Raw genomic sequence first — 57383 nt, 5'->3', positions numbered from 1 at the left:
TGGATGAACAGGGCGCGATGCTGGTCAAGCAGATGCGCTCGCTAGGCATGCAGGCACAACTGTTCGGTGCAGGTGCGCTGAAGAGCAATGCGTTCCTGCAGATCTCGGGCACCGCAGGGGACGGCACGCAGGATCTCGAGCCCGGCCCGGCGCTCGACAAGCTGCCTGCCGCGCAGGCCTTTGGCAAGCGCTATAAAGCGCGCTTCAATCAGGATGTCGAACTGTACGCACCGTTTGCCTACGATGCCGCGCTTGCAATGATCAAGGCGATTCACAATGCGGATTCGCTCGATCGCGCAAAGATCGTCGACGCGCTGTCGAAAGTGACGGTGACCGGTGTGACTGGCAACATCACCTTCGACCCGTATGGCGATCTCATCAAGCCGCCGTACACACTGTTCCAGGTGCAGCAAGGACAATGGAAGAGCATCAGGACGGTGGGCGGCAGCAGCGGCGTCTAACTGTGCGCGGGCGGGCGCCGGCGATTTTGCCTCTATGACGGCGGGAAAAAACCGTGATACCGGGCGTTGCCGGCAACGCTGGTTTCAACGAGGTGGCCGGCCGCGCCTACCGACTGGAGCGTTTCAACCGTGCCAGTGCGATTCGACACGAAGGTCCACTGCGTGGCGGCGTCCTGCGACAGGTCGCTCGCGTGTATTTTGCGCAGGGCGCTCAACAGCGCCTCGCTATCCGGCGAAACCATCACAAAGCCCTCGTTCGCAAGCGCAGCCTCGTTCAGGCCGAGCTCGGTGCACACCTGCATACGCAGCGGCGCCTCGAGCTGATTCGCGCGCCGCGACTGCTCGATCTGCTCGACGGTTGCCGCATCGACCAGGATTCCCTGCCGGAGCAGCGGCTTGTTTTGCCACGCGTCAGGAGGACAGCCCTTGTTCTGCGGCGCCAATTCGACGAACGGATTGATTTCCGCGGGATAGATCCGGCAGACCAGCGGCCGCTGCTCGTAGATATTGCAGCGCATATCGGCGCGCAGATTGGGACAGGCTCCTTCGAATGCCGCGGCGAGCACGATCGAAATACGGACCGGCAAGCTTCCGCTCATGGCCGGTGACGACCGGGCCCGTTTGTATTCCGCTTGCGCATTGCCGGCTTCGGGCTCGACCGGCCACGGGATAGCCTCGCAAATGAGTTCCATTTTCCCGCCGCGCTCGAGCCACGCGATAGCCTCGGTAACCGTCAGCGCGAGGCGCAGGTCGTGGCAGCATTTGCCGCATTCAGTACATTCGAAATCGATGTCATTCATCATAAGTTCCTCGCCGCGAAAGTCTACGCCGGCTTTAGTCGGACCAGATGACAAATTCTGACAGCAGAGCCGATAAACTTTTTGCGGCGAGCGGCTCTAGCAGTTCCCTCGAAGGTGGCTGACTCGCGATCTTCAACGGACCGGCGATACGCCGCAAACACAAGTCCGCGCGATCCGGGCAGCCTGCGAAAAATCTTGACAGGGCTCGTGATCCACCTATAGTTCACCATATGGCAAAGTCTCCAGTCAGTCAGCTCGATCGCACGTTTTCCGCCCTTGTGGACCCGACACGGCGGGCCATCCTCGCTCGCCTCGAGCGGGAGCCCGGGCTGTCGGTCAAGGAAATCGCGCGGCCGCTGCCGCTCAAGCTCCCCGCGGTCATGAAGCACCTCGACGTGCTGAGCGACGCGGGTCTGGTATCGCGTACCAAGAGCGGGCGGACGGTGTCGGTCGATCTGGTCGCGGGGCCGATGGAGGAGGCAATGGCATGGTTGAGACGCTATGAGCGTTTCTGGTCCGCGAGCCTCGACCGGCTCGCCGATTTTGTGGAGGGAGACGGGCAATGACCCAGGAAAAGCCGAGCCTGACTATCGTGCGGCGCATCAAGGCACCTCCAGCCCGAGTGTATGCAGCGTGGACCCGGCCCGAACTGATGGTGCGCTGGTGGGGGCCCGACGCCGGGCCGGTACTCAGCGCCGAAGCCGATCCGCGCGTGGGCGGCCGCTTTCGCGTGGTGTTCCAGACACTGGATGGCGAAACGCACGACTGTCGCGGCGAATACCTGGAGGTCGAAGCGGACCGCAAGCTCGTCTTCACGTGGGAATGGGTTACGCTGCCCGAGCGCCGCTCGCAGGTCACGCTCAGCCTGCGCCCGATCGAGGAGGGGACCGAACTCACGCTCACGCACGCACAGTTCTTCGACGAGGCCGCACGCGATGCTCATCGGAGCGGCTGGGGCACGGCCCTCGACAAGCTCGACGCGTTCATGGCTCGGCTGGAAGACGAAGGCAACTGACGCAGGTCGGAAACACATTCAACTCATACCGAGGTCGAATATGAAGCTCTATTACGCGGAGACACTGGCTCCGCGAAAAACCTGTGCAGTGGCAAAGTATTTAGGTTTGCCAATCGAATACGCTTTCGTCGATTTGACGAAGGGTGAGCATCGCAAGCCGGACTATCAGGCGATCAATCCGAATGGCAAGGTGCCGTGTCTTGTCGATGGCGGGAAAAGTATCTGGGAAGCCGACGCGATCATCAGCCATTTCGCCCGTCGCGCGCAGTCCAACCTCTGGCCGGCCGACGACCGGCTGGTCGACGTGCTGCGCTGGTTTAGCTGGAACAACCACCATTTTTATCCGCATGCCGGCATGCTTTACTTCGAGTCCATTATCAAGCCGGTGTTTGGACTCGGCGGCCCCGATCCGTCGAAAGTGGCCGAAGAGCAGGGTATGTTTCGGAAGTCCGCCAGCGTGCTCGAGCAGCATCTTAAAGGCCGTAAATGGCTGCTTGGTGACGGCCTGAGCGTTGCGGATTTCTCCGTCGCCATTGCGCTGCCGTATGCAAAGAACGCAGCCATGCCGCTTGGCGAATTTCCGGAAATGCAGCGCTGGCACGATCAACTGAACGAGATCGAAGCGTGGCGCAATCCGTTTCCGGTGCGTTCGGCAACCTCAGCCGCGAACGCTGCGCTCAACGCGTGAAAATACAGTCATGTGCTGCGCGATCGTTGCACTCGCCATGACCTTGCTCGCCAGTTGGCGCAGCGTGTCGGGCACGCTGACCGGCCGCGCCGGATGGCTACGCCGCATCGCGATCGTGTCGATTGCGATCGGCGCGGCCGCCGGCTCGGCGCTCGCAGCCGATCAATTCGCCGAGGTTGGCGGCGGGCAGTCGGCGTTTTATACCCGCCTGAGGGCAACGCCGATTTGCGCTCATTTCATCCGTTAGCAGCGGATTTTCTTTCATGGACTCGACAGCGGATTAATTTCGTCAGCGCATTGACTGCTGTCCCGCGTCTTATCACACTCCGCGCCGCAATAAAATAAAGTTTCTCGTAGAAGCCGGCGTGCATTCGAGCCTTTAGAGCATTAACTCCGTTTATTACGTGAGTCATTCTGTTTGCATACACCATGCACTAGTGCAGGAAAGATTGTGAAAGGAAGTTGACACGGGAACGTTTGCCAAACTAGGCTACGCACTATCGCTAAAACTGACCTTGTTCCTGTTCACCTGCCCGGAGACGCAGGTATGCCGTTGTGTTGTCTGTCAGTCTGGCGATCGCTTCAAAACGGAAGAAAATGGTTCACGCCAGCTTTTCGAAAGGATTGTAAAGATAAGCCAGCGCAATTTAAAAATCAGCCACAAGTGCTGAGGTAGTAACACGTCCATATATTCTCGCTAGCAATCTGCGGCTAGTGCGGGAGACCTTTTTCGCTGAAAAAAAGAGAAACACAGCTTAAGCACTCAACGCACTTTCTTTATGCCGATTTTGTCAGTCGAGGATTAATAATGCGTATAAATTTCCGATTGCAGATACAGTGCCTGGCGTTAGCCGGGATAATGGTCCTGGCGGGCTGCGGCGGTTCGGACGGCTCGTCAACGCCTTCGAGCAAGTCCGCCCAGGCGCCCACGGCCGCTTCCGACGCGGCGCTCGCGCCGCCTACCGCGCCGATCGTCGCGGATGCCTCGATCAACAAGAGCGTGCCGCCGGTCGAATTGCCCGACACGGTCACCCCGATCAACTACAAGCTGTGGTTCCGGCCGAACCCGGCGCTGTCTTCTTTCGACGGCCGCGCGGACGTTCAGATCAAGGTGCTGAAGTCCGTCAACGCGATCACGATCGCCGGCCACCGTATCAAGTTTACCAACGGCTCGATCACGCTGCAGCCGGGCAACATCCAGTTGATCGCCACGCCTCAGGATGACGGCGATTTCTACCAGCTTCGGCCCGTGAGCGGGCAGATCGCCGCCGGCAACTACTCGCTGCACATGGAGTGGAGCGGCATCATCAACTTCAAGACCTATGACGACCCGGTCGCCAAAACCGGCGGCAGTTGCGGCAACGATCCCTATCCGGGTTGCTCCGCGGCGGAGGGCGTGTTCCGCGTCGATCTGAAGTCGACCGATGGCACGACCAGCGGCGCGATTCTCACGCAAGGGGAATCGAACCTCTCGCGCCAATGGTTCCCGGGCTGGGATGAGCCGGCGTTCCGGCCCACCTATGAGGTCAGCGCTGAAGTTCCGCAAAACTGGAACGTCGTGTCGAACGCGGCGGAGAAACCGGCGGTGAACGTGGATAGCGGCTACAAGCTGGTCTCGTTCGAAAAGACCCCGCCGATGCCGTCCTATCTGCTCTTCTTCGGCGGTGGTCAATTCGACATTCTCGAAGACGACTTCGCGAGCCCGCTGCCCGATCACAAGGGTCTGCATCTGCGCATCTTCACGCCACCCGGCATGCGTGACTGGGCAAAACCGGCCATGCAGCAGACCAAGCAGGCGCTCGATTACTACTATCGATACACGGGTATTCCGTTGCCGCTCACCAAGTTCGACACGATTGCCGCGAACGACGCCTTCAAGGAGCAAAAAGATCTGAACTTCGGCGGCATGGAGAACTGGGGCGCGATTCTCGAGTTCGCCGACGATATTCTGCCGCCGCCCGGCACCCCGATGTCCGACTATGGAGTGACGGTTTTGACGCATGAAGCCGCGCACCAATGGTTCGGCGATCTGGTCACGCTCGACTGGTGGGACGACGTGTGGCTCAACGAATCGTTCGCGACGTTCTTCGAGAACAAGACCAAGGTGCGCTTCTTCCCGGACCGCTTCAGTTGGGTCGACGACGTGAAGAACAAGTATGCGGTGATCAATGCCGATCTGAAGTCCACTTCCTTCCCGGTGCAGCCGAACTTTAACGGCTGGGCCTCGAATGACTTCGTGCTGAGCGCAAGCCCCTTTACGTACGACAAGGGCGGCCATGTGCTGAAGATGCTGGAAAACTATCTCGGCGAAGAGGTGTTGCGCAAGGGGTTGCAGTCGTATCTGGCCGACTACGCGCTCGGCAACGGCACGCCTAAGCGTTTGTGGGACGAACTGGCGAAGGCCAGCGGCGAGCCGATGGTCGCGATTGGCGACAGCTTCGTGCGCCAAACCGGCGTGCCTTTGCTGTCGCTCGACACCCAGTGCGATCTGACGACCAATCAGACAGTGGTCACGTTGAAGCAGTCGCCGTTCCCTAACCAGAACCAGTACCCCGGCACGCAATGGACGATTCCGTTGACGCTCGCTTACGGTGATGGACTGAGCGCGCGCAAGACGGTTGCGATGAAGGACACGCAAATGCAGGTGCGTCTGAACGGCTGTTCCGCCGTGCTCGCGGATCCGAGCGGCCTCGACTACTACGTGACGAACTACAGCAACAACGCGTGGAGTCAGTTGCTGACGCAAGGTAACGCGCTGAAGGACCCGGTGTTGCTGACCAGTTTGCAGCTCGAGGCCAAACTGCTGGTGAAGAACGGTCTGGCGGATCCGTCGCGTGAAAGCAGTATCGGTTCGCTGGGCGGCGCAACGGCTACGCCGCTCGCACGTCAGTTGTTGATGACGGCGCCGACGACACAGTCCCTGCGTCCGACGATCCGCTATCAGGGCAAGTTCAAGCTGAAGCCGCAGGCGCAGCAGGCGCAATAAGCCTGGCAGGGTGGGCAGACGGCCTCGCGCCGTCGTGAAAGAGCCGTCACGTGGCCCGCATTCTTCGCGATGCGGGCCACGGTACGACTGCATCCATCGGAGCCATACGCCGCGAGCGGTGCTCATCGAGCAAGGCGCCATCTCGAACGATCAGATCCGTGCCATCGCCACCTCAAGCCGAACGTGGTCTGCTCTCCAGCCAGTTTCGCAACAAGCCCGCCAGAAGCGCGCTAGCGAGCACGGCAAGATACAGCGTAACGAGACTGTGACGCCATGTATCGAGCGCAAGCTGATGCGTCAGCAGTTTCGAATCGGGCGCGGGGAGAACGGCATGCATTGCGACGACCGCCCGCTTCATTCGCAGAAAACCCACGGCCGAAAGCAACGGCAGAAGAACGAGCAGGGCAAACAGTACCGGTCTGGCGCGTTGCGCCGCCGGATGATGACGCAAGCGGAACCACACGCCAAGGCAACCATGAATCCAGCCCGGCGCAAGCAGCGCAAGTTGCAGACCTTGCGTGCCGCTTGTGATCAGCGATATCACAATCCGCTCGTAGTTCGGCTCGAAACCATATAGCGACGCCGCAAGGCGCGTTGTGACCGCATGCCGGATGAGCAGCAGAGGCAGGCTGAGCCCGGCCCACAGGCGAATCCATTCGTCCGGCGGGAGCGCCCAGTGACGCCGCCCGTAAATCGTGCGCACAGCCAGCGCGAAATGGAGCAGGGCGGCACCATACAGCAGGATCGTGCCGGGCACGCTGTGCCATACCCATAGAGCCAGCATCAGTCCGCGCCCGGCTAGATCGAGCGACCAGATTCCGAGCGCATGATTGACCAGATGCAAAGACAGATAGATGAGCAGCACGACGCCGGACCCCAGTTGCAGGCGGCGCAGAAGAGGCCGTAGTTCCGCTCGCACTTTACCCTCCCTTCCATTCGTAAGCTGCGTAGAAACGGCTTGAGGGGCCGCCGCAGCCGGGTCACGTCGAGCATATCGCGGCGCCTGCCGGGTTTCTGCGTTCCTCATGCTTTGCGAGCAGGCGTAAGCGCGCGCTTGCGGGATCGGCTCTCGTGTGCCGTACTCTGGCGCACCGCCTCGGCGAATCGCTGTAGCGCGGACAGCGAGCCGCACACGCTCTGATATTCCTCGCGGCCGATCCTGCCGTCGAGGATGACGGCCATGCCCGAGGTACGAGCCATGTCGATGATGTCCATGTTGACTACTCCTTTCAGGTTCTCTCACCTGCAAGACTGCGGACGCGGCGTGGCTATTCCCGCGTTGACGATCGTATTTAGCCTGTAAGCCGCCGGCACTGAATTCGCCCGCCACCACTATTTTCGTTTTTCCGGGAATAAAGCCGGCGACACCGTGGTCGTGCAGGTGAACCGAGTCGTGTGGCCCGCCGGATGATCCCGCGGTTTGCCTGCGAATCCTTATCGTGAGGTCGACATGTCGTCACATCATTCATTCAACCCATCGCGCCGCGGCGCACTGAAATGTCTTGCTTTCGGGGGCGTAGGCACGGTGTTCGTGCTCGCGGGCGGCATTCTCACGCCCGTGGAGCTGGCGCTTGCGGCCGACGCGAAATCGTCCGCGACATCGATGGGTGTGCCGCTTTTCCTGCAGATCAGCGATTCACATATCGGCTTCAATAAAGAGGCGAATCCGGACGTCGCGGGCACGCTCAAGCAAACGATCGACTACGTCAATGCCATGCCGGTCAAGCCCGCGCTGACTATCCACACGGGCGACATCACGCATCTTTCCAAGCCGGCGGAATTCGATCTCGCGGCGCAGCTGATGTCAGGGTTGAATATCACGGAGCTTCATACCGTGCCGGGCGAACACGATGTGACGGACGGGCCAGGAACCGAGTACTTCAGCCGCTTCGGCAAGGCTTCGGACAACAAAGGCTATTACAGCTTCGACCACAATGGCGTGCATTTCGTCGCGCTCGTCAACGTGATGCATTTCAAGCCTAACGGCCTGGGCAGCCTCGGCGACGATCAACTCGCCTGGCTTGAAAACGACCTCAAGAGCCGCTCGTCCAGCACGCCGATCGTCGTCTTTGCCCACATGCCGATGTGGACGATCTACGAGCCTTGGGGATGGGGCACGGGCGACGCCGGTCAGGCGATGAGCTATCTGAAGCGTTTTGGCTCGGTGACCGTACTGAACGGCCATATTCATCAGATCGTGTCGAAGGTCGAAGGCAATATCACGTTCCATACCGCTCGCTCGACCGCCTATCCGCAACCAACCGCCGGCAATGGTCCCGGCCCCGGGCCGCTCACGGTAGCGAGCGATCAACTTCCAAAGATGCTCGGCGTGACCAGCATCAAGATCGAGCGCCATCCGCTCAAAGCGACGCTTGACGATACAACACTCGTTTGATTGCAGGATTTTCTTTCACGCAGGAGATCAGTTATGCGAAATAATTCTCTATACAGTACGCTTGTGATGTTGTTCGGCGGCTCGGCGCTCGTCGCCGCATCGGCCGGGCTTTCCGTTGCACAAGCCCAGACGCCCAACACCGTGGTCATCAAGAACTTCATGTTTTCGCCGATGGAGCTCACCGTCAAAGCCGGATCGACGGTGACGTGGAAAAACCTCGACGGCGAGCCGCACACTGTCGTGAACGACGCCGGCATGTTTCGCTCTGCCGCGCTGGATCAAAACGATACCTACCAGTTCAAGTTCGACAAGCCCGGGGTGTACAAGATCTTCTGCGGCATCCACCCGAATATGAAAGAAACGATCACCGTGCAATAGGTGCCGGATCCTGCGTGGGCGCTACGCGCTCACGCAGTCATGCGTCGCGTTTAAAGCGGCAACTGCCCGCGGGCAGTGCGCCTGTTGGCGTGCTTATTGCATAATAAGGATGCACCGCGCATGTTCGTACCGCTTCCCATCCGCCCAGCCCGGAGTTGTACCGCAAGTGTTCGCGGTGTCGCCTATTGATACATGCGGCGTTGAATCTTTTACCTGTTTCGCCGACGTGTACCGGATCCGTCAAGCTGCTGTTTAAAGTGCAGCATTGCCGTAGCGAGGCTGCACGAGACGCGAAATAGATTCATCCAACAAAATAAATTCCTCGAACATCACCCGCCGTTGAATCGTATGAACAAAGTCTGCCCTACAGGGCAGACATAGGGATTCCGGAGAGTATTGCGATGTCCAACGATACTGATTTGCCAAAATCCACCATGGAGCGTCCAGATACTCGCTTCGACGCCGGCAGCCGGCCGTCGTCGGCTGCGCCGCCACCCATGCGGTTCGGACGTCTTGCATTATGCGTTGCAACAGCGAGTGCGCTAGCTGTCGGCGTGGTGGGTACGGTCGCGTATGGCGTCTGGTTCAACCACGACCAGCAAAGGTACGCCGACGCTATCTCGGGCGCGCGGCAGGCGCTCGGCACGGCCGGGTCGACGGTGGTCAGACAGACGATCGCGGAACCCGCGCATTCGATCGCACCGGCCGGATCGGCCGCAGTACCCGCGCACGCAGTACCCGTGCAGACAGCAGCGGCAGCATCACCCCTGGAAGAGGCTGGGACAAAAGAGGCCTCCTGGTCCGGCCCGGTTACGCGTCCTCCCGCGCCGACGGTCAGCCGGACCGCCGTAGCCGACGCGACTCCGGCCACCGCTTCGCAGCCTGCCGTTCTTCACGCGGCGTCTCCCGCCAATCCTCCCGTGCAGCAATCGGGCGTCGCCCGATCAGGCAGAGACGCGCGTCTTGCACAGTCGGATCGCCGGTCGGCTTCGACGGCCAATGCCCGGCACAAGAGCAGTCTGTTCGCCCGCATGGGTTCGTTCTTTCGTCGCGTGAGCTATCGTCAGCATGGCACCGGAAGCCAGCAAGACATCTATTCCCATCCCTGAGCGAGCGCGCAACCGGTTCGCTGCCGGGAGGCCCGCGCTCGCCATCCGCTTCAGGCCGGGCCCGGCTGTGATCGCCGCGGCCGCGCTGATTTGTCTGCTGACAGGACTTCTGTACCTGGCGCTGCAGATCCGGACGATCTTCTCCGACCAGTTGAAGCAGGAGTATGCGGGGCTCGTTCTCGAAGCGGTCGAACGCGCGGAAAGCGCGCGAAACGTAGTCGGCATCTGGCAGCGACTGCCCGACGCCGCGCAAGCCGGAGCCGCCGGATACCAGCGGGCTCAGGGGTACCGGCAGGCGCGAACCGAACTTGCTCAGCGGCTCGCGTCACTCGCGGCGCTGGTGAATGCCAGTCCATCGGCGGCGCCGCGTTTGCCCGCATCTTCGCTTGGACCCGACGCCGATCTGCGCGATACGGATGCCGCGCTCGGTGCCGCGTCGGCCTGGTGGCGAGCACAACGCGACGCGGACAGCGCCGACGTGCGCGTGCGGATTGCTCACATTGCGCGCACGCTGATCGCATTGGCAGCGTTGCTGTTCTGCATGCTGATCACCGCGCTGGGGATGTATGCGAAACGCAATCGCCTGCTGGCAGGCAGGTCGAACGAATTCGAATGGGCGGCACTGCACGACGCAATGACCGGGCTGCCGAACCGGCGCAAGCTGTTCGCCTCACTCGAAGAGGTGGTGACAAAATCGCGCGCGTTCGCGGCGCCTTGCAAAATCGCCGTGCTGTATGTGGATCTGGATGGCTTCAAGCACGTCAACGATTCGCTCGGCCACCGCGTCGGCGATGAATTTCTGATCGCCGTTTCGAAGCGCTTTCGTGAGTCGGTGCGTAAAGGCGATGTGGTCGCGCGGATCGGCGGCGACGAATTCGCCATCCTGGTGTGCGAGTTTTCGACGAATGCGGAGCTGGGCGAAATCGCCAGGCGGCTGATTGCCTGCGTCGCTCAAACGGACCGGGAGATAGGGGTCGGCGGGGTTCGCGCCAGCATCGGGATTGCCAGTTTTCCTGATCCTGTCGACGATTATCAGCGCCTTGTGGCGTCCGCCGACGAGGCGATGTACAGGGTCAAGCGTAGTGGCAAGAACAGTTACGCGTTTGCAAACGGGGCGAGTTGATCCGCGCCTTTGATGATGTCCACCCGCTTAGAGCGTCGCGGCCTTTTCAGCCGTCAGCGTCGACTTGCGGCGCGATAGTTCGTCGATCAATACGATGCGTAACTCGTCGGACAGGTGTTTCCATCCGCGAATTTCGTCGCGTGTGCGCAGACAGCCGATGCACCAATCCGTATTGCTGTCGATTTTGCAGATGTCGATGCAAGGCGAGGGAACCGTTGCGATCGGTACGCTCGGTGCAATCGACTCGATCGGTGCGGCGCTTGCGCTGGCTTGATCCTGCTTTTTATCGAATGCCCCCGCAGAGCCAGGCTGGCATTTCGTGTCATACGCAGCGCTCTTTAAGTCGCTCATTTCCGGATCCGTTCTACTTGAATTGGCTGTGAGCGCGGCGGCCAGCCGTTCGGCCGCGCGCTCCAGAATTGGCCCGCGGGAGTATAGCAAGCGGCTGCACAACCCTGCGCCTCGCGCGCGAACGCACGCGCCGACTTATTTCGTGTTAAAAAATCGGGGCCTGCTGATATGCGATGAAATATGTCGGCACGGCTGCCGTCGTTCCGAAGTCATCCGCAGCGGAAGAGTCAATGTCCAGATATTCGTTGATGCGCGCCCTGGAGCGTGCAAGCCGGCCTGAGTGGATCGTTGCTGTGCTGACGGCAACACTGGCGGCCTGCGCGCCGCTACCGCCGGCTGCAAATCCGGTTGCAAATCCGGCTGCGGATCAAACCCAGCGTCAGGACGCGCCGCAAGCGCCTGCTTCGGTTGCGGTGCGCTCAGCCGACGGGCCGCTGCCGGTTCCCCCGAATCTCATTGCGTTGACGCAGCCGGCGGGCCAGAAGCGCCTGATGGCCACCCCCCACAACCGCTCGTACTGGCCGCTTTCGCAATACTTCGAAACGCAGCGCAACGAGGCTTACTGTTCGGTTGCGACTTCGGTGATGGCGCTCAATGCGCTGGGCATCCGCCGTCCCGCGTCGACGCTGTATCCGGATTTTCCATTCTTCTCGCAGGAGGATTTCTTTCGCAACGTCGATCCACAGGTAGCCAATGCCGCGCGGGTATCGAAGGAGGGCATGACACTCGACCAGCTCAGCGTGGCCCTGAGCGCATTTCCTGTCGAGGTGAAGGCGTTCCATGCCAACGATCTGACGCTCGACCAGTTTCGCGATCTGATTCGCGACACGACGAGCCGCAGCGGCCGCTTTGCGTTGCTGAACTTCAGGCGCGTGGACATCGGTGAAACAGGCGGCGGCCATTGGTCGCCACTGGCCGCCTACGACGCCGCAAGCGATAGCGCGCTGTTGCTCGATGTCGCGCGCTACAAGTATCCGGCGGCGTGGGTGCCGGTCGCGCAACTGTACGCGGGAGCCTTGGCGGTCGACTACGTCAGTGGACTTTCGCGCGGGATTGTGATCGTCGGCACGCGAGCGCACTAACGCTTTCCACGGCCTGCTGGTCCCGCAGATTGTCCAGCGCTTTTCCTATGGCTACTGCTGCCGGCCGCGATTGAACGGCGCGCACCTCAATCGTCCTGATTGCGCCACTCGGTGAGTCCCTCGCGCCCATTCAATTCGATGAACGACGGCAGCGCGCGCAGTCCGCGGATATAGCGCGCGAGATGCGGCCAGCCGAGTGCCGGACGCGGCATATTGCGGGTCCAGCGCATCAGCACGACGGCGAGGAAATCCGCTGTGCTGAGCTTGCCGCCGACCAGAAAATCGCGTCCGTCGGCGAGCTCGGTGTCGAGCCGGTCACAGGCTTCTTCGATGCGGCGTCTCGCAAGCGCCCGAACGCCTTCGGCCCCCGCGGGATCGCCGTCGCTATCGGCGTAAAACCAGTCGCGCATGGCGGGCAGCACCGTGTTGGCCAGATAGATCATCAACTCCAGCCACGCCGCGCGCTCAGCGGAGCCGGGCTCGGGGGCAAGGCCCGCTTCGGGATGCAGTTCGGCCAGCAGCATGAGCAACGCGGCCGACTCGTGGCGCGGCGTGCCGTCGACCATCAGCGTAGGCACGCGGCCAGACGGATTCAGCCGCAGATATTCAGGGTCGCGCTGCTTGCCGACGTTGATGTCGACAAGACGGGTCTGGAACTCGACGCCCATTTCTATCAGCATCCAGTGAACCGCCATACTGGCCGCGCCGGGCGAATAGCAAAGAAGGTAGCTCATTTGTCGGTTGACGAGGTTGGCTGAAGTGGAGCGTAGTCTAACGCCATGCGTGCCGGGCAGGCACTCGGCAGGCCCGCAAGAGCCGCATGATCTCGGCCGCTCAACCACCCGGCCGGCCCGCGCGATTGCCGTCCTTACGAAAACTCGTGGGTAGTCCATCGGCCGTTAATGGTCCTATGCTGCCCCTGTTCATGTTCGAAGGTGACGCAACGCGATGTGTGCACTCGATAGGCGGACTTTGCTAAAAGGCGCGCTCGCCGCGCCGTTGCTGCGCGTAGCAGCGCGCTCTCCTGCGTACGCCCAGCACGCTTCGAACGGTCCAACTGAGCCGCCGCCGGGCCCGACCCGACGCCGCATGCGGCCCGGCGACCCGTCATGGCCGTCGGCGCGGGCCTGGCAGGAGCTGAACCGGGCCGTTGAGGGCCGCCTGAGCGCTGTCACTTCGCCATTGGCGATCTGCGCGCAAACGCCTGCAGGCACCGCTTGCATGGAAGTCTTCGGGCGCCTGAAAAACCCCTACTACCTCGGCGACACCCCGGCGCTGACGCAGGCTTCGGGATGGCTCGATGCATGGACATCGGCGCCGAGCGCCTACGTGGTGGCTGTCGCCAACGCGAACGACGTCGCGCGCACAGTCGATTTCGCGCGCGAGCATCGTCTGCGGCTGGTCGTCAAAGGCGGCGGTCACAGCTACCAGGGCACGTCGAACGCGGCCGATTCGCTGCTGGTCTGGACGAGATCCATGCGCGACATCACCCTGCACGATGCGTTCGTGCCGGCAGGATGCGAAGGGCGCCTGAAGCCCGCGCCCGCGGTGACGGTAGGCGCCGGTGCGCTGTGGGGACACGTGTACGACGCCGTGACCACGCGTGGTGGCCGCTATGTTCAAGGCGGCGGCTGCCTGACGGTGGGCGTGGCCGGGCTCGTGCAAGGGGGCGGCTTCGGCAGTTTTTCGAAACGGTTCGGCACCGCCGCCGCGAGTTTGTTGCAGGCGGAAGTCGTCACGGCCGATGGCGAGGTGCGCATCGTCAATGCATGCTCGCACCCGGATCTTTTCTGGGGGTTGAAGGGCGGCGGTGGCGGCAGTCTCGGCGTCGTTACGAGCCTGACGCTACGCACGCATGAGTTGCCCGATCAGTTCGGTCTGGTACGCGCGACAGTGAAGGCATCGTCGGATGACGCGTTCAAAGCGCTGATCGGCGAGTTCGTCGCATTCAGCGCCGACCATCTGGTGAGCGAGCATTGGGGCGAAACGGTCGCCTTCCACGCCGACAACACGTTAGGCATTTCGATGCTGTTTCAGGGCATGAACCAGGACGATGCCGCACGAGTCTGGCAACCGTTTTTCGATTGGATCGCGGAGCCCGCCCACGGCTGCACGACAACACCGCCCCAGGTGCTAAGCCTGCCGGCGCGACGTTTGTGGGACGCTGAGTTCATCATGCAGCATCTGCCCGGCGTGCTGAAGATTGACGATCGTCCGGGCGCGCCGGCAGAGAATGTTTTCTGGACGAGCAACGTCGGCGAAGCGGGGCAATATCTGTACGGCTATACCTCGACCTGGCTGCCTGTCGCGCTGGTGGCTCCCGCTCAGCGGGGGCGCCTGACCGATGCGCTGTTCGCAAGCACCCGGCACTGGACGGTCTCGTTGCACTTCAATAAGGGCCTCGCGGGGGCACCAGCGGACGCATTGAACGCAACCCGGGATACCCCGATGAACCCGGCCGTACTCGACGCCTTTGCATTGGCGATCATTGCAGGCGAGGGTGCTCCGGCCTTTCCCGGCATGCCGGGCCACGAACCCGATGTAGCGCGGGGACGACGTGCTGCAACGCGAATCGCGCAGGCTGCGCAGACACTACGTACGGTTGTCCCGGAGCCTGGCACCTACTTGTCCGAGAGCAATTTCTTCGAAGCCGACTGGCAGCACGCGAACTGGGGAAGCAATTACGCGCGGCTGGCTGCCGTGAAACGCCAATACGATCCTGACGGCCTGTTCTTCGTCCATCACGGCGTGAACTCGGAAGAGTGGAGCGCCGACGGTTTCACGCGAGTTCAAAATACAGAAGGGGCTGGCGCCTAAGGCGGCCAGCCCCTTTAACCTCGATGCGGCAAGCTACGCAGAACGCCTCAATGCACCGGCGCGTGAGTCTGCTCGGCCGGACGCGGCTGCGTCACGGCGCTCACCAGGAAGAAAACGATGATGTTCACGGCGAGGGCCAGGAAGCCGATATTGATGTCCTTTAGCGCGTCGGGCAAAAACGGCATCAACTGCCCAATGCTCAGATGGAGCGTGGTGGTCAGGGTCACGACCGCGACGCCCGCCAGAATCCCGCAAAACGCGCCGTACTTGGTCGCCCGGTTATTAGGCATCAAACTGCAGATCACCGCCGGAAAGAGCTGGGTCACAAAGCTGTAGCCCATCAGCAGCAAGGCCACGATCGTCTCGCCGCCGTGCAGCGTAAAGCCGACGGCCACCAGCGCCACCACCGGCACCAGGAAGCGCGCGAGGTTGGCTACCGTCGCGTCGGACGCATTGCGGCTCACCATGCCGCGATACACGTCGTTGGCAAGCAGCGTGGATGCCGACGTCAGGATCATCGATCCCGGCACCAGCGCCGTCAGAATCCCGGCCCCGCCGATCACGCCGACGAACCACGGGTCGAAAGTCTGCAACGACAGGCGGAACAGCGACAGGTCGATGTCGCCGCCCTTCAGGCCCGGCACCTTCAGCGTTGCCGCAAAGCCCACGAAGAACACGAACAGCAGAATGAGCTGGTAGAGCGGCAGCACCATTGCGTTACGGCGGAAAATACGCTCGTTCTTCGCCGTGAAAATCGAACCGAACGAGTGCGGCCACATGAAGAAGCCTAGTGCGGTGAGCAGCACGGTCGACTGGAACCAGATCACGCTCGACCCCTTGGCCGGGAAGCTCAGGAAGCCCGGGCGCGCGGTGTCGATGGCGCGGAACATGTCGGCGAAGCCGCCGTAATAGTGCAACGGCAGGTAGATGCCGAGGAACAGTACGATCGCCAGAATCAGGATATCTTTCACCACCGAGTTCCACGCCGAGCCGCGCACCCCGGAGACGGTCACGTAAGCCGTCACCACCGCGGCGCCGATCCAGATGGCGGTTGTCGAGGAAATCGCGCCATACGAGGCGGTCGCAACGATGATGCCCAGGCCCTTGAGTTGCAGCACGAGGTACGGAATCAACGCGGCCACGCCGACCAGCGCGACCAGCGTGCCGAGCGCCGGGCTATCGTACTTGCGCGCGAAGAAATGCGGCTGCGAAACGAGGCGGTGGTTTTTCGCGTAACGCCAGATCGGCGGCAGCATCCAGTACGAAAGGATGTACGCCAGCGTGCCGTAGGCAAGAATGTAGTAGACCGGTGCGCCCTTGCCGTACGCAAAGCCGCTGCCGCCGAGGAAGGTGAAGGTCGTATAGATCTCGCCGGCCATCAGCAGGAACACGAACGCGGTGCCGAAGCTGCGGCCGCCCACGGTCCACTGTTCGAGACTCATGTCGTGGCCGCGCCGCGCGCGCACGCCCAGGTACAGCGCAAACAGCGTAATGGCCGCAATGATGATGAGGGCGCTCATGAGTGGGCCTCCTCTGCATCCGCCGCAAGCTGACGGTTGCTCGGATCCAGACGGTAGACGATCGCCATGATGAGGGCACTCAGGACCACCCACATGACGATCCAGGCCAGCACGAATGGCATGCCGAATACCAGCGGTTCGACACGATTCACAAACGGGACGCCGAGCAGAATGCCGATGAACGGCAGCGCGGCGAGTGCACGAAGCAACATGGGGGCAACTCCTCGAACCGGTAAGTACGTCTCGTTGAAAGTGCAGCTTCGCTGAGGACTTTATGCCTGATGCTTCGAGCCCGTAAAGTCCGTCAAAAAAGTGTAGGCTTTCTGAAAGTTGCACGCGCATCTTTCCGCGCCTGTCTGCTGCGGTGCAACGCCGCGCGTGGCTTGCATCGTCCCTTTTTTACCTATTTGCGTGCCGCACCGCGATATCATCTGCCTCACACAACGCGGGCATCGCTCTGGAGCGAGGAGCGCCCCAGCACTTCAACTCAGCGTAGCGCCCCGGCGGGCAGTCAGTCAATCAAGCCGCCGGAGCCGCTGCCCGAAACGGATCGCATATGGTCGAAAGTCTGGTCTCGGATATCCTGTTTGGCTTCACCGGGCTGATCAGCATCATCAATCCAATCGGCATGGCGTTCGTTTTTCTCGACCGCACCGCATCGCTCACCACCGAAGACCGTACCGCGCTCGCCAAGAAGATCGCCTTCAACGTGATGTGCGTGCTGCTGGTTGCCTTCTTTGTCGGCACCCCGATTCTGCATTTCTTCGGCATCTCCATGCAGGCCTTGCGGATCGGCGGCGGCCTCGCGGTAGCGGTGAGCGGCTGGCAGATGCTCAATGCGCCCGATACGCCGGCCGAACAACCGGCCGTCAAGCGGGTGGATTCCGATAACGCGATGTCGAAGGCATTTTTTCCGCTCACCATTCCGCTTACTACCGGGCCGGGTTCGATCGCCACCGCGATCGCGCTGACCGCGAACCGCACGCATAAACTCTCGGAGTTCGTGCTGTCGGGCATCGCTTCGGTGGGGATCTCGATCCTCGTGGCGGTCACGGTCTATCTGGTCTACAGCCGGGCCGTGGTTTTCGCAAAGTATCTCGGCGCGGACGGCACCAAGGTCGCGATGCGCGTCTCGTCGTTTCTGCTGCTGTGCATCGGCGTGCAGATTATCCTGACCGGTTTTTCGGAGTTCCTGATACCGATCGCGCAGATGCAACCCGTGGTCAAATAGCGAAGACAGGAGGGAATCTCATGTGCCGCTGGCTCGCTTATACCGGCAACCCGCTTCAACTCGAAACGGTGCTGTTCAACGCCAAACATTCGCTGATCGACCAGAGCCTGCATTCGCGGCTCGGCCATACCACCACGAACGGCGACGGGTTCGGCATCGGCTGGTACGGCCATCCCACCGATATCCCGTTTCGCTACCGCTGTATCCAGCCCGCATGGAGCGACCGCAATCTGCGCGAGGCCGCGCGGGCCATCCGCGCGCCATTGTTCGTCGCGCATATCCGTGCGGCCACCGGCACGCCGTCACAGGAAACCAACTGTCATCCGTTCCGCTATGGCCGGTGGCTCTTCATGCATAACGGGCTGGTGCGCAACTTCCCTCTGGTGCGCCGCGAGCTGATGCTGGCGATCGATCCCGAGTTATTCGCCTCGGTTGAAGGTTCGACGGATTCCGAGGTGCTGTTTTATCTCGCGCTGACCTTCGGTCTCGAACTTGCGCCGGTGACCGCGCTCGAGCGCATGGTGGGATTTGTCGAAGACGTCGGGCGCAGACAAGGGGTGGATGAGCCGCTGAACATGACGGTCTGCGCGACGGATGGCGAACAGATCGTCGCGGTTCGCTATTCGAGTGAAAGACAGTCGCGCTCGCTCTTTCACAGCACCTCGTTCCAGCATTTGCACGAGCTGTATCCGGACGACCCACGCATCACGGCGGTGGGCGATAACGCCTTCCTGGTGTTGTCGGAGCCGCTTTCGGATCTGCCGGGTTGGTGGGAGGAGATTCCCGAGAGCACGGCCGTGATCGCACGGGGCGGTGAGATAGAGCAGTATCCGTTCGAACCGAAACTGGTCGAGCTCAAATCGGCGTAGCGCGTTGCGCGTTGCGATAGTTCGGTCCGCGGCCCGCCGCGATCCGCGACCCCGCGTTGTGCCGCGCTAGCGCGTCAGCAGCATCGAACTCAGCACCGAAAACACCGTCGACGGCAATTCCGCGAGACGGCTCACCACCACGTTGTGCGGATAGAAATCCTCGACTGCATCGGTCAGCACGCCGATGCCGACCAGTTCGATGCCGCGTTTGTGGATCGCCGCGACGCGTTCGCGCAGATCGTAGCGCAGCACCTGCGGATCGCCGTCGCCGGTCGACGGATAGCCGTCCGAGAAGACGATCAGGATGCGCCGCTCGGTCTGATGATCGGCGAGCCGCGTCGCGGCCCAGGCGAGCGCCTCGCCGTCCGGATTCTCGTGACCGCAGTCGATTTCGGCAATTCCGCTCAGATCCGTCGCGCCAAAGCGTTTGTAGACTTTCAGGTCGAGCCGCTCGACAAAGCGGTTATAGCGCCGCAAATCCGCGCCGCCCGCCAGTTGCCTTTCATACAGTTGCTTCATCGGCGCGGATTCGAGCGAGCAATAGCCGAGCACTTCGCAGTCGAACGACAACTGCGTAAGCGCATCGCACAGCGCACTCGCGCACAGGCGCGCGAGTTCGATCTTGCGCCCGGCCATCGAGCCGCTGCGATCGATCAGCAAGCTCACGGCGACGTCGCGCCCTTTAGCCGCCCGCTGCGTGCGAAACGGCGTACGGTAACCCGGCGACGTGGCGAGTTTCGCCAGCGCGGTGCGATCGATTTCGCCGCGCTCCTGTTCGCGGCGCCAGCGGGTGCGTTCGTCGGCGCTCAGTGCACGTTCGAGTTTTTCCTTGAGCGGTGCCGTGTCCGCGCGGGCCTGCGCGCGAAGCTCGCGCCAGGTTGCGCTGTCGCCCTGGCCGGTGACGTCGGTGATTTCGTCGAACTCGGTGGCGAGCGGAATCGACAGCCGGTCGCGAGATGCGTTTGACACTGCGGCGGCTTCGCCTTCGGAACGCGCGGACGGCTGCTGCGCATCGGCCAGCGATTGCCCCATGCCGACCGCATTTTCCGCCTGCGCACCGCCGCCTTTGTCGGACGGAGGCGAGGCGGCGTTGTCCTGGTCGGGCAGGGCGATGTCGTCGTCGTTGAACGGTTCGGACGAAGAAGCCGCGGTTTCCGTGTCGAGGTCTTCAACCGGATTCGCAGTGAACACCATGCTGTTGACATCGCCCGCCGACAAAGCCCGCACGCGCGCCACCAGGGCTTGCGCCGCCGCAATGCTATGGGCGCTCGAACGGCTTCTGCGCGCCTCGTCCAGCAGATCCTGCGAGGCGTGCAGCGCGGCCAGCAATGAGTGGACCGCTTCGGTGCGGGTCGGCTGCTCGTCCCATAGCGTACGCTCCACCAGCCAGACCAGCCGGTCGCGCCAATGCAGCTTCGGCCAGCGTTGCCGCGCCTGTTCGGCGGCATGTGCACGCAGTTTGCCGATGAACCAGCGCGCCCCCGGATACTCGTCGAGCAATTGCATGCAGACGCGGCGGTCCTCGATCACCTGTGCAAGATTCGCGCTCACGCCGGCCGGTTGCGCATCCATCTGCGCGAGCGACGAGTGCTTGGCGCGCGCTACCAGCAGATCGAGATAGCCGATCAGCACGTCGCGCTCGACGCCGCCGCTCAACTCATAGTCGGGAATCACGATGCGGCCGGGTTCGACACGCGGTCCATCCGGACTGAACGCGACCGTCACGCCATATTGTCCGGTCAGCACGCGCGCGACCTTGCTGAGCGTCGATTCGAACGCGAAACCTTGTGTGTCGCGGGTGAGATGCCTTGCGTTCATGGCGATCGCCTAGGGTGCGCAGCGGGCGTCAGGCGGCCGGCGCGATGTGATGGCGAACGATGCCGCGAATCAGCGCCGCGTCTTCCGGGCTGACTTTCGCGTAAATCGCCGGACCGGCAGCCCGTTCAGGATCACCGGTGCGCAGCATCAGTTCGGCCCAGTCGAGCAGGCGCCGCGTGGAGAATGCGCTCGACAGGTCTTCGCGGGCGAACGCCGCGCGGCAGTCGGCGGCAATCGCGGCAAGCGTGGTGGCGAGCGCGCGTGTCATATGCGGCGCGAGGGTACGCATCAGCACGTCGGCTTCTTCGGCGGGCGTCAGATAGTCGAGCATATAGACACGCCAGCGATCGAGAAAAGCCTCGTTCATCAGATTCGCACCTTGATACAGGTGACGGAACTGGCTCATCGCGCCGACCGCATTCGCCGTGGCAAACAGCCGGAAGGCGGGATGCGGCGCGACGATCTCATTGCCTTTTTCTTTCAGCACAAGGCGGCCGTGCGGTTCGAGCACGGCGGTGAGGGCGGCGAGAATCGACGGTTCGGCGAAATCGATTTCGTCGACGATCAGCCAGAGGCCTTCGCGCATCGCGGTGGGCAGCACGCCGTCCACCCAGATCGTCTCGCCGCCCTTGACTGTCCAGAAGCCGACAAAATCGCCGACGGTGGTTTGCCCATTCATGTTCGAGCGCAACACGCCGTGATGCGAGCGTGCGGCTACCTGTTCGATCAAGCTGGTCTTGCCCGCGCCAGTGTGACCGATCAGCATCACGCGCCGGTTCTCCACGATATCTTCGACAATGTCGTTAAAGCGCTCGGAGAACAGATAGGCGGGATTGACGCGCGGCACGAGCGGATTGTCCACACCGCACGGCACGTCGACCCGGCCGATGCGCACGGTTTCGCGTGCATCCTCCTGTTCCTGCAAATGATGTTTCGCTGCCGAGGCTCGCGCCGCGACGCGCTGCAATTCCGGCATGAAGGCCACGCGCTCCGCTGTACCTGCTTCGTTTGAGGCATCGGGTGTATCGATTGCAAAGCCCTCGCGGCGCCACTTCTTCAGTTTCGCGCGCAGGTTCTCCGCGTCGACCACCAGATCGATATCCACCGATCCGATGCCGGCGCCTTCATTGACCCCATGCTCGAGCCGATAGTTTTCCGGCCGGTCCGCCACGCTGACGCGCCACCATTCCGCGCCGGTTTCGGTCGCCCGTTGGTAAAGGCCAAGGTTTTCGTCTTCGGTCAATTCAGGCGCGTTCATGGCGAGTGGCAAATGGTGAATGTTGATGAATCAAATAACAAATAATGCGTTTCGATTTGGCTGAGGCCGAATGACCGACTATCTTATCGCGAGTACCTTTCGTTCTCCCCGCCAAGCGTTTCATTTGCAGCTTATGCGGATTCAACTGAGGATTCTCAATGTCGAGCGCGCTGATCGCAAAAGTTTATTGCGTGAAATGGATAGGCTATCAAGCACCGATCACCTATAGTTCGTGCGCGACGCGTGTAGTTTTGCAACATCTCAATCGCAAACTGGCTGGATCCGGTGTTCGCTCCAGCATTACAAGCATTACGCCGGTGTAACCCGGTAGGTGCAACAGGTCATTGCCCATACCGTTCCGTTGTATGCATGAGGCCTCGCAGACGGGCCTGGCGCCGAGTGTTCGTGGCTTGACGCAAAGTCGGTCGCGGTGCGACACGCTGAGTAGTTTTGAATCATCGGCAGTCGGCTTTGCGCATCATTTCTACAAAAGAAACTCACGGCAAAAACAATGAGACTACCTACAAAATTAATGGCGGCGCTGGCGGTGGTCAGTCCGCTGGCATACGGTCAAACCAGCGTGACGTTATATGGCCGTCTCGACGGCGGCGTGGAATATCTGAATCACATCAACAACGGCGCGGGCGGCACATCGAACCGCTGGAGCGCTGAAGGCGGCGATTGGGGCACCAGCATGCTGGGCCTGAAAGGCAACGAAGATCTGGGCGGCGGCCTGAATGCGATCTTCAATCTGGAAACCGGTCTGCAAGTCATGAACGGCACCACCAGTGGCGGACGCCTGTGGTCACGGCGCGCGTTCGTCGGTCTGAAGGACAATCAGTGGGGCACATTGCAGGCTGGGCGTAATCTGTTTATCGACAGCGACGGCGTGTGGGAATTCGATCCGTTCGTGCAGCAGGCGTTTTCTTCGGCCTCGCTCGTGCGCGGACGCAACTGGCAGCAGACCAGCAACAACGTCGAGTATCACAGTCCGGTGTTGTGGGGCTTCGACGTCCAGGCGCAATACGCGTTCGGCAATCAGGCGGGCGCGTTCAACAATGGTGCGGCCGGCGAGTTTGGCCGCTCCGACGGCATTATGCTCACGTATCACTCGCCGCTCTTCGACGTGCGCGGCATCTACGATGAACTGCGCGACAGCAATGGCCGCTTCAGCAACATCTTCCAGGCCTCGCGCGAATATTTCGCCGGTGCGAACGTGCATTTCGATGCGTGGAAGATCCAGGGCGCCTATACGCATTACTCGGCGCCGGATTCACCGGTGGGCGTGGCCGATAGCGCCGATCACTACTGGCTGGGCGCCACGTACAACATTCAGTCACGCTGGGCAGTGACGGCGGGCGGCTATTACATCAAGGTCGGCGACGGCGGCGGCGATGCCGCGCACGACCCGTCCGGCCACGCGATGATGTACGTGCTCGGCACCACGTACAACCTCTCCAAACGCACGTTCGTGTACGGCACCGTGGGTTACGTGCGCAACGGCAGCAATTCGAATTTCTCGCTCGAAGCGTCGCCGCGCGATGCGACCAATAACACAAGCCCACTCGCGGGTGAATCGCAAACCGGGGCGTACGTCGGGATGTTGCATCAGTTTTGACGCAGTAAAACGACTCACAAGGGAACAACAACATTGACTCCACAAGACTCTCACGGCGAGCTCGCCGCGAGCGATGAACCGTCCACGATGACGCGCCGCCGCTGGCTGCAAGGCGCGCTCGCGTTGACCGCCGCGGGCCTCACCGGCTCGCTCACGCTCAAGGCGCTGGCCGACGACTCGGCCGTGTCACCCATCGACGCCTTCATGACGCTGTCGCAATCGCTGACGGCGAGACCCGCTCTCGATCGCGATGTCGGCACGCGCCTGCTGGCCGCGTTGCAGAAGTCCACGCCCGATCTCGCGCCGCAGTTGCCGAAGCTGGCCGGCGCGCTCGCCGCCGGTTCCGCCGACGCCGCGCAGCAGGCGCTCGCGCTGAAGATCATGGAAGCCTGGTATCTCGGCACGGTCGACAATCAGGTTGTCACGTATGAACAGGCGCTGATGTACGACGTGGTGTCCGACACGTTGATCATTCGTTCGTACTGTCCCAACAAGCCCGGTTTCTGGGCCGCCAAACCCATCGAAAGGCAAGCCTGAGCTATGGCCGATGCACAAAACCAGGCTGAACAAGCCGATATCGTCGTAGTCGGGTCGGGCGTTGCGGGCGCGATCGTCGCGCATCAGTTGGCGTTGGCGGGCAAGTCCGTGATCCTGCTCGAAGCAGGCCCGCGCATGCCGCGCTGGGAGATCGTCGAGCGCTTTCGCAACCAGTTCGACAAGTCGGACAACTCCGCGCCGTATCCGTCCAGCGCGTGGGCGCCGCATCCGGAATACGGTCCGCCGAACAACTATCTGATCCTGAAGGGCGAGCACAAATTCAACTCGCAGTACATCCGCGCGGTGGGCGGCACGACATGGCACTGGGCCGCGTCCGCATGGCGCTTCATGCCGAACGATTTCCGCATGAAGACCACCTACGGCGTGGGCCGCGACTGGCCGATGGACTACGAGGAATTGGAGCCGTACTACCAGCGTGCCGAAGAAGAGCTCGGTGTGTGGGGGCCGACGGACGAAGAACTCGGTTCGCCGCGCAGCCAGCCGTATCCGATGGCGCCGCTGCCGCTCTCGTATAACGAGCAGACCATCAAGAGCAAGCTCAACGCATTCGACTCGGGTTATCACGTGGTGACCGAACCGGTTGCGCGTAACAGCCGTCCGTACGACGGGCGCCCAACCTGTTGCGGCAATAACAACTGCATGCCGATCTGCCCGATCGGCGCAATGTACAACGGCATCGTACACGTCGAAAAAGCGGAGCAGGCCGGCGCGAAGCTGATCGTCAACGCTGTCGTCTACAAGCTCGAAGTGGGTGCGGACAAGCGCATCACCGCCGCGCTGTACAAAGATCCGCAAGGCAACGAGCATCGCGTGGAAGGCAAGTATTTCGTGCTGGCCGCGAACGGTATCGAAACGCCGAAGATCATGCTGATGTCCACCAGCCACGATTTCCCGCACGGCGTGGGCAATAGCTCCGACATGGTGGGCCGCAATCTGATGGACCATCCGGGCACGGGCATTACGTTCTACGCGGACGAAAAACTCTGGCCGGGCCGCGGTCCACAGGAAATGACCTCGCTGATCGGCTTTCGCGACGGCCCGTTCCGCGCGAACGAGGCCGCCAAGAAGATCCACCTGTCGAACCTGTCACGCATCGACCAGGAAACGCAGAAGATTTTCAAGCAGGGCAAGCTGATCAAGCCGGCTGAACTGGACGCGCAGATTCGCGACCGTTCGGCGCGCTTTGTCGAGTTCGACTGCTTCCACGAAATCCTCCCGCAGCCGCAAAACCGCATCGTGCCGAGCAAAACGGAGGTCGACGCGATCGGCATTCCGCGCCCCGAGATCACGTACGCGATCGACGACTACGTGAAACGCGGCGCCGTCCATACCAAAGAGGTCTACACGAACGCGGCGAAAGTGCTGGGCGGCACCGAGATCGAGTATCAGGACGAATTCGCGCCGAACAATCACATTACCGGCGCGACGATCATGGGCAGCGACCCGCGCGACTCGGTGGTCGACAAACATTGCCGGACCTTCGATCACCCGAACCTGTTTATTTCGAGCAGCGCGACGATGCCGACCGTGGGCACCGTCAACGTGACGCTGACCATCGCCGCGCTGGCACTGCGCATGGCCGACCAGTTGAAGAAGGAAGTTTAAACGTGCTGAAAAAGACCTTTTTCTGGCTGCTGGCCGGTGCGTTGACCTGGCCCGCATTGGCGCAGGCCGATGATTCCGCGAGTCCGGTGAGCGGCACCGACACCGCGTTGATCAAACGCGGCGAGTACCTCGCCACCGCGGGCGATTGCATGGCCTGCCATAGCACCGCCAAAGGCAAGCCCTATGCCGGCGGCCTGCCGCTCAAAGTGCCGATGCTCGGTACGATCTATTCGAGCAACATCACGCCGGACCCGCAAACGGGTATCGGCGCGTGGACGCTTGCGGACTTCGATCGCGCGCTGCGCAAGGGCGTCTCGAGGGACGGCCACAATCTGTATCCGGCGATGCCGTACGTGTCTTACGCGAAGGTCAGCGACGACGACGTGAAGGCCTTATATGCGTACTTCCGTTACGGCGTGGCACCGGTGAACGAGGCCACGCGCGCGAGCGACATTCCGTGGCCGCTCGACATGCGCTGGCCGCTGACCGTATGGAACTGGGTGTTCCTGAAAAACGGTGCGTATGAAGCGAAGCCGAATCAGAGCGTCGCCTGGAATCGCGGCGCGTATCTCGTGCAGGGCCTCGCGCATTGCAGCACGTGTCACACGCCGCGCGGCTTCGCGATGCAGGAGAAGGCACTGGATGAAACCGGCAGCGGTTTCCTCGGCGGTTCGGTGCTGGCGGGTTGGGAGGGCTACAACATCACCTCGTCGGTCAATAGCGGCATTGGCGGCTGGAACCACGCGCAACTCGTGCAGTATCTGGAAACCGGCAGCGTGCCGGGTCTCGCGCAAGCGGCCGGCCCGATGGGCGAGGCCGTCGAGCACAGTTTCTCGAAGATGAGCGACGCGGACATCGATGCAATCGCCACGTATGTTCACACGGTGCCGGCTGTAGAGGGCGGCAGTTCGCAAGCTCGCAGCACGTGGGGCAAGCCATCGACCGACGTTACGCGTTTGCGCGGCGTTGCGTTGAGCGACGGCACGCTCGACCCGGCACGGTTGTACCTCGGCAATTGCGCAAGCTGCCACCAGGCGCAAGGCAAGGGCACACCGGATGGCTACTATCCGCCGCTGCTGCACAACTCGACGGTGGGTGCGTCCAATCCGGGCAACCTCGTCCAGGTGATCCTGCACGGCGTGCAGCGCAAAACGGCCGCCAACGACGTCGGCATGCCGGCCTTCGCCACGCAGTTGAATGACGCGCAAGTCGCCGCGTTGACCAACTATGTGACGACGCAGTTCGGCAATCCGGCGGCCACGCGGGTGACCGATAAGGACGTCGCGAAGCTGCGTTAGGTCGATCAACCGGGGCATGCGTACGAGGCCGCTGGGTCACCATTAAAACCGCAAGCCGAATGAAAGGGCCGCCGCCAATCATCGGTACAACGGGGCATTCGATGTAACGTGCCGTGCAGTTTTGTGCGCATCGGCGCATCATCGATAGGCCTTGCGGTCCTCAAGCGTCCTTTCCACGTTCTTCCGCGCGAACACGGTTCGCCGGGCACGGCCGATGCACGTCGTCCCGGCGAAGAGTTCCCAACCGCCGAACAAGGAGTGTCCCTATGCAAAACGATCCCGCCCTCGATCAGTTGTGCATCAACACGATTCGCACGCTGTCGATGGACGCAGTGCAAAAGGCTAATTCCGGTCACCCCGGCACGCCGATGGCACTGGCGCCAGTTGCCTATCATCTGTGGCAAAACCACCTTCGCTACGATCCGGACGAGCCGCTCTGGCCGAACCGGGATCGTTTCGTGCTCTCGGTGGGGCATGCTTCGATGCTGTTGTACTCGCTGCTGCATCTGGCCGGCGTAAAGGCCGTGGATGAGCACGGCAAGCCCACCGGTTCGCCCGCCGTCTCGCTCGACGACATAGAACATTTCCGCCAGCTCGACAGCAAGACACCGGGCCACCCCGAGTACCGTTTGACCACCGGTGTGGAAACGACGACCGGTCCGCTCGGTCAGGGGCTCGGCAATAGCGTCGGCATGGCAATGGCGGCGCGCTGGTACGAAAGCCACTTCAACAAACCGGACGTGCCGCTGTTCGATTACCGCGTCTATGCGCTATGCGGCGACGGCGACATGATGGAAGGCATCTCGCACGAAGCGGCGTCGCTCGCCGGACATCTGCAATTGTCGAATCTGATCTGGATCTACGACAGCAATCGCGTGACGATTGAAGGCCACACGGATCTCGCGTATAGCGACGACGTGGAAAGCCGCTTTCGCGGTTACAACTGGCACACGCTTCGGGTGAACGACGCGAACGACGCCGCGGCGCTGGAGGCCGCGTTTGTCGAAGCGAAAAGCATCACGGACCGGCCGACGCTAATCGTGGTGCACAGCATTATCGGCTGGGGCGCGCCGCATAAGCAGGACACCTCCGCCGCGCACGGCGAAGCGCTCGGCGTCGAAGAAGTGGCGCTGACCAAGAAGTTTTATGGCTGGCCGGAAGACAAGTTTTTCTACGTGCCGGACGGCGTGCGTGAACGCTTCGCAGAGGGTATCGGTGCGCGCGGCAAGGCGGCGCGCGCAGCATGGCAGACGAAGCTCGACGCATACAGCACGAAATATCCGGACCTGTCACGCCAGTTCGCACAAATGGAAGCGCATGAATTGCCCGCGGGCTGGGACAGCGATATCCCAACCTTCGATGCGGATCCAAAGGGAATCGCGTCACGCGATTCATCCGGCAAGGTGCTCAACGCGATTGCCGCGCGCGTGCCATGGATGATCGGCGGCGCGGCCGATCTCGCGCCGTCCACCAAGACCAATCTGAAATTCGAAGGCGCGGGTAGTTTCGAGCACGACAACTATGGCGGCTGCAATCTGCACTTCGGGATTCGCGAACACGGCATGGGCGCGGCGGTGAATGGTCTCGCGTTGTCGAATTTGCGGCCGTTCGGTTCGACCTTCCTGATTTTCAGCGACTACATGAAGCCGCCGATTCGCCTGTCCGCGATCATGGAGGTGCCGTCCATCTTTGTGTTCACGCACGATTCGATCGGCGTCGGCGAAGATGGCCCAACCCATCAGCCGATCGAGCAACTGGCGTCGCTGCGTGGGGTGCCGGGGCTGACCGTATTGCGCCCGGGCGACGCGAACGAAGTTGCCGAGGCATGGCGCGTAGCCATGTCGGATCCACGGCGGCCGTCGTGCATTGTCGTGTCGCGCCAGGCGTTGCCGACGCTGGACCGCACGCGCTATGCGCCGGCCAGCGGCGTGCAGAAGGGCGCGTATGTGCTTGCCGACGCGCCGGACGGGCAGAAGCCCGAGGTGATTCTGCTCGCCACGGGCAGCGAGTTGTCGCTCTGCGTCGACGCCTACGAGAAGCTGAAAAGCGAAGGGATTGCCGCGCGGGTGGTTTCAATGCCGTCGTGGGATCTTTTCGAGCGTCAGGACGAGGCATATCAGGAGGCCGTGCTGCCGTCCGATGTGGACGCACGTGTGGCCGTCGAGCAGGCGGCAACGCTCGGTTGGGATCGTTATGTCGGGCGGCTCGGCGCGCAGGTGGTGATGCATACGTTCGGCGCGTCCGCACCGCTGGCCGACCTGAAGAAGAAGTTCGGCTTCACGCCCGAGCGCGTGTATGACGCCGCGAAGCAGCAGATTGCGCGGGTGAAGGGCAAGACCGGCAAGCAGTAGCAGGGCCTGTTTGCAGGCGTTCGCGCGGCTAGTACGGCGAGGCGAGCGTCTGCACCGCCGTTGCTCCAGTCTCCACGCTACCGGCCGTACCGTCGAGCGTGTTGCGATAGCCATGCGATTGCATTTCCGCAAGCCTGCTGAGTGTTCTCGACAGATCGTGCGCGCCCTCCAGTCCGCCGAGCGCCGCCTCGATCGGCTGATCGGAGGCGATGAACAGCGCGCATTTGCGGTCGTAGAAGATGTCGACGAGCCAGATGAACCGTTGCAGCGTGTGGGCTTTGGCAAGCCATTCGGTGTGCACGCGGTCGAGAATCAGGCCATGCCATTGCTCGGCGAGATCCAGATAATCGAGGTGCGAACGGCTCGCCACGCACAGGCTCTCGAAGTCCGCCCATAGCAAGGCCGCGCCCGCGGCACGTGCAACGAGCGGCCGGCCTGCCGCGCTGACGGTGGTTGACGCCAAGGCCTCGTTGCCTTCATAGCGCACAAAAATGTCCAGTAGCGCTTCGTGCGTTGCCGGGTCGAGCGGTGCAAAAAAATGCGGAAGTGCCGCTTCTTCGGCGCCAAAACGGTAATCGCGCGCACCGTCGAAGTGAATCACCGTGAAGCAGCGTTTGATCTGTTCGATGGTCGGCAGGAAGCGCTCGTGAAACTCCGGGTCGGACAATAGCGTGTCCGGTGCGTAGTTCGACGTCAGTACGATGCGCGTGCCCTGGCCGATCGCGGTATCGAGAAAGCGGCCCATCAGGAATGCATCGGCGATATCGTGCACATGAAATTCGTCGAAGCACAGCAACTCCACGCCGTCGAGCCATTGTTTCGAGACCGAGCCCAGCCGATCGTCGCCGCGCGGCTCGTTCACCAGACGCCGGTTCATCTCGCGTAGAAACTCGTGAAAGTGCACGCGCCGTTTGCGGCAGTCCGCCAACTCGAACACCGTATCGACCACCAGACTTTTGCCCCGGCCAGGCAGCCCATGGCAATACACGCCCTGATGCGCGCGCGCGGCGTCGGTTTTCAGACGGTGCCCGTTATCATTCGCGCCGAGCAACGTGACGAGCGCCGCAATGGCATCACGCTGCGTGGCATCGGGAACGATCTGGCGCGCGGCGAGGGCACCGACTATCTGGGTTTCATCGGGCATCGGTTGAAGTTTCTGTCTGTTGTTTCTATGCGCTTTTTGTTCGTCACCGGGTCAGCGCCTCAAAACCCGCTGCAATTCGCGCGGATCGACCGGCTTGGTGAAATGATGGTCGAAGCCGGCCGCTTCGGCGGTCTGCTTGTCCTGCTGCTGGCCCCAACCGGTGACGGCGATCAGCAGCATGCCGGCATCGTGATAATCGCTGCGAACGCGGCGCGCCACTTCATAGCCGTTCAGGCGCGGCAAGCCGATGTCGAGAATCACCGCATGCGGGGCGAATTCGCCGATCAGTTGCAGCCCGGCGATACCGTCACCGGCTGTGCGAACCTCGTGGCCTTCGAGTTCGAGCACCATGGCGAGACTATCGGCGGCGTCCGCATTGTCGTCGACGATCACCACACGCAAGCCTTGCGAGCGCGGTACATCGAGCGGCGCGCTACCGGAAGGCTGCGGGATCGCTTTCGACAAGGGCAGACGGATCACGAACTCGCTGCCGCTGCCCGGACCGTTGCTGAATGCGGCCACGGTGCCGCCGTGCAGTTCGGCGAGGCCGCGCACCAACGCGAGACCGATGCCGAGGCCGCCCTGCGAGCGGTCCAGCGCAGGGGCGAGTTGCGAGAACATTTCGAACACGCTGTTCAGATGCTCGCGCGGAATACCGATGCCTGAATCGCGCACCACGATCACCGCTTCATCGCCTTCGCGCGATGCGGCGAGCGAAATGTCGCCGCCTGGCGGCGTGTACTTGGCGGCATTGTTCAACAGGTTCAGGATCATCTGCGACAGCCGTGTGGGATCGGCGTCGAGATAGAGCGCCTCGCGCGGCAAGGTCACGCTCAGATGATGCGCCGAGGCCTGCACGGTGGGCCGCGCCGCTTCCATGGCCGCCTGCATCGCGCGGGCGAGTTCGAGCCGCTGTTTGCGCAATTCGAGCTTGCCCTGCGTGATGCGCGACACTTCCAGCAGGTCGTCGACCAGATGCGTCATGTGTTGCAATTGCCGCTCGAATACGTCGCGCGACCAGCTTAGCTGCGGGTCGGCAAAATCTTTCAGACGCAGGATTTCGAGCACGTTGCGCATCGGCGCGAGCGGGTTGCGCAACTCATGTGCGAGCGTGGCGAGAAATTCGTCCTTGCGGCGGTCCGCCTTCGAGAGTTCCAGGTTCAGGCGTTGCAGTTGCTGTTCGGCACGTCTGCGCCCGGTGATGTCACGGCTTACGCTAACTGCGCCATAGATGTCGCCGCGTGCGTTCGCCAGCGGTTTGACGACCGTTTCGCAGACGCCGTGGGTGCCGTCGCGTCGCACGAAAACCAGTTCGCTGCGCCACGTGCCCTCGGCGGCGAGGGCGGCGAGAGCTTCCCGGCGAATGCGCAATGCGTCTTCCGGCAGATTGAACATTGCAATTGGCTTGCCGAGAATTTCACGCCTCCGGTAACCCAGCATGCGCTCGCCGCCGGCGTTGAAATCGGTGATGTTGCCGCGCAGATCAGTGATGACGATCGCGTCGCTCAGATGCTCGAAAATGGCAGCCTGACGCAACAGCACGGTCTGCGCGTCCTTGCGCCCGGTAATGTCGATGCCGAGACCGTAGATCGTCAGCGGCTCGCCGTGCTGGTCGTAGGTGGCGCGGCCGCGGCCTTCCATCCAGCACCAGTCGCCGCTCGCATGCAGGAAGCGGAATTCGGCGACGTAATCATCGCCGTTTGCCACGGCAAGGTCGACCGCCTGCTTGAGCGCGCTCAGGTCGCCGGGGTGGATCAGTTCGAAAAAGCCCTCGGGCATTTTTGCAAAGCGTCCCTCGGCATAGCCCGCGAGCGCTTCCAGTTCGCGGCTCCACCAGAATTTGCCCGATTCCGGCTCATGCGACCACGCACCCATGCGCGCCCCGCGCATGGCGAGACTCAGCACGTCACGGCTTTCCTGCAAAGCTTTCTGCGCGAGCTGATGCCCGGCGAGGGACGCTTCCGCGTTGCGGCGCGCAAGCAGCAATTCCTGCTCGTACTTATGACGATCCGCGACGATCAGCGCCGCCACTTCGACGTAGCTGCTTTCGCCATGACGGCGGCTCACTGCGTTAAGCAGCATCGGCACGACGTGGCCGTCCCGATGCAGCATGTTCAGTTTGACCTCGGCCACTGAGCCTTGTTTGTGCAGCAGCGGCGACCAGTGCGTCCGGTAGAACACCTTGCCCTCGGTAGTCAGCAGATCCTGAATAGACTTCGCCTCGGCGAGTTCCGCCGCGCTATAGCCAAGCCATGTGCAAAAGGTGGTGTTGACACGCAGGATCCAGCCATCGGGAGTGGTCACGAGCAGGCCGCAGGCGGCATGCTCGAACAGGGCATCGGAGGAGGGCAGCGGACGGTACGCGCTCTGCATCGTCTTATGGGCTCAGCGGCTCGGCGCTACGGGGCATGCACGGATTGCAGCCAGCGCCATGCGCCGGCACCATGGTCCGCTTGCCGCTAGCGCAAATCTTTATGTCGTTGTATTTGCTGAAGCTCATGATCGAATCCTGTGACCTGCCAGTGGGCCAGGGTAAGCGATAAATACTGCGGTAAATATGGCGGTAAATACTCCAGGGCCCGGCGCGAATAGGGAATGTTACCGAAGTTTGAGTGTTTTCCCCAACCCGAGGGGACTATATCCGTCCGTATACAGCGGGATAATGATGTCGAAGTGAATGCAAAGTTATGCGCAATGCACGTAATCAGCACGATATGCACGGCGAAAGGGCGTTTCATCGATCTTTCCGCACAACAACCCGCGCTTGCGCACGATGTATCGGGGCGAGTCAAGACAGCATAAATCAGGAAGCGGCAGCGCGCCCGGTGAGCTATGTTGACGAAACAGGAAGTGGCAGCGCAGACCAGGGAGAATGAGGTGACGTTCGACAACAGAATGGACGAGAACGATGACGTTGTGGTTTGGCGGCCCATCCCGTATGCGATGGCTTCGAACCGTCGCGTGCTCGTGGTCGACGATTACCGGGAAGCGGCTGAAGCGCTGCAAATGCTGCTGGCTGCCGACGGTTTCGAGTGCCGCGCGCTTGAAGACCCGTTTGCCGTTTGCGAGGCGGCCTGTGAATGGCGGCCGTTCGCGGTTCTGCTCGACATCAAGATGCCGGGTCTCGACGGCTTCGAACTGGCGCGCCGCCTGCGCGCCGATCCGTTGACTTCGGACATGCTGCTGGTGGCCTGTACGGCATTTTCTTCACGCGCCGACCGGGCGCGTGCCAAAGCAGCGGGTTTCGACGCGCATTGTGCCAAACCCCTGACGCCGGAGCGTCTCTTGCGCGTGCTCGAATCGGCTGCCGCGATGCCTGCGCTCGGGCCACCGTAAAATTTACGCCAGAGCGGTGTCTGGGTCCGGAATTTGCTGGAGCAGCAAGCTTGCACATGCCAAACACATGTGCGGCATTCTCAGCTTCCACAGGAATCCCTATGTCATCCCAGACCAGCTATTCGACGCGCATCGCGGAAGGCACACCGTTCCCGCTCGGCGCGACGTGGAACGGAAGCGGTGTCAATTTCGCGCTGTTTTCAGCGCACGCAACCCGGGTCGAACTGTGTCTGTTCGATGAAACCGGCGAGACGGAAATCGAACGCATCGAACTGCCGGAGTACACCGACGAGGTCTGGCACGTGTTCGTGCCAGGTCTGAAACCGGGTGCGGTGTACGGTTACCGGGTCCACGGTCCTTACGAGCCGGAAAATGGACATCGCTTCAATCCGAACAAACTTTTACTCGATCCCTACGCCAAAGCGCATATCGGCGAGCTGAAGTGGGCGCCGGAAATCTTCGGTTATACGCTGGATTCGGAAGAGGGCGACCTGTCATTCGACGAACGGGATAGCGCCCCCTTCGTGCCGAAGTGCAAGGTGGTGGACGCCAATTTTTCGTGGAGTCATCCGGAACGCAATGCGCTGCCCTGGGAGCGCGTGATCTTCTATGAGACCCATGTGCGCGGTTTTACCAAACGCCACCCCGGCGTACCGGAAAATCTGCGCGGCACCTTCGCGGGGCTCGGCCAGCAGGTCGTGCTCGATTACATCAAGGGGCTCGGCGTCACCTCGGTCGAATTGATGCCGGTTCAGACCTTCGTCAACGACAGCTACCTGCTCGACAAGGGGCTCACCAACTACTGGGGCTACAACACGATCGGCTTCTTCGCGGCCGATCCGCGCTATTTCGCGTCGTCGAGCGACCCGGTGGGCGAATTCAAGGAAATGGTGGACGGCTTTCATAACGCGAATCTGGAAGTCGTTCTCGACGTTGTCTACAACCACACTGCCGAAGGCAACGAGCGCGGCCCGACGATTTCTTTCAAAGGCATCGACAACGCGTCTTACTATCGCCTGATGCCTGACGAGCCGCGCTATTACATCAACGACACCGGCACGGGCAATACGCTCAATCTGTCTCATCCACGCGTGCTGCAAATGGTGACCGATAGCCTGCGCTACTGGGTGACCGAGATGAAGGTGGATGGTTTCCGTTTCGACCTTGCCACGATTCTCGGCCGCGAAGCGCACGGTTTCGACGAAGGCGGCGGCTTTCTCGACAGTTGCCGGCAAGACCCGGTGCTCTCGAGTGTGCGGCTGGTTGCCGAGCCTTGGGACTGCGGCCCCGGCGGCTATCAGGTAGGCGGCTTCCCACCGGGATGGGCCGAATGGAACGACCGTTTCCGCGACACGGTGCGCGAGTACTGGAAGGGCGATGAAGGCAAGGTGCCCGATCTCGCGACACGCCTGACCGGTTCCGGCGACAAGTTCAACCATCGCGGCCGGCGGCCATGGGCGAGCGTCAACTTCATCAGCGCGCACGACGGGTTCACGCTCAACGACCTGGTCTCGTACAACGACAAGCATAACGAGGCCAACGGCGAGAACAACCAGGACGGCCACTCGGACAACAAGTCGTGGAACATGGGCGTCGAAGGCCCGACCGACGATCCGGAAATCCGCCAGCAACGCGAGCGTCAGAAGCGCAATCTGCTGGCTACGCTGCTGCTCTCGCAAGGCACGCCGATGATTCTTGCGGGCGACGAGTTTGGCCGCACGCAAAAGGGCAATAACAATGCATATTGCCAGGACAACGAGATCAGTTGGGTCGATTGGGAAGGCATCGACGACGACGGACGCGCGTTGACCGAGTTCGTCAAGAATCTGACCACGCTGCGTCACCGTCTGCCGGTATTGCGTCGCGGACGCTTTCTCACCGGCGAATTCAACGAGGCGCTCGAGGTGACCGACGCGCGCTGGCTTTCGCCCGACGGTACCGATCTTTCGCAGGAGCAGTGGGACGACCCGGCAATGCGCTGCTTCGGCCTCGTGATCGACGGGCGCGCGCAGGCGAGCGGCATCAGGCGTCCCGCGTCCGATGCGACCTTGCTGCTGGTGCTCAATGCCCATCACGACGTGGTCAATTTCACGCTGCCGGATATTCCCGAAGGCGATCAGTGGACCTGTCTGCTGGATACGAACATGCCGGTGCGCCCGGAGTTGCCACAATTCAGCGCGGGCGATGCCTATCAGGTAACCGGCCGATCCCTGCTGCTGTTCGCACTCGACGCGCCGAGCCGCGCAACCCAGCGCGTATTCGAACGTCTGGAAGAACAATTGACCAGCGACGAAGGCGAACAGCCCGCCGGCACGTGAGCGAGGCGTGGCTTTCGCGTGAACCGGTTGTAATCCCTGCCGCGGCGCGTGTAACGTTTTCACGGCCCGGCACCCTATGGAGAACGGCGGAAGTGCGGTAAATTCCGTGGAAAGGAAATAGCGCACGAACAACGTGGGGGCGTTGTGCACTGCCACCCGACCACTCATTTTTCATGGAGATCGTGACCGTGCAACGTGCGGAGCGTGCCGCAATCGACTTCCCCATGCCGTCGCGTAATTTCGCGGCGACGCGGCGCGTGCTGCTGATCGTGCTTGCCGTGTCGATTGTGTTCCCGCTGACCTGTCTGGCGGGTTATGGCTATTTCGACTACCAGCGCCGGATTGCCGACTCGAACGACGTGATCGACCGGCTCGCGCGCGTGGCCGAGGAGCAGGCCGTCAAAGTGTTGGACCTCAACCAGCAGATGGCTTCGCGCATTGTGGATCTGCTAGGCAATGACGACGACACGCGGATTCGTATGCAGGAAGCCAGCCTGCACGACCGGTTGCGGCAAATCGGCGGCGACTTTCCGCAGGTCGCGTCGATTTACCTGCTCGGTGCGAACGGCGATCTGCTGGTGTCGAGCCGCGCTTATCCGGCGCCTGTCATGTCGACGAGTCAACGCGACGACTTCGTTACCGCTAAGGCGATGCGGCCGCAGCCGTACTTTTCCCAGCCGATGTTCGGGCCGCTGTCGCAGACCAATGTGTTCAATACGTCGATTGGCCGTTCCGGCGAGAACGGGCAATTTCTCGGCGTGGTGTCCGTGGCGCTGCGCACCGAGTACTTTTCGCGCTTCTATCGCGATCTGACGAATGGCGATCCGTCGCTCTCGTTGGGGCTGTACCGCCAGGATGCCAGCCTGCTGGTGCGCTATCCCCCGTGGCCCAAGGGCGCCAAGCCGACCCCGCACAGCGCGTTTAGCGCGGCGTTGCGCGACAAGCAGTTGTTCGGCCACATTCGTCTGACCTCCTCGGTCGACGGCGTCGAACGGCTGCTGGCTTTTCGCCGGGTCGGCGACTACCCGCTCTATGTGATGAGCGCCTACGCGACGGCCGCGATCGCCGACGCATGGCGCCAGCACTTCATGGTGATCGCGGGGATCACGGCCGTGCCTTGCCTCGCGATCTGGCTGCTGGTGTTTTTCTCGTTACGTCAGCTCGCCGACGAGCGCCGCGCGTGGGAGCGCTGGCAAGGGGAAGTGGCCATGCGTCTTTCCGCGGAGGCATCGACCCGGCAATTGCAGCGCATGGGCGCGCTCGGCAATCTGGTCGCCAACGTCGCGCATGACTTCAACAATCTGCTGATGGTGGTGTCGGCCAACACCGAGCTTGCGCGTTTGAAGCGTTACAACAGCCTCGAAAAAGAGGTGCAAGCCATCGAACGCGCCACCGCCACGGCGGAATCGTTGACCCGGCAGCTCCTGAGCGTGGCGAAGAAGCAGCCGCTCAAACAGCAGCCGGTCGACCTTGCCACGTGGCTGCCGAACGCCGCGCCGCTGATCGACGCATCGCTCGGCGACAACATCGAATTTGCGTTGAACATGGTCGACAACATCTGGCCGGTGCTGGCCGATCCGACCGACCTCGAATTCGCGATCATGAATCTGGCGGTCAACGCCCGCGATGCGATGCCGCGCGGCGGGCGCTTCGTGATCCGTTGCCAGAATAACCGCCTGGTGGGCAGCGACACTTTGTTGCCGGACGGCGAATATGTGCTGATCACCTGTTCCGACGACGGCGAGGGCATGCCCGATACGGTTGTCCGTCGCGCGTTCGAGCCGCTCTTTACGACCAAGCTGCGCGGCTCGGGCACCGGTCTCGGCCTCGCCCAGGTTCTCGCCATGTGCGAACAGGCCGGCGGCACGGCCAAAATCGACAGCGTGCCCGGCCGCGGCACGACCGTCAGACTTTACTTGCCGCGCTATCGCGAACGGCAAAAAGCCCGGGTGCCGGAGGTGGAAACGACACTGGAGCCAGCGCTGGCGTCAAAAGGCGTGGTGCTGCTGGTGGAAGACAACGAAGACGTGGCGGCCGGCGTCGCCGCCGTGCTGGAGACCTTTGGCTGCGAAGTGCACCACGAACCGACCGCCGATCAGGCGCTCGATCTGCTGAACGGCGGCGCGACATTCGAACTCGTGCTGTCCGATATCCAGATGCCGGGCAGGCTCAACGGCATCGATCTTGCTGAGAAGGTGCGCAGCGCCTGGCCCGCGCAGAAGATCGCGCTGATGACGGGCTACGCCGACGAACTCGAACGGGCGCGCCGCCTCGGTGTGGCGATACTCGCCAAACCCTTCAATATCGACGAATTGCACGCCCTGGTGGTTTGCGAACCGTAAGACTGGGCCCGCCGGGCACCGGTCTTTGCAATGCGGCGCAACACACGCGACAATGCGGGAAGAAGCCGTGAGAAAGCGGCGAAGGCCTGACGCTGCAAGACTGCGCGGGCGCCGTCACGCGGCGTAGCGCACAAGGGATGGGTATGGCGGGTAGTGAAACAGGGGCGTCTCCGGCAAACACGCAATCAATCGCGCCAACGGACACGCAAACTGACAACGCAGCAACGAATACCGACAGCGCGGACGTCTCGGCGGCGCGCACGCCTGGCCCGGAGACCCGTTCGCTCGATTTTCCAGTGGTGGGCATCGGTGCGTCCGCCGGCGGCGTGCAGGCACTGCTGCATTTCTTCGAGAATGCCACGCCCGACATGGGCATGGCATTCGTGGTCGTGCTGCATCTCTCGCCCGACCATGCGAGCAGCGCGGACCAGGTTCTGCAGCACGCTACCGACATGCCGGTGCTGCAGGTGCAGCACCCCGTCCAGGTCGAAAAAAATCACGTCTATGTCATTTCACCGTCGAACGATCTGTCGTTCGACGACGGCCATCTGACTCCCGTCGAAGCCGGCCGGCCGCGCGCCCGCCCGATCGCCATCGACCTGTTTTTCCGCAGCCTCGCCGACACCCACCGCGAACGCGCGATTGCCATCGTGCTGTCGGGTACGGGCGCGGACGGCGCGACCGGCATCGGCCGCATCAAGGAGCAGGGCGGTCTGACTATCGCGCAAGAACCGGCGGATGCCGAATACCCGGAAATGCCGCAGAACGCGATTGCCACCGGTATGGTCGACCTCTCGCTGCCGGCCGCGCAGATGCCGCGCAAGCTGCGTGAACTGGCCGACAACGCCCGCGCGATCCGCTTGCCGCCCGCCGAAGACGAACCCGAAACGCTGGCCGCCGCGCAGCCCGATCCCGTGTCCACCGCCGAGCGGGCTTTGCTAGGTGTGCTCGCCACCTTGCGCGCACGCACCGGCCACGATTTCCGTCACTACAAGCGTGCCACGATCCTGCGGCGTATCGAACGCCGTCTGCAGGTCAACGGTATTGCCGATCTGCAGACGTACCAGGACTACGTCCTCACCCATCCCGAAGAAACCCCGGCGTTGCTCAAGGACATGCTGATCGGCGTGACCAATTTCTTTCGCGATCGTGAAACCTTCGAGGTGGTCGAGCACGAGATCGTGCCCAAGCTGTTCCAGAAGAAATCGCAGGACGATCCGGTGCGTGCCTGGATCGCCGGCTGCGCGACCGGAGAAGAAGCCTATTCGCTCGCCATGCTGCTCGCCGATCATCCTGAGCGTCAGGAGGGCATACCGGTCCAGTTGTTCGCGACCGATATCGATGAGCGCGCGATTGCTTTCGCACGCGCCGGCATCTATCCCGAGTCAATTACCGCTGACGTCTCCGCGCAGCGCCTGCGCCACTTCTTCATGCCGGAGCGCTCGCACTTTCGTGTGACCAAGGCTATCCGCGAAAAGGTGCTGTTCGCCGTGCACAACGTGCTGCGCGACCCGCCGTTTTCGCGCGTCGACCTGGTGTCGTGCCGCAATCTGCTGATCTACCTCGATCGCAGCGTGCAGAGCCAGGTGCTGCAAATGTTTCACTTCGCGTTGCAACCCGGCGGCTATCTGCTGCTCGGCAGTTCGGAATCCGCGGAGGCTGCAGGCGATCTGTTCACGCCGGTCGACAAGAAAAACCGCATCTACCGGGCCAACGCGGTGACCAGCGCGGTGCGCCCGCCGATCAGCATGCCGGTCGTGCAAAGCGGCGGCACGGCTGCCACGGCGAGCGCCGGTCCCACGCCGCCGCTGCCGCAGAGCCTGCCGTTTTCGGCCTTGCATCAGCGCATTCTCGAGCTCTATGCGCCGCCGAGCGTCGTGGTCGATACGGACGCGAACATCCTGCATATGTCCGAGCACGCCGGCCGTTTCCTGCGTTTCGTGCGCGGCGAACCGTCGTATAACCTGATCATGCTGGCGAACCCGGCTTTGCGCCTGCAACTGCGCGGTGCGCTGTTTCAGGCGATGCGCGGCAACAGCGAGGTCGTGACCGCGCCGATCGAATTCACGTCCGAGGCGCAGGTGCGAATTATCGTGCGCCCGTACCGGCGTGCCGAAGATGCACCGGAATTCGCGCTGGTGCTGTTCGAAGAGAGCGCGGCCGGGACCGCCGTGCCCGCCATTCAGCCGAGCGGACCAGCCGCGCAGGATTCACTGCTGGGCCACCTCGAAGACGAACTGCACCGCACGAAGCAGGAGTTGCGCTCCACGGTCGAGCAATCGGAAGCGTCGACCGAAGAGCTGAAAGCGTCGAACGAGGAATTGCAGGCGATCAACGAGGAATTACGCGCGGCCACCGAAGAGCTCGAGACCAGCAAGGAAGAGCTGCAGTCGTTGAACGAGGAACTGTTTACCGTCAACGCGGAGTTGCAGGCGAAGATCGAGGAAACCGGCAAGGCCAAAGACGATCTGCAGAACGTGATCGCCTCGACCGGCATCGCGACGGTATTCGTCGATCGCGAGATGCGCATCAAGCGCTATACGCCGGCCGCGACGGAGCTGTTCAACGTGATTCCCTCCGACGTGGGGCGCCCGCTGCACGACATTACGCACCGGCTCGACTACCCGCAATTGGCCGACGACACGGCCACTGTTTTCGACTCGCTGCAACTGATCGAGCGTGAGATTCGCGGCGTCGACGGCCGCCATTTCCTGACGCGCCTGTCGCCGTACCGTACTACCGACGATCATATCGACGGCGCGGTGCTGACCATCGTCGACATCACAGCATTGCGGCGCGCCGAGCAGCTGGTGCGCCAGAGCGAAGCGCGCCTGCATCTCGCCGCGCAAAGCACCAACGACTTCGCGATCGTCGTGCAGGATCTGGATGGCCGCGTGGTCACCTGGAACAAGGGCGCGGAGCGGATTTTCGGTTACAGCGAGAGCGAGATGGTCGGCCAGTTGCTCGACCGGCTCTATCTGCCGGAAGAGCGCGAAGCCGACGAACCGCTTGCCGAGCGGCAGCGCGCTCGCAACGACGGCCGGGCCGAAGACGAGCGCTGGTACGTTCACAAAAGCGGCACGCGGCTTTATTGCAGCGGCGTGATCACGCCGGTTGCATCGGATAACTTCAGCGGCTTTGCGAAGATCGTGCGCGATCTGACACAGCGTAAAGGCACTGAGGCACTCGAGCAGCGCAAGATTTCTCTTGAACGCTCGATGCGCCAGAAGGTGGAAGCGGCCAGCCGGCTGAAGGACGAATTCCTCGCGGTGCTATCGCACGAACTGAAGAACCCGCTGAACCTGATCCACGTGAAGGCGGACATGCTGGACCGCGCACCGTCGACGCAGGGACTGCCCGTGGTGCGCGACGCGGCCGATGCGATTCGCCGTTCGGTGATCAGCCTCGCGAAGATCATCGACGATCTGCTCGATCTGTCGCGCGTGCGCACCGGCAAACTGGCGCTGGAGCGTTCGCGCGTGGACATTGCGGCAATCACGGCGCAGGTGAGCAGCGCGATCGAAGCCGATGCGCTGGCACATCACGTAAGCGTGACGGTGCACGGCCTGGCCGAGCCGTTCTTTATCGACGTCGATCCCGTGCGCTTCGAACAGATTCTGTGGAATCTCGTGAGCAATGCCGTGAAGTTTACGCCGCAGGGCGGGCAGGTGAGCCTGACCCTCTCGCGTGAAGACGGTCATGCCTGCATCGAGGTCCAGGATACCGGGCGCGGTATCGAAGCGGGCTTTCTGCCGAACGTATTCGATATGTTCAGCCAGGCCGAAGGCGCGCATCGGCGCCATAGCGGTGGCTTGGGAATCGGGCTCGCGCTCGTCAAGCAACTGGCCGAGATGCATGGCGGCCATGTGCAGGCGGAATCCGCGGGCCTCGGCAAGGGCGCGCGGTTTCGCGTCTGGCTGCCGGCCGACAGTACGGTGGCGCAGCCCGAAACCCGCGAGATGCCAGGAGACGTCAGCTTGCTCAAAGGCATGCGGATACTATTGATCGACGATGCAGTGGAAAGTCTGCAGGCGTTCCAAAGCCTGCTCGAACTCGAAGGCGCGCAAGTCTGGCCTCAGGCCAATGGCGCTGACGCACTGGCCGTTGCCGGCCGCCAGCCGTTCGATCTGATCCTCTCGGATATCGGCATGCCCGGCATGGACGGCTACGAACTGATCGCCGCGCTGCGCAAGCTGCCCGCCACCGCCTCGGTGCCGGCGCTTGCGCTAACGGGCTTCGGCCGGCCGCAGGACGCCACGCGGGCGATCCGCGCCGGCTATGACGGCCATCTCGGCAAGCCGGTTTCGCTGCAGGCGCTGCTCGACAAGATTGCGCGCGCCACCACCGCGAATCGTGAGCAGCCGTAGAGACCGGGGCTCAGGCACGTCGAGGCTAGCCCTTTTCCTGCTCTGCGTCGTACTTGCCGAGCGCCGCCGCGCTGTTCAGACGGGCGCGCTTGAGCAAGGCGGCCTGCGCTTCCTTGACGTTGCCCGGCTGGCCTCGCCACGCTTGCAGCGGCGGTTCCTGCAACGCCCGGCCATACGAGAAGCTCAGATTCCACGGCAGCGGCCCGAGGCGATTCATCGCATCGAGATTGGCGGTTGCCTCTTCCGGCGTCTGGCCGCCGGACAGGAACACAATCCCGGGCACCGCCGACGGCACCGTGCGCTTGAGTACCCGCACGGTGTGCGTGGCGATATCGGCAACCGTCGATTGCTGCGCGTGTTCGGCGCCCGCCAGCACCATGCTGGGCTTCAGCAGAATATGTTCGAGCACCACGTGGTGCCGGTGCAGCGCGTTAAAGACTTCATGCAGGACGGCCTCGGTCACTTCCGCGCTGCGCCCGATCGTGTGGTCGCCGTCCATCAACACTTCCGGTTCCACGATCGGCACAATGCCCGCCTCCTGCGAGATCGCCGCATAGCGCGCGAGGGAGTCGGCATTGGCTTCGATGGCAAGGCGGCTCGGCAGGCTCGCCGTGATGTTGTAGACCGCGCGCCATTTCGCGAAGCGCGCGCCTTGCCGCTTGTAGTCGGCGAAGCGCCTCGCGAGACCGTCGAGGCCTTCGGTGATTTCGTCACCTGGCGCGAGTGCGAGCGGAATCTTGCCGAGGTCCACCTTGATGCCGGGCACGATGCCATTGCTCGCGGCGAGTTGTGGAAACGGCGTGCCGTCGTCCGCTTTCTGCCCGAGTGTTTCTTCGTACAGGATCACGCCGCTCACGAAGGCGCCGAGCCCCGGCGTGGTGAGCAGCAGGTTGCGGTAAGCGCGGCGGTTTTCCTCGCTGGATTCGAGGCCGATGGTCTTGAAGCGTTTAGCGATGGTCGGGCCGCTTTCGTCGGCGGCGAGAAGACCTTTGCCGGGTTGGACCATTGCATTGACGGTGGCTTGCAGCTCGCTACGGGTGTCCATGAGGTGTGCTCCCTTGGTGTCTTTGCTGATGTGCGTCCCTGGTGTGCGTTCTTTAGTCCGGGTTGCGGACGAATTCCTGCATCAAAGTGAAGCGAAAGCGCTGGCGATATCCGCGGCGCTGGTTGGGCGCACGATGCGTGCGACCTCGGCGCCGTCGCGCATGAAGACCAGCGTGGGCCAGAGTTTGACCTTGAAGGAGCGGCCAAGTGGGCGCCCCGGCCCGTCTTCGACCTTGAGATGCCGGACGCCGGCATGAGGCTCGAAAGCCTTGGCGATCGACGCTTGCGCGCCCTGGCAGAAACCACACCAGTTCGTGCCGAATTCTATAACCGTGGCGCCCGGCAGGGCGTCGATCTCCGCTCGGGAGGGCGCGTGCGGAGAATAGGGGATTGGGCTTGCCATAAATGCTCCGATACTTTTTTCCCTTCGCAGACAGCGATTTGCGCTCGCGCGCGACGCTGCCGTGGGTGGATTAGGTAAAGAGTATCAGCTATGGCCGGGATCGTCAGTGGCGAGGGCAACGCAATGCGACGCAAAGCCGTCATCGCGCGCATTGCTCCGCCGCGAGGGCCAAAGCGTCCTGTTTGGCGGGGTTCTGAAAAAAGTCCTCGACGCTGACATGCTGCTCGTTCGCGAGCGCTTGCAAGCAGCGCTCGTTGTTGCTGCGCACCGCTGCGGGCGCGCAGGCAATCGCAATGCCCAACAGGATACAAAGCGACAACCCGATCGCGGCGCCGAATATCCAGTTCGCCGCGACTCGCGTGCCGCCTGACACGCTTGCTGTGACCCTACCCGTTGCGGTGCCGCGCTGACTCGCCAGATGGTTCATTCGATTTTCTCTCCGTATATGGTTAGCAAGACAACTATCTGGTAAAAAAGCGCCATGCCGAGGCGCCTTGACGAGGCACCTCATCCCAGCGCCTTACGCACGTCATGCATGGATGCAACGGCCGCTTCGAACAACTCCGGGCCCACCCTGGCGCGCAGATTCTTCGCTATTTGCGCGCTGGCTTCGTTGATGGGCCGCTCAAGCGCCTTACCCGCGCGGGTGGCATACACCCGCCATTCGCGGCCATCGGTTTCGCCTTGACGGCGCTCCACCAGCCCCTTGTCGTTCAGGTTGTCGATCAGCCGCGTCACGGTAGGGCGCGCGATGCCCAGCAGATCGGCCACCTGGCTGCTCAGACAACCGGGCGTGGCAAGGACCACGCGCAGCACGAAACCCTGCGGCGGCGTCAACCCGAAGCCGGCGTACGCGGCGCCCCATTCGCGCTCGACGAGCCGCGACAAGGCGGACGAATTGAAGTAAAGGCAGTGATCGAACATGGCTGCTATTGAAACGCAATATGGTTAGCAAGGCAACTAAAATTTGACGGCGCAATCGGGCTGCATCAGGTGCGGTAAGTCAAGCGATGCGGAACTGCGCTGAGCGATGTTGCGCTACGCCAGGAGGGCCGGCGGCTGCGGCGTCCCCAAGATGTCACGCAGGCGCATACGCTTGCCAGCGTGACATGTTAAACGTCATGATTCGCTCTAGCCGCATCATCGCATTCAGGAAAGGACATGGCAGAAAGGATCTATCTTCAGCGCCCCGGGCAGGACGACGTTGTCGCGGTCGCCACGGGCTTCAGCTGGGGCGCGTTGCTGCTGGGCTTCGTCTGGGCGATGTCGAAGAGAATGTGGTTCGCCGCTTTCGTTATGCTGGGTGTCAGCACGATACTGTTTCTCAGTGGCTTATGGGGCGACACGATCGGCACGATCGGATTGGTGCTGTCCGTGCTGTTCGGTGTTGCCTGCGGTGTCTACGGCAACCAGTGGCATCGCTGGACGCTCGAGAAGCGTGGCTACGTAGTCATGCAGCAGACGGGCGAGGGGAGGTAACGGTGCCGGTGGCGTCAGCTTTCCCGCCGCGATCTTTTGTGTCCCGAATTTGGGATGTGAGGCGCACAGGTTTACGTTCCCGCAAGCCAAGCCGATAATCCTCCGGTTGTTCCGGCCATGAAACCCGCGGTTTGCGTCACGCGCCGCGAACCTGTTTTCCCTGACCCACCGCTACTTGCGTTGAAAACCTCCCGTTTTTTCGACCTGCTGCACATCCCGGGCTTCAAGCCACTGGCCGCCGCGACCCTGATGCTCGGCGTGGCGATGTCGTTCACCGCGCCTTATCTGTCGCTCTTCGGCGTTGAACGCGCCGGCATGACGCCGCTCAGGCTCGGCCTCTTCATGACGCTGATCGCCGCCAGCGGGGTGCTCGCCAGCACCTTCGCCGGCCGCTGGAGCGATGCGAGCGGACGGCACCGGCCATTGCTGCTGGCGGCACTGGTGGCGACCACACTGGGCTATCTGTGCTTATGCGTGGTGCGTGACTACCGGCTATTGCTGGTGGTCGGGATTGTCTTTATCGGCGCGGGCGGCTCGGCCATGTCGCTGGTGTTTTCGTTCAGCCGCGCGGCGCTGCCGGTATCAAGCGCCGCGGAGCGTGCCTTCGCCAGCGCCACCTTGCGGACCATCCTGTCCGCGGCGTGGGTGTTCGGCCCGTCGGTGGGCGCGCTGGTGCTAGCCGGCGCCGGCTTCTATGGGCTCTTCCTGTTCGCGGCGGCGAGTTTCGCGGCCTGCGCAAGCATCGTCTGGCGCATGCGCGAGCCGCAAGGCCATCTGGGCGATCACACGGTGGAGGACACGGCCGCCGAGCCGTCCGCCTCGATCACGGTCCCACCGCTGATCGCGCCCGGTGAAAATGCGCACGAAGACCTGCCGGGCGTTGCTTCGCCGAATGACATTCGCCGTGCCGTGGCCGCGCTGACCTTGCTCGGGCTCGCCGCGAACGCGACCATGATCGTGTTGCCGCTTTATATCGTGCATGGCCTGAACGGCACGCATCTGGATGTGTCGGTCATGCTTGGCCTCGGCGCCTTGACGGAGATTCCGATGATGCTCGCGCTCGGCGCGAAGTCGTCGACGCTGCACAAGCCCAACTGGCTCGGCGCCTGCGCGGCGGTGCACGCGGTGTATTTCGTGGCGATGTCGCTGGCCGGCAGCGTCCATGTGCTGATCCCGATGCAGATACTCAACGCCTTCGTCGTCGCGGTGACCTCGTGCCTGGGCATGACCTATGTGCAGGACCTGATGCCGCAGTCGCCCGGCCGCGCGACCGCATTGTTCTTCAATGCTGCGCGGGTCGGCTCGATTCTGTCCGGCGTGCTGTCCGGTTTGCTGGTGGAGGCGTTCAGCTATCGCGGCACGTTCCTGTTCTGCGGTTTGCTGGCGCTGTGCGCGCTGGTGCTGTTCGCCGTGCCGGGTGAGCGCTATCCGCAGATGTGGCGTGCGGTGCGGCGTTTTGCGCGCACGCAGTACCGGAAGGTTCAGGCACGGCGGCGTTGAGACTCCAGTCGTACAGCCACCTCTGCGCACGTCCGGTGTCGCCCTCACTGCTCCAATGCTGCGAGGGTGGTCGCGACGCGATCGCGCTTTGGTGCTCCAGTGCTCCGGTCCTTTAGTGTTTTAGCGCCCAATGAAAGTGTAAGAAGATAGTTGGCCAAATCGAAGCCTGCCTCACGACGACGGCGTCTTACCGATCCACGCCCGGAACTTTAGCTTGCGCAAAACCTCTGCAAAGAAGCGTATCGTCGTTTGACGCATGCGGGGCCCGATTCGCTGCAAGGACGATCCGGGGCTGCTACCGTGTGTCCGTCGGATCACGCAAAACGCAACTACAGCAACTACAGTTAGGAAAGTCGCTTACCGCGCACGGAACGTGCGGTAAGACCCCGGCACGCCGAACCAGATCGGAACGCGCAACGAGACATTTTCCGGAGCGAGATATGCAGCTAGGCATGATTGGATTGGGACGCATGGGCGCGGACATGGTGCGCCGCCTGACGAAGGGCGGTCAGCAATGCATCGCTTACGACGTACAGCCGGCCGCAGTGGACAAGCTGAAGCAGGAAGGCGTGGCAGGTGCCGCGTCGCTTGAAGATCTGGTCGCGCAATTGCAAAAACCGCGCGCGGTGTGGCTGATGGTGCCCGCCGCGGTGGTCGACCAGACGCTCGACAAGCTCGTGCCCTTGCTCGAACCCGGCGACATCGTGATCGACGGCGGCAACTCCTATTACCACGACGACATTCGCCGCGGCGCCGAACTGGCGAAGCGTCAGCTTCACTATGTCGACGTCGGCACCAGCGGCGGCGTCGCGGGACGTGAGCGCGGCTACTGTCTGATGATCGGCGGCGAGGCCGAAGTCGTGAAGCGGCTCGAGCCGATTTTCTCGACGCTCGCGCCGGGTGCGGGCGCCGCGCCCGCCACGCCGGGCCGCGCAGCCGGCGCCAGCACCGCGGATCAGGGCTTCCTGCATTGCGGCCCGCAGGGCGCGGGGCACTTTGTGAAGATGGTTCACAACGGTATCGAATACGGCATGATGGCCGCGTATGCCGAAGGCCTGAACATTCTGCGCCATGCCGACGCCGGCAAACACGCGCGCGAAGCCGATGCCGAAACATCGCCGCTGCGCCGCCCCGAGCTTTACCAATACGACCTGGATCTCGCCGAGGTCGCCGAGGTCTGGCGGCGTGGCAGCGTGATCGGTTCGTGGCTGCTGGACCTGATAGCGGGATCGCTGGCCGGCGACGCCGATCTGCAAAGCTACGCGGGACGCGTATCGGATTCGGGCGAAGGGCGCTGGACCGTCGCGGCGGCAATCGACGAAGGCGTGCCGACACCGGTGCTGAGCGCCGCGCTATTCGCGCGTTTCAGTTCGCGGGGTGACGCGGACTTTGCGAACCGGGTGTTATCGGCGATGCGGCACGACTTCGGCGGCCACGTTGAAAAAGCGGCCACGCCGGTCGACGGGCATAAGAGCTAATTCACGGGAGCCGTTATGGAAACCGCTAACGCCACGTCTCACGATGTCGTGTTCCTGTTCGATTGCGATAACACCTTGCTGGACAACGATCATGTGCTGGCGGATTTGCGCGCGCATATGGCGCGCGAGTTTGGCGAACAGAACAGCGCGCGCTACTGGGAAATTTTCGAAGGCTTGCGCGCGGAGTTGGGCTACGCCGATTACCTTGGGGCGTTGCAGCGCTACCGGCTGGAGCATCCGCGGGACACGCGTCTGCTGCTGATGTCGTCGTTCCTGATCGATTATCCGTTTGCGAACCGGCTGTATCCGGGGGCGCTGGATACGATCAAACATGTGTCCAGCTACGGCCCGTCGGTGATTCTGTCCGACGGCGACGTGGTGTTCCAGCCGCGCAAGATTGCCCGCTCGGGCTTATGGGACGAGGTCGAGGGCCGGGTTTTGATCTACATCCATAAGGAGCAGATGCTCGATCAGGTGATGGAATGTTATCCGGCCCGGCAGTACGTGATGGTGGACGACAAGCTAAGGATTCTGACGGCGATGAAGAAGGCCTGGGGCGAGCGGCTGACCACGGTCTTTCCTCGCCAGGGACATTACGCTTTCGATCCCAAAGAGATTTCCAGCAATCCGCCCGCGGACGTGACGATCGAGAGGATTGGGGAACTGGCCGATATCGACATCGATATGCTGCTGCGCGGAGGGACAGCAGGGGGTGCCTAGCTTGTCTCCCGTTAGGGCCGGCCCAGCCGGTGGCGTGCTAGCCAACGCCGAACAGTTTAACCAGCAAGCCGAACACGCCTACCAGGACGGCAACGCCGGCGCACAACAGCACGATCGACAGAACAAGAATCAGGGGCGTTTTGAAGCGGCTGGTTGTCGACATGGTGACCGTCTAGAGGAGGGGCGAGCAGTAGAGGACGCGGCAGATGCGATCCGCCATAGCGCATTTGGCACCCGAAGCTTAAGCGCCTTCACTTAATGTGCGCTTAAAGTCTAGCTCAAGAGCAGGAGTCTCTGGCACGCCAACGGCCCGGCTGCACAATGGCTTACAGACACGGCGGCCAATTGAGCGCATGATCCTTGCTTGGCGTGCATTTTTGTCAGGTTGGTTCAGAACCAGCCGCGCGCTCAACCGGGTGCCCATCTCCACGTCGCCGGCGATCAAACGCTGCGCGGCAGGCGGGCCCGCCAGGGGGAAATCATGGTATCGGCAATCCTCGGCATCGTGGGGGGCATGGCGTTGATGTTCGGCGCTTCACTGTACCTGCGTGAGCTTCGTCTCCTGCGTCGCCCGGACCGCCGCTGGACAGGAAAAAAACACTGATTCGCCCCACATCCTCGAAAAGGGAGGCTGTATGTCACTACCTTCTCAGCGGCGCTCACCATCGCCGTTGCGTCAAGCCGATTCCCCAGGCGCTGTGCGCGACCGGCGCACCGAACTCGGCCGGGCCGACGAGGCGCGCGCCGAACAACGCGAACGCGACGACGCGCGCAACGATCCCAATGCCAGCAAATGGCGCTACCAACCACCTCAACGCAAAGAGAAAGAGCAGGCGTAAAGCGTCCGGCTGGATAGCAGCGAACCGGCGCCGGCCGGTGTTCGGGCCGGCAGTCGGATCGGCCGCTCCACGCGCGATGCTTCCTGTTCACACATACACCGCGCATACACCGCGCGTACACAAAAGCGACGCACATCCGTCGCAAGATCAGACGTTGGACAATCGCGTCGAACCATGACGCGCGCTTCCTGTCACACCCCTGACGATTCCCGGCCACATTCCCAAAAACCGTAAGCAACGGACCTTTGCCGATCCCTCCGCGTTATGTCATGCGCATGACAGATCGGCTAGCGTTGCGGGTTTTCTTCATCGGCCGCGTCACGAACAATCGCTGCAGCACCCGCTAACCTGCCTGACAGTCCTTTTCAAGGAGCGACGCCATGGCCGAAGCAACCTCCCGTCCCACCCCGCCGACCACCCTCGACCCCGACACGTTGCGCAAGATGGACCGCTACTGGCGCGCCTGCAACTACCTCTCGGCCGGCATGATCTACCTGCGCGACAACCCGCTGTTGCGCGAACCACTCAAACCCGAACACATCAAGAACCGCCTGCTGGGCCATTGGGGCTCGGACCCGGGGCAAAGCTTCCTGCTGGTGCATCTGAACCGCCTGATCAGGAAGCTCGATCTGAACGTGATCTATCTCGCCGGCCCGGGTCACGGCGCGCCTGCCACGCTGGCCCACAGCTACCTCGAAGGCCATTACTCGGAGATCTATCCCGACCGCAGCGAGGACGAAGCCGGCATGCGGCGCTTCTTCCGGCAGTTCTCGTTTCCCGGCGGCATCGGTTCGCATTGCACGCCCGAAACGCCGGGCTCGATTCACGAAGGCGGCGAGCTTGGCTACAGCCTGTCGCACGGCTACGGTGCCGCGTTCGACAATCCCGACCTGATCGTTGCGGTGATGATCGGCGACGGCGAGGCGGAAACCGGACCGCTCGCCACCTCCTGGCACTCGAACAAGTTCCTCAATCCGATTCGCGACGGCGCGGTGCTGCCGGTTCTGCATCTGAACGGCTACAAGATCGCCAATCCGACGATCCTCGCGCGAATTCCCCGCGAGGAACTCGAAGCCTTGCTGATCGGCTACGGCCACAAACCGTATTTCGTCGAAGGCGACGATCCGGACACCATGCATCAGCAGATGGCCGCGACGCTCGAGCAATGCGTCGGCGAAATCCGCGCCATCCAGCAGCACGCGCGCGAGTCCAATGACGCGGCGCGGCCACGCTGGCCGATGATCGTGCTGCGCTCGCCGAAAGGCTGGACCGGACCAAAGGAAGTCGACGGCCATCAGGTGGAAGGTTCGTGGCGCGCGCACCAGGTGCCGGTGCTCGATCCGGTCACCAACAATAAGAGCTTGAAGCTCGTCGAGAACTGGCTGCGCAGCTACGAGCCGGAGTCGCTATTCGACGAAGCAGGGCGGCTGGTCGAGGAATTGCGCGAACTCGCTCCTGAAGGCACGCGCCGCATCAGCGCCAATCCGCATGCGAACGGCGGCTCGCTGTGCAAGACGCTTGACCTGCCGGCGTTTCGCGATTACGCGGTGGCGGTGAAAAAGCCCGCTGGTTCGTACACGTCGCCCACCGAGGTGCTCGGCACGTTTCTGCGCGACGTGATGCGCAACAATATGACGAACTTCCGCGTGTTTGGCCCGGACGAAACCGCCAGCAACAAGCTGACCGCCATCTACAAGGCCTCCGGGAAAACCTGGCTGGCCGAAACAATGGCCAGCGACGCCGACGGCGGCGAACTCTCGGTGGACGGCCGCGTGATGGAGATGCTGAGCGAGCACACGCTCGAAGGCTGGTTCGAAGGTTACGTGCTCACCGGCCGGCACGGACTGCTCGCTACCTATGAAGCGTTTGTCCACGTGATCGATTCGATGTTCAACCAGCACGCCAAGTGGCTGGAGAAAGCGAAGCGCGATCTCGGCTGGCGGCAACCGGTGCCGTCGATCAATCTGTTGATCACGTCGCTGGTATGGCGTCAGGATCACAATGGCTTCACGCACCAGGACCCGGGGTTTCTCGACGTCGTGACCAATAAAAGCCCGGACGTGGTGCGTATTTACCTGCCGCCGGACGCGAATTGCCTGTTGAGCGTCGCCGATCACTGCCTGCGCTCACGCGATTACGTCAACGTGATCGTGGCCGACAAGCAGCCGCATTTGCAGTATCTCGACATGGAGGCCGCGGTCACGCACTGCACCAAGGGCATCGGCATCTGGGATTGGGCGTCGACGGATCAGGGCGTCGAACCGGACGTGGTGATGGCCTGCGCCGGCGACATCGCGACCATGGAAGCGCTCGCCGCCGTGCAGATTCTTAAGGAGCACTTTCCCGAGTTGAAGATCCGTTTCGTCAACGTGGTCGATCTGTTCCGCCTGATGCCCGAACATGCGCATCCGCACGGCCTGTCCAGCCGCGATTTCGATTCGCTGTTCACCGCCAGCAAGCCGGTGATTTTCAACTTCCATTCGTACGCGTCGCTGGTGCACAAGCTCACGTACAACCGTACCAACCACGACAATCTGCACGTGCATGGCTATCGCGAGAAAGGCAACATCAACACGCCGCTCGAACTGGCGATCATCAACCAGGTCGACCGTTTCTCGCTGGCGATCGACGTGATCGACCGTGTGCCGGTGTTGCGCGGCGTCGGCGATCATGCGAAGGAATGGCTGCGTGGGCAGATCATCGAACATCTGGCTTATGCGCATGCCGAGGGCATCGATAAGGAAGAGATCCGCAACTGGACATGGAAAGGCTGAGCGAGGCGGCCCATGCATACTCAAGACGCCACCCAGGTTCCGACGATTCTGGTGCTGAACAGCGGTTCATCGTCGCTGAAGTTCGGGCTGTTTACACACGCGGGCGGCGATGAATCGTTGCTGCTCGCCGGCAGTGCGGAAGGAATTGGCCGTAGTGACGGCAGCTTGCGCATCACGTCGCCCGACGGCCGCGTGCTGGTGCAGCAGGAGCGCGTGCTGGAATCGCAGACCGACGCGTTGCAGGTGCTCGCGCGCGTCCTTGCGGAGCAGAAGCACCCGCAGCCGGCGGCGGTGGGGCATCGGGTGGTGCATGGCGGCCCGCACCTGCGGGCGCATCAGCGCTTGACACCCGAAGTGCGCCAGCGCTTGCAGGATGCCGTGCATTTCGCGCCTTTGCATATTCCGCCGGCGCTCGCCTTGATCGACGAGGCATCCGCGATCTTCAGCGACGCGCAACATTTCGTCTGTTTCGACACGGCGTTTCATTCGACACTGCCGCCGCGTGCGGCGCAGCTTGCATTGCCGCGCCGCTATCTGGATGCGGGCGTGATTCGCTACGGTTTTCACGGCCTTTCGTACGAATCGCTGGTCACGCGGCTTGGCGCCGATTTGCCAGCGCGAGCGGTGTTCGCGCATCTGGGCAACGGTTCGAGTTTGTGTGCGCTGCAGAACGGCAAGTCCGTCGATACGTCGATGGGGCTGACGCCGACCGGCGGCGTGCCGATGGGCACACGCAGTGGCGATCTCGACCCAGGTGTGCTGCTGTATCTGATGCGCGTGGAGCATCTCGATGCCGATGCACTGGAGACGCTGTTGAACCGCCAGAGCGGTCTGGCCGGTTACGCCGATGGCGAAAGCGATATGCAGGCGCTGGAGAAGCGCGCCGCGGCGGGGGATGCGAATGCGTCGCTGGCGCTGGAGGCGTTTGCTACCGCCGTGCGTAAGACGATCGGCGCTTATGCGGCCTTGCTGGGCGGGATCGACTTGCTGGTGTTCACGGGCGGCATCGGCGAGCACAGCGCGGAGATTCGCCGTCGCGTCTGTGATGGGCTCGCTTTCATGGGGCTGGTGGAGGGCGATCCGGCGGGGAAGGTGAGGGCGATTCACACCGAGGAGGAAAAGCAGATTGCACGGCATTGCCGGGCACTGTTGCAAGCTGGTTGATGCTATCCGGCCTTGATTCTGGTTCGATCGGTGACACCCGCGACGCCGAACAGGCGGGATACGTCTTCGAGCGCCGCGGTTTTCTGATGGATGTCCTGGAGAACACCTCGCAAGGTGACTCTGCCGCGCTCGACTTTTACTTTCACCTTATCCCTGGGGACGGCCGCGTCCCAAGAGAGCCGCCTCACGGCTTCCGCCGCGATCTGGTCATCGCTAAAGCGTGGGCTGCCGGTGCTGCGCACGGTGAGGTGGTCGCGAGGCATGACGCTCTCCTGTTTGTTTCACTATCGGCGAATAGGCTCGGTGCACATCTCGTCCGAGCCCGGAATTACGGCAGAAACTCGCGTGGTGCCGCAGTGCGTTCCGCAGTGCGTTCCGCAGTGCGCTCAATGGTGAGCGCACCTTTAATGTCATCGGCCGAACCAAGCCATGATGTTAACCTGGCTTTTCAGGCGCGCATTCTGGTAACGGCATGCCCGCGAGTGCGTGGGCCTATTCAATAACCCCGGCTACCGCCTGCGCCGTGGCTGCCGACAACGTCCAGCCCAGATGCCCGTGGCCGGTGTTGTAGAACACCCCACGCCGTTTGCCGCGGCCCACCTTCGGCAGCATGTTCGGCAACATCGGCCGCAAGCCCGCCCACGGAATCACGCGCGAAGTCGACACCTCGGGAAAATGCCGGCGCGTCCAGTCCACCAGCGGAGCGATCCGGTCCGAGCGGATATCGCGGTTAAAGCCGTTGATCTCCGCCGTGCCCGCCACGCGGAAACGATCGACGCCGAGCCGGCTCGTCACGATCTTCGCGCTGTCGTCGAGCAGGCTCACCCACGGCGCGCGCTGTTGGCTGACTTCATCGTCGAGGCATACGGTGATCGAATAGCCCTTCACCGGATAGACGTTCACGTGATCGCCCAGCATCGCCGCAAAGTCGCGGCTCTTCACTCCCGCGCACACGACGATCCGCTCAAAGGCAAAACGCTGCGACTCGCCCGCGAGATTGACCGTCATCGAAAACCGTCCTTCGGCCGGCTGCTCGATCGCTGTGATCTCGGCATCGTAGTGAAACTCGACGCCGTGCCGCGCGCAGGCGTCGGCCAGGCCGCGTGTGAATTTATGAATGTCGCCGGTCGAGTCGGAGGGCGTGAAGAACCCGCCGAAAAAATCGCCATGCAGCGTAGGCTCGATCCGCTGCAACTCCGTGGCCGTCACCGGATTGCGATCGAGGCCGCCTTCGCGCAACAACGCATTCACCTTGTTCGCCGCGTCGAATTCCTTGCGGGTCTTGTAGATGTGCAGAATGCCGCGCCGCTCCAGATCGAAGTCGATCCCTTCGCGCTCGGCAATCGAAAACAGATGCTCGCGCGCCGCAATCGCGAGCCGGACGGTCTCGACCGTGTTCGCGCGGTAATGCGGAATCTGCCGCAGAAACTCACCCATCCACGAATACTTGTGCCACGTGGGCATGGGATTGAGCAGCAGCGGGGCGTCGCGCGTGAGCATCCAGCGCAGGCCCTTCAGTACGGTGGCGGCGCTGTTCCAGACTTCCGCATTGCTGGCGGACAACTGCCCGCCATTGGCGAACGAGGTCTCCATCGCAGCATAGCGATGACGCTCGAACACGGTGACGTGGTGGCCGCGCTGCGCGAGGGCGTGAGCAGTCGTGACGCCGGTAATGCCGGCGCCGATAATGGCGATTCGTGACATGACATGATCCAGAGTAGTTGGGCATCACCGGTGTCGATTTCGTGTCGAAACCGGCGTCGATGCCCCATCTGTCCATGTACCTGAGAGTTTCTTCCCGCGAGCAAAGGAGCGCGATCTAGGCGCCATGCCGGGAATCCCCTTCGGTGGGCGCGCACGGCGCCGCTCTCCAGATGTTCCTGCTGCGCGGTCCTTTTGCCTGAGAGTTTCCGGGGCGGTTGCTCCGTCGGCGTCGTCACAAGCCTCTGACGATCTCTCCCGCACTGCATTGCAGAACGGCTCGACAATACCGGGCAAAAAATTTCGCCGCAAGTGTTTCGTGCGATGCAGCGCCCAATCGATCCGCCGAGCACTTGCGCCGGGCAAGCTGAAAAGCCCCATCGGCAGGACGGCGATTGGGGTTGGCGGGGGCGACATCGGCTATGACATCGGCTATATTCGGCGGCATAGTGCCCGCCTTCAATCGCCAGAGGAGCCGCCGTGCCCACTGCTACAACGTTGCTCGCCTTTGCCCTGGTCTCACTCGGCATGGTGCTTACGCCGGGTCCGAACATGATCTACCTGATCTCGCGATCGCTCTGCCAGGGGCGGCGCGCCGGGCTCGTGTCACTCGGCGGCGTCGCGCTCGGCTACGTGTTCTACATGTTTTGTGCCGCATTCGGTATCACGGCGCTGCTGTTGACGGTGCCTTATGCCTACGACGCGCTGCGTTTCGGCGGCGCGCTTTACCTGCTATATCTGGCCTGGCAGGCGGTCAAGCCGGGCGGGCGCTCACCGTTCCAGGTGCGCGACCTGCCGCACGACAGCCGCCGCAAGCTCTTTACGATGGGCCTCGTCACGAACCTCGCGAATCCGAAGATCGCGGTCATGTACCTGTCGCTGCTGCCGCAGTTCATTTCGCCGGGGCACGGCAGCGTGCTGTCGCAATCGATCGCGCTCGGCTGCGTGCAGATCGTCATCGCGGTCACGGTCAATGCCTTGATTGCCAGCATGGCGGGTTCGATCGCCGGCTTTCTCGCCGGGCGGCCGGTGTGGCTGCTGGTGCAACGCTGGCTGATGGGCACCGTGCTCGCCGGCCTGGCCGTGCGGATCGCGTTCGACGCGCGCCGTTAAATCACGCGCTCAGGCTCGTCACAACGCCTTGTACATGATGGTGGTCGAGTCGAGCCGCTCTTCCTGCGTGTCGCGGCAAAACTGCGGGATCACACCGGCCGTTTGATAACCCAGCGCGGCGTAAAGCGGCTCCGCTTTGTCGCCGGTGCGCGTATCCAGCGTCAGCAGGCTGCGCTGCAGTTGCAGCGCACGGCGCTCCAGCTCCGCCATCAGCGCTTTGGCAATGCCCTGGCGGCGAAACGCCGGGTGAACCAGCAGCTTGCGCACTTCGGCGCGATGGCGTTGATTCGGCATCGTGTCGTAATCGAGTTGCACGGTGCCCGCGATCGA

51 protein-coding genes and 1 riboswitch (2 of these 52 running past the window's edge) are annotated in these 57383 nt (G+C 62.5%); of the genes, 32 read left to right on the top strand and 19 right to left on the bottom strand.

What is annotated here, in order from left to right; genetic code table 11:
- Positions 1 to 461, top strand: partial view of a branched-chain amino acid ABC transporter substrate-binding protein gene (locus HWX91_RS07750; RefSeq protein WP_028194565.1) — the 3' portion only. It extends 694 nt beyond the left edge of the window; 461 of the gene's 1155 nt are visible here — the last part of the coding sequence; its start codon lies beyond the left edge, outside the window; its stop codon occupies positions 459 to 461.
- A gap of 32 nt (positions 462 to 493) precedes the next feature.
- Here HWX91_RS07750 and HWX91_RS07745 read toward each other — a convergent pair whose 3' ends face one another.
- Positions 494 to 1261 (bottom strand): YkgJ family cysteine cluster protein, encoded by a 768-nt coding sequence (locus HWX91_RS07745; RefSeq protein ID WP_042273917.1) that lies wholly within the window; start codon positions 1259 to 1261, stop codon positions 494 to 496.
- 230 nt (positions 1262 to 1491) lie between these two features.
- Between HWX91_RS07745 and HWX91_RS07740 the strand changes: the two genes are divergently transcribed.
- The 5 genes from HWX91_RS07740 to HWX91_RS07720 all read left to right on the top strand — a co-directional run bounded on the left by HWX91_RS07740 (position 1492) and on the right by HWX91_RS07720 (position 5950).
- Positions 1492 to 1827, top strand: a complete 336-nt coding sequence (locus tag HWX91_RS07740; protein WP_028194564.1) for an ArsR/SmtB family transcription factor — start codon at positions 1492 to 1494, stop codon at positions 1825 to 1827.
- Positions 1824 to 2276 (top strand): SRPBCC family protein, encoded by a 453-nt coding sequence (locus tag HWX91_RS07735; protein ID WP_028194563.1) that lies wholly within the window; start codon positions 1824 to 1826, stop codon positions 2274 to 2276. The genes HWX91_RS07740 and HWX91_RS07735 overlap by 4 nt, the downstream gene beginning before the upstream one ends.
- Before the next feature lie 40 nt (positions 2277 to 2316).
- Complete coding sequence (locus HWX91_RS07730) at positions 2317 to 2964, top strand: glutathione S-transferase family protein (RefSeq protein ID WP_028194562.1); 648 nt, start codon at positions 2317 to 2319, stop codon at positions 2962 to 2964.
- 10 nt (positions 2965 to 2974) lie between these two features.
- Entirely contained in the window at positions 2975 to 3211 is a 237-nt protein-coding gene (locus HWX91_RS07725) for a hypothetical protein (RefSeq protein WP_028194561.1), read from the top strand.
- Between the two features lie 561 nt (positions 3212 to 3772).
- Entirely contained in the window at positions 3773 to 5950 is a 2178-nt protein-coding gene (locus HWX91_RS07720) for a M1 family metallopeptidase (RefSeq protein WP_028194560.1), read from the top strand.
- 172 nt (positions 5951 to 6122) lie between these two features.
- On the opposite strand, the gene HWX91_RS07715 is transcribed toward HWX91_RS07720, so the two are convergent.
- Together HWX91_RS07715 and HWX91_RS07710 are read right to left on the bottom strand one after the other, a co-directional pair.
- On the bottom strand, positions 6123 to 6869 hold the full coding sequence (locus HWX91_RS07715; RefSeq protein WP_042273914.1) for a hypothetical protein: 747 nt from the start codon (positions 6867 to 6869) through the stop codon (positions 6123 to 6125).
- Between the two features lie 104 nt (positions 6870 to 6973).
- Entirely contained in the window at positions 6974 to 7165 is a 192-nt protein-coding gene (locus HWX91_RS07710; RefSeq protein ID WP_028194558.1) for a hypothetical protein, read from the bottom strand.
- Between the two features lie 235 nt (positions 7166 to 7400).
- On the opposite strand from HWX91_RS07710, the gene HWX91_RS07705 reads away from it, so the two are divergent.
- The 4 genes from HWX91_RS07705 (at position 7401) to HWX91_RS07690 (ending at position 10955) form a co-directional block, all read left to right on the top strand.
- Entirely contained in the window at positions 7401 to 8345 is a 945-nt protein-coding gene (locus tag HWX91_RS07705) for a metallophosphoesterase family protein (protein ID WP_028194557.1), read from the top strand.
- A gap of 66 nt (positions 8346 to 8411) precedes the next feature.
- Complete coding sequence (locus HWX91_RS07700; RefSeq protein WP_244144021.1) at positions 8412 to 8723, top strand: cupredoxin domain-containing protein; 312 nt, start codon at positions 8412 to 8414, stop codon at positions 8721 to 8723.
- A 401-nt stretch (positions 8724 to 9124) separates the two neighbouring features.
- Positions 9125 to 9832 carry a hypothetical protein gene (locus HWX91_RS07695; protein WP_081832933.1) on the top strand — a complete coding sequence of 236 codons (708 nt, stop codon included), beginning with the start codon at positions 9125 to 9127 and terminating at the stop codon, positions 9830 to 9832.
- On the top strand, positions 9792 to 10955 hold the full coding sequence (locus HWX91_RS07690; RefSeq protein WP_028194555.1) for a GGDEF domain-containing protein: 1164 nt from the start codon (positions 9792 to 9794) through the stop codon (positions 10953 to 10955). The genes HWX91_RS07695 and HWX91_RS07690 overlap by 41 nt, the downstream gene beginning before the upstream one ends.
- A 27-nt stretch (positions 10956 to 10982) precedes the next feature.
- On the opposite strand, the gene HWX91_RS07685 is transcribed toward HWX91_RS07690, so the two are convergent.
- Positions 10983 to 11195 (bottom strand): DUF1289 domain-containing protein, encoded by a 213-nt coding sequence (locus tag HWX91_RS07685; RefSeq protein ID WP_042273956.1) that lies wholly within the window; start codon positions 11193 to 11195, stop codon positions 10983 to 10985.
- 341 nt (positions 11196 to 11536) lie between these two features.
- Between HWX91_RS07685 and HWX91_RS07680 the strand changes: the two genes are divergently transcribed.
- The gene (locus HWX91_RS07680; RefSeq protein ID WP_028194554.1) at positions 11537 to 12388 is read left to right on the top strand and encodes a phytochelatin synthase family protein; all 852 of its coding nucleotides are present in this window, start codon (positions 11537 to 11539) and stop codon (positions 12386 to 12388) included.
- Between the two features lie 86 nt (positions 12389 to 12474).
- Here the strand turns inward: HWX91_RS07680 and HWX91_RS07675 are convergent, their stop codons facing one another.
- A complete protein-coding gene (locus HWX91_RS07675) occupies positions 12475 to 13122 on the bottom strand; it encodes a glutathione S-transferase family protein (RefSeq protein WP_028194553.1) in 648 nt (215 codons plus the stop codon).
- A gap of 487 nt (positions 13123 to 13609) precedes the next feature.
- On the opposite strand from HWX91_RS07675, the gene HWX91_RS07670 reads away from it, so the two are divergent.
- Positions 13610 to 15205: an FAD-binding oxidoreductase gene (locus HWX91_RS07670; RefSeq protein WP_244144020.1), complete on the top strand. Its 1596-nt coding sequence runs from the start codon at positions 13610 to 13612 to the stop codon at positions 15203 to 15205.
- Positions 15206 to 15252: 47 nt separating this feature from the next.
- Here the strand turns inward: HWX91_RS07670 and HWX91_RS07665 are convergent, their stop codons facing one another.
- On the bottom strand, positions 15253 to 16725 hold the full coding sequence (locus HWX91_RS07665; protein WP_028194551.1) for a sodium:solute symporter family protein: 1473 nt from the start codon (positions 16723 to 16725) through the stop codon (positions 15253 to 15255).
- On the bottom strand, positions 16722 to 16937 hold the full coding sequence (locus tag HWX91_RS07660) for a DUF3311 domain-containing protein (protein ID WP_028194550.1): 216 nt from the start codon (positions 16935 to 16937) through the stop codon (positions 16722 to 16724). Before HWX91_RS07660 ends, HWX91_RS07665 begins: the two co-directional genes overlap by 4 nt.
- Positions 16938 to 17281: 344 nt before the next feature.
- Between HWX91_RS07660 and HWX91_RS07655 the strand changes: the two genes are divergently transcribed.
- Together HWX91_RS07655 and HWX91_RS07650 are read left to right on the top strand one after the other, a co-directional pair.
- On the top strand, positions 17282 to 17956 hold the full coding sequence (locus HWX91_RS07655; protein ID WP_028194549.1) for a MarC family protein: 675 nt from the start codon (positions 17282 to 17284) through the stop codon (positions 17954 to 17956).
- A gap of 20 nt (positions 17957 to 17976) precedes the next feature.
- On the top strand, positions 17977 to 18825 hold the full coding sequence (locus HWX91_RS07650) for a class II glutamine amidotransferase (protein WP_028194548.1): 849 nt from the start codon (positions 17977 to 17979) through the stop codon (positions 18823 to 18825).
- Positions 18826 to 18891: 66 nt separating this feature from the next.
- On the opposite strand, the gene HWX91_RS07645 is transcribed toward HWX91_RS07650, so the two are convergent.
- The gene (locus HWX91_RS07645) at positions 18892 to 20643 is read right to left on the bottom strand and encodes a cobaltochelatase CobT-related protein (protein WP_028194547.1); all 1752 of its coding nucleotides are present in this window, start codon (positions 20641 to 20643) and stop codon (positions 18892 to 18894) included.
- 28 nt (positions 20644 to 20671) lie between these two features.
- Positions 20672 to 21901 (bottom strand): AAA family ATPase, encoded by a 1230-nt coding sequence (locus tag HWX91_RS07640; protein ID WP_028194546.1) that lies wholly within the window; start codon positions 21899 to 21901, stop codon positions 20672 to 20674.
- 511 nt (positions 21902 to 22412) lie between these two features.
- Here HWX91_RS07640 and HWX91_RS07635 point away from each other — a divergent pair.
- The 5 genes from HWX91_RS07635 (at position 22413) to tkt (ending at position 29331) form a co-directional block, all read left to right on the top strand.
- Entirely contained in the window at positions 22413 to 23519 is a 1107-nt protein-coding gene (locus tag HWX91_RS07635; RefSeq protein WP_474632075.1) for a porin, read from the top strand.
- An 87-nt stretch (positions 23520 to 23606) separates the two neighbouring features.
- Positions 23607 to 24056: a sugar dehydrogenase complex small subunit gene (locus tag HWX91_RS07630; protein ID WP_028194544.1), complete on the top strand. Its 450-nt coding sequence runs from the start codon at positions 23607 to 23609 to the stop codon at positions 24054 to 24056.
- A 3-nt stretch (positions 24057 to 24059) separates the two neighbouring features.
- On the top strand, positions 24060 to 25682 hold the full coding sequence (locus HWX91_RS07625) for a GMC family oxidoreductase (protein ID WP_028194543.1): 1623 nt from the start codon (positions 24060 to 24062) through the stop codon (positions 25680 to 25682).
- Between the two features lie 2 nt (positions 25683 to 25684).
- On the top strand, positions 25685 to 26980 hold the full coding sequence (locus tag HWX91_RS07620) for a cytochrome c (RefSeq protein ID WP_028194542.1): 1296 nt from the start codon (positions 25685 to 25687) through the stop codon (positions 26978 to 26980).
- A 266-nt stretch (positions 26981 to 27246) separates the two neighbouring features.
- Positions 27247 to 29331, top strand: coding sequence for a transketolase (tkt, locus tag HWX91_RS07615; protein WP_028194541.1), 2085 nt, complete (start codon positions 27247 to 27249; stop codon positions 29329 to 29331).
- A 28-nt stretch (positions 29332 to 29359) separates the two neighbouring features.
- On the opposite strand, the gene zapE is transcribed toward tkt, so the two are convergent.
- On the bottom strand, positions 29360 to 30475 hold the full coding sequence (gene zapE / locus HWX91_RS07610) for a cell division protein ZapE (protein WP_028194540.1): 1116 nt from the start codon (positions 30473 to 30475) through the stop codon (positions 29360 to 29362).
- 51 nt (positions 30476 to 30526) lie between these two features.
- Complete coding sequence (locus HWX91_RS07605) at positions 30527 to 32848, bottom strand: hybrid sensor histidine kinase/response regulator (protein WP_028194539.1); 2322 nt, start codon at positions 32846 to 32848, stop codon at positions 30527 to 30529.
- Between the two features lie 504 nt (positions 32849 to 33352).
- Here HWX91_RS07605 and HWX91_RS07600 point away from each other — a divergent pair.
- From HWX91_RS07600 to HWX91_RS07585, 4 genes are all read left to right on the top strand, one after another.
- Complete coding sequence (locus HWX91_RS07600) at positions 33353 to 33811, top strand: response regulator (RefSeq protein WP_028194538.1); 459 nt, start codon at positions 33353 to 33355, stop codon at positions 33809 to 33811.
- Positions 33812 to 33912: 101 nt separating this feature from the next.
- The gene (glgX, locus tag HWX91_RS07595; RefSeq protein WP_028194537.1) at positions 33913 to 36129 is read left to right on the top strand and encodes a glycogen debranching protein GlgX; all 2217 of its coding nucleotides are present in this window, start codon (positions 33913 to 33915) and stop codon (positions 36127 to 36129) included.
- A 188-nt stretch (positions 36130 to 36317) separates the two neighbouring features.
- Entirely contained in the window at positions 36318 to 38471 is a 2154-nt protein-coding gene (locus tag HWX91_RS07590; protein ID WP_028194536.1) for a hybrid sensor histidine kinase/response regulator, read from the top strand.
- Between the two features lie 143 nt (positions 38472 to 38614).
- Positions 38615 to 42838 carry a CheR family methyltransferase gene (locus tag HWX91_RS07585; protein ID WP_081832931.1) on the top strand — a complete coding sequence of 1408 codons (4224 nt, stop codon included), beginning with the start codon at positions 38615 to 38617 and terminating at the stop codon, positions 42836 to 42838.
- Between the two features lie 25 nt (positions 42839 to 42863).
- Here the strand turns inward: HWX91_RS07585 and HWX91_RS07580 are convergent, their stop codons facing one another.
- From HWX91_RS07580 to HWX91_RS07565, 4 genes are all read right to left on the bottom strand, one after another.
- A complete protein-coding gene (locus HWX91_RS07580; protein ID WP_028194535.1) occupies positions 42864 to 43883 on the bottom strand; it encodes a class I fructose-bisphosphate aldolase in 1020 nt (339 codons plus the stop codon).
- A gap of 81 nt (positions 43884 to 43964) precedes the next feature.
- On the bottom strand, positions 43965 to 44285 hold the full coding sequence (locus tag HWX91_RS07575; protein WP_028194534.1) for a thioredoxin family protein: 321 nt from the start codon (positions 44283 to 44285) through the stop codon (positions 43965 to 43967).
- Between the two features lie 139 nt (positions 44286 to 44424).
- Positions 44425 to 44712, bottom strand: a complete 288-nt coding sequence (locus tag HWX91_RS07570; protein WP_028194533.1) for a hypothetical protein — start codon at positions 44710 to 44712, stop codon at positions 44425 to 44427.
- An 80-nt stretch (positions 44713 to 44792) separates the two neighbouring features.
- Positions 44793 to 45209, bottom strand: coding sequence for a MarR family winged helix-turn-helix transcriptional regulator (locus HWX91_RS07565; protein ID WP_028194532.1), 417 nt, complete (start codon positions 45207 to 45209; stop codon positions 44793 to 44795).
- 237 nt (positions 45210 to 45446) lie between these two features.
- Between HWX91_RS07565 and HWX91_RS07560 the strand changes: the two genes are divergently transcribed.
- The 4 genes from HWX91_RS07560 (at position 45447) to HWX91_RS07545 (ending at position 49462) form a co-directional block, all read left to right on the top strand.
- A complete protein-coding gene (locus tag HWX91_RS07560) occupies positions 45447 to 45764 on the top strand; it encodes a DUF2628 domain-containing protein (protein ID WP_028194531.1) in 318 nt (105 codons plus the stop codon).
- Between the two features lie 117 nt (positions 45765 to 45881).
- On the top strand, positions 45882 to 47264 hold the full coding sequence (locus HWX91_RS07555) for a sugar efflux transporter (RefSeq protein WP_244144019.1): 1383 nt from the start codon (positions 45882 to 45884) through the stop codon (positions 47262 to 47264).
- Between the two features lie 302 nt (positions 47265 to 47566).
- On the top strand, positions 47567 to 48742 hold the full coding sequence (gnd, locus tag HWX91_RS07550; protein WP_255246770.1) for a phosphogluconate dehydrogenase (NAD(+)-dependent, decarboxylating): 1176 nt from the start codon (positions 47567 to 47569) through the stop codon (positions 48740 to 48742).
- Positions 48743 to 48757: 15 nt separating this feature from the next.
- The gene (locus HWX91_RS07545; protein WP_028194528.1) at positions 48758 to 49462 is read left to right on the top strand and encodes an HAD family hydrolase; all 705 of its coding nucleotides are present in this window, start codon (positions 48758 to 48760) and stop codon (positions 49460 to 49462) included.
- A 37-nt stretch (positions 49463 to 49499) separates the two neighbouring features.
- Here HWX91_RS07545 and HWX91_RS41050 read toward each other — a convergent pair whose 3' ends face one another.
- On the bottom strand, positions 49500 to 49625 hold the full coding sequence (locus HWX91_RS41050) for a hypothetical protein (protein ID WP_255246769.1): 126 nt from the start codon (positions 49623 to 49625) through the stop codon (positions 49500 to 49502).
- Between the two features lie 201 nt (positions 49626 to 49826).
- Between HWX91_RS41050 and HWX91_RS07540 the strand changes: the two genes are divergently transcribed.
- The 4 genes from HWX91_RS07540 to HWX91_RS07525 all read left to right on the top strand — a co-directional run bounded on the left by HWX91_RS07540 (position 49827) and on the right by HWX91_RS07525 (position 54239).
- The gene (locus HWX91_RS07540; protein ID WP_028194527.1) at positions 49827 to 50066 is read left to right on the top strand and encodes a hypothetical protein; all 240 of its coding nucleotides are present in this window, start codon (positions 49827 to 49829) and stop codon (positions 50064 to 50066) included.
- Positions 50067 to 50097: 31 nt separating this feature from the next.
- Positions 50098 to 50301 carry a hypothetical protein gene (locus HWX91_RS07535; protein ID WP_106354674.1) on the top strand — a complete coding sequence of 68 codons (204 nt, stop codon included), beginning with the start codon at positions 50098 to 50100 and terminating at the stop codon, positions 50299 to 50301.
- Positions 50302 to 50681: 380 nt separating this feature from the next.
- Positions 50682 to 53075, top strand: a complete 2394-nt coding sequence (locus tag HWX91_RS07530) for a phosphoketolase family protein (protein ID WP_028194526.1) — start codon at positions 50682 to 50684, stop codon at positions 53073 to 53075.
- Positions 53076 to 53087: 12 nt separating this feature from the next.
- Positions 53088 to 54239, top strand: coding sequence for an acetate/propionate family kinase (locus HWX91_RS07525; protein WP_028194525.1), 1152 nt, complete (start codon positions 53088 to 53090; stop codon positions 54237 to 54239).
- 2 nt (positions 54240 to 54241) lie between these two features.
- On the opposite strand, the gene HWX91_RS07520 is transcribed toward HWX91_RS07525, so the two are convergent.
- Together HWX91_RS07520 and HWX91_RS07515 are read right to left on the bottom strand one after the other, a co-directional pair.
- Positions 54242 to 54502 (bottom strand): BON domain-containing protein, encoded by a 261-nt coding sequence (locus HWX91_RS07520; protein WP_042273903.1) that lies wholly within the window; start codon positions 54500 to 54502, stop codon positions 54242 to 54244.
- A 229-nt stretch (positions 54503 to 54731) separates the two neighbouring features.
- Positions 54732 to 55943, bottom strand: a complete 1212-nt coding sequence (locus HWX91_RS07515) for a D-amino acid dehydrogenase (RefSeq protein WP_028194523.1) — start codon at positions 55941 to 55943, stop codon at positions 54732 to 54734.
- A 174-nt stretch (positions 55944 to 56117) separates the two neighbouring features.
- Positions 56118 to 56211: riboswitch (glycine riboswitch) on the bottom strand.
- Positions 56212 to 56420: 209 nt separating this feature from the next.
- On the opposite strand from HWX91_RS07515, the gene HWX91_RS07510 reads away from it, so the two are divergent.
- The gene (locus HWX91_RS07510; RefSeq protein ID WP_028194522.1) at positions 56421 to 57053 is read left to right on the top strand and encodes a LysE family translocator; all 633 of its coding nucleotides are present in this window, start codon (positions 56421 to 56423) and stop codon (positions 57051 to 57053) included.
- Between the two features lie 18 nt (positions 57054 to 57071).
- On the opposite strand, the gene HWX91_RS07505 is transcribed toward HWX91_RS07510, so the two are convergent.
- Positions 57072 to 57383, bottom strand: the 3' portion of a protein-coding gene (locus HWX91_RS07505; RefSeq protein ID WP_028194521.1) for a GNAT family N-acetyltransferase. Its footprint extends 216 nt past the window's final position; only the last 312 of its 528 coding nucleotides appear in the window; the start codon falls outside the window, past its right edge — the gene reads right to left on this strand; its stop codon occupies positions 57072 to 57074.

It is taken from the genome of Paraburkholderia fungorum (assembly GCF_902833645.1).
In the GTDB taxonomy this organism is placed as follows: domain Bacteria; phylum Pseudomonadota; class Gammaproteobacteria; order Burkholderiales; family Burkholderiaceae; genus Paraburkholderia; species Paraburkholderia fungorum.
The sequence above is the reverse complement of the archived record's forward strand: the minus strand, read 5'-3'. Positions and strand labels throughout refer to the sequence as shown.

What these genes read in the sequence shown, in the direction of transcription:
- HWX91_RS07660 (WP_028194550.1), bottom strand. Translation starts at nt 16,937, where the DNA reads ATGTTGCTTCGTGCACTCGCCGCGCTGCCGTTCATCGGCATTCTGCTC.
- HWX91_RS07675 (WP_028194553.1), bottom strand. Translation starts at nt 13,122, where the DNA reads ATGAGCTACCTTCTTTGCTATTCGCCCGGCGCGGCCAGTATGGCGGTT.
- HWX91_RS07555 (WP_244144019.1), top strand. Translation starts at nt 45,882, where the DNA reads ATGAAACCCGCGGTTTGCGTCACGCGCCGCGAACCTGTTTTCCCTGAC.
- HWX91_RS07570 (WP_028194533.1), bottom strand. Translation starts at nt 44,712, where the DNA reads ATGAACCATCTGGCGAGTCAGCGCGGCACCGCAACGGGTAGGGTCACA.
- HWX91_RS07650 (WP_028194548.1), top strand. Translation starts at nt 17,977, where the DNA reads ATGTGCCGCTGGCTCGCTTATACCGGCAACCCGCTTCAACTCGAAACG.
- HWX91_RS07655 (WP_028194549.1), top strand. Translation starts at nt 17,282, where the DNA reads ATGGTCGAAAGTCTGGTCTCGGATATCCTGTTTGGCTTCACCGGGCTG.
- HWX91_RS07585 (WP_081832931.1), top strand. Translation starts at nt 38,615, where the DNA reads ATGGCGGGTAGTGAAACAGGGGCGTCTCCGGCAAACACGCAATCAATC.
- HWX91_RS07535 (WP_106354674.1), top strand. Translation starts at nt 50,098, where the DNA reads ATGTCACTACCTTCTCAGCGGCGCTCACCATCGCCGTTGCGTCAAGCC.
- HWX91_RS07745 (WP_042273917.1), bottom strand. Translation starts at nt 1,261, where the DNA reads ATGAATGACATCGATTTCGAATGTACTGAATGCGGCAAATGCTGCCAC.
- HWX91_RS07725 (WP_028194561.1), top strand. Translation starts at nt 2,975, where the DNA reads ATGTGCTGCGCGATCGTTGCACTCGCCATGACCTTGCTCGCCAGTTGG.
- HWX91_RS07710 (WP_028194558.1), bottom strand. Translation starts at nt 7,165, where the DNA reads ATGGACATCATCGACATGGCTCGTACCTCGGGCATGGCCGTCATCCTC.
- HWX91_RS07740 (WP_028194564.1), top strand. Translation starts at nt 1,492, where the DNA reads ATGGCAAAGTCTCCAGTCAGTCAGCTCGATCGCACGTTTTCCGCCCTT.
- HWX91_RS07680 (WP_028194554.1), top strand. Translation starts at nt 11,537, where the DNA reads ATGTCCAGATATTCGTTGATGCGCGCCCTGGAGCGTGCAAGCCGGCCT.
- HWX91_RS07530 (WP_028194526.1), top strand. Translation starts at nt 50,682, where the DNA reads ATGGCCGAAGCAACCTCCCGTCCCACCCCGCCGACCACCCTCGACCCC.
- HWX91_RS07695 (WP_081832933.1), top strand. Translation starts at nt 9,125, where the DNA reads ATGTCCAACGATACTGATTTGCCAAAATCCACCATGGAGCGTCCAGAT.
- HWX91_RS07520 (WP_042273903.1), bottom strand. Translation starts at nt 54,502, where the DNA reads ATGCCTCGCGACCACCTCACCGTGCGCAGCACCGGCAGCCCACGCTTT.
- tkt (WP_028194541.1), top strand. Translation starts at nt 27,247, where the DNA reads ATGCAAAACGATCCCGCCCTCGATCAGTTGTGCATCAACACGATTCGC.
- HWX91_RS07630 (WP_028194544.1), top strand. Translation starts at nt 23,607, where the DNA reads ATGACGCGCCGCCGCTGGCTGCAAGGCGCGCTCGCGTTGACCGCCGCG.
- HWX91_RS07670 (WP_244144020.1), top strand. Translation starts at nt 13,610, where the DNA reads ATGGAAGTCTTCGGGCGCCTGAAAAACCCCTACTACCTCGGCGACACC.
- HWX91_RS07640 (WP_028194546.1), bottom strand. Translation starts at nt 21,901, where the DNA reads ATGAACGCGCCTGAATTGACCGAAGACGAAAACCTTGGCCTTTACCAA.
- HWX91_RS07730 (WP_028194562.1), top strand. Translation starts at nt 2,317, where the DNA reads ATGAAGCTCTATTACGCGGAGACACTGGCTCCGCGAAAAACCTGTGCA.
- glgX (WP_028194537.1), top strand. Translation starts at nt 33,913, where the DNA reads ATGTCATCCCAGACCAGCTATTCGACGCGCATCGCGGAAGGCACACCG.
- HWX91_RS07580 (WP_028194535.1), bottom strand. Translation starts at nt 43,883, where the DNA reads ATGGACACCCGTAGCGAGCTGCAAGCCACCGTCAATGCAATGGTCCAA.
- HWX91_RS07515 (WP_028194523.1), bottom strand. Translation starts at nt 55,943, where the DNA reads ATGTCACGAATCGCCATTATCGGCGCCGGCATTACCGGCGTCACGACT.
- HWX91_RS07735 (WP_028194563.1), top strand. Translation starts at nt 1,824, where the DNA reads ATGACCCAGGAAAAGCCGAGCCTGACTATCGTGCGGCGCATCAAGGCA.
- zapE (WP_028194540.1), bottom strand. Translation starts at nt 30,475, where the DNA reads ATGCCCGATGAAACCCAGATAGTCGGTGCCCTCGCCGCGCGCCAGATC.
- HWX91_RS07705 (WP_028194557.1), top strand. Translation starts at nt 7,401, where the DNA reads ATGTCGTCACATCATTCATTCAACCCATCGCGCCGCGGCGCACTGAAA.
- HWX91_RS07565 (WP_028194532.1), bottom strand. Translation starts at nt 45,209, where the DNA reads ATGTTCGATCACTGCCTTTACTTCAATTCGTCCGCCTTGTCGCGGCTC.
- HWX91_RS07560 (WP_028194531.1), top strand. Translation starts at nt 45,447, where the DNA reads ATGGCAGAAAGGATCTATCTTCAGCGCCCCGGGCAGGACGACGTTGTC.
- HWX91_RS07665 (WP_028194551.1), bottom strand. Translation starts at nt 16,725, where the DNA reads ATGAGCGCCCTCATCATCATTGCGGCCATTACGCTGTTTGCGCTGTAC.
- HWX91_RS07525 (WP_028194525.1), top strand. Translation starts at nt 53,088, where the DNA reads ATGCATACTCAAGACGCCACCCAGGTTCCGACGATTCTGGTGCTGAAC.
- HWX91_RS07625 (WP_028194543.1), top strand. Translation starts at nt 24,060, where the DNA reads ATGGCCGATGCACAAAACCAGGCTGAACAAGCCGATATCGTCGTAGTC.
- HWX91_RS41050 (WP_255246769.1), bottom strand. Translation starts at nt 49,625, where the DNA reads ATGTCGACAACCAGCCGCTTCAAAACGCCCCTGATTCTTGTTCTGTCG.
- HWX91_RS07700 (WP_244144021.1), top strand. Translation starts at nt 8,412, where the DNA reads ATGTTGTTCGGCGGCTCGGCGCTCGTCGCCGCATCGGCCGGGCTTTCC.
- HWX91_RS07690 (WP_028194555.1), top strand. Translation starts at nt 9,792, where the DNA reads ATGGCACCGGAAGCCAGCAAGACATCTATTCCCATCCCTGAGCGAGCG.
- HWX91_RS07720 (WP_028194560.1), top strand. Translation starts at nt 3,773, where the DNA reads ATGCGTATAAATTTCCGATTGCAGATACAGTGCCTGGCGTTAGCCGGG.
- HWX91_RS07635 (WP_474632075.1), top strand. Translation starts at nt 22,413, where the DNA reads ATGAGACTACCTACAAAATTAATGGCGGCGCTGGCGGTGGTCAGTCCG.
- HWX91_RS07605 (WP_028194539.1), bottom strand. Translation starts at nt 32,848, where the DNA reads ATGCAGAGCGCGTACCGTCCGCTGCCCTCCTCCGATGCCCTGTTCGAG.
- HWX91_RS07545 (WP_028194528.1), top strand. Translation starts at nt 48,758, where the DNA reads ATGGAAACCGCTAACGCCACGTCTCACGATGTCGTGTTCCTGTTCGAT.
- HWX91_RS07645 (WP_028194547.1), bottom strand. Translation starts at nt 20,643, where the DNA reads ATGAACGCAAGGCATCTCACCCGCGACACACAAGGTTTCGCGTTCGAA.
- HWX91_RS07575 (WP_028194534.1), bottom strand. Translation starts at nt 44,285, where the DNA reads ATGGCAAGCCCAATCCCCTATTCTCCGCACGCGCCCTCCCGAGCGGAG.